Origin of the sequence: Hymenobacter aranciens (assembly GCF_030580865.1) — a bacterium.
GTDB lineage: Bacteria > Bacteroidota > Bacteroidia > Cytophagales > Hymenobacteraceae > Hymenobacter > Hymenobacter aranciens.
Genome location: NZ_JAUQSY010000010.1, coordinates 55885 through 112065, shown reverse-complemented (window position 1 = coordinate 112065; position 56181 = coordinate 55885). Strand labels below are relative to the sequence as shown.

Here is a 56181-nt window from a genome sequence, read left to right as displayed (position 1 = left end):
CTGACTGCGCTACTGTAGCTGCCAGACCGGCGCTGGTGCGGCTGGCCGGCCAACAGCTACTCGCCCCACGCAAAAAGGCCCCCAACCAGACTGGTTGGGGGCCTTTTTCAGAAGCCTGGTTGCAGGTCAGACTAGTTTTTGGCGACGCGGCGCACGGCCGTTACGCCGTTCTGACGCACTTCCAGCAGGTAGGTACCGGTAGCCAGCGAGGCCGGCAGGGTCACCACGCCGTTGGCGGCCAGCGGGGCCTCGGCCAGCACTACGCGGCCGGTGAGGTCGCGCAGGGCTACCGTAGCTGCACCCGCCGTGGGCAGGCTCACCGTCAGGCGGTCCTGGGCCGGGTTGGGGTACAGCGCCAGGCCGGGCAGAGCGCTGCCCGGGTTGGTAGCCAGGAAGTTCGGGATGTTGATGTCATCAATGTTGATGCGTGCAGTGTTGCCAGTCGGGGCGGCCGTGCTGATACGCAGACGCACATTACCCGTTACGTTAGCAACGAAGCTATACGTCGTGAGTGTTGTGGTGAGCACCGTCGGGGCACCCGGCAGCACGGTGTAGGTGGTGCCGCCGTTGGTCGAAATTTCTACCGTGAAGGTTGTCGGCGTATCGGTACCATACATGGCGGCCTGCACCGTGATAACGCCGGCACCGTCCGGCTTGTCGAAGTTCATGGCAATCGACCCGCCGCCGCGGATGCGGGCAGCCCGCACCTGGTTTACCCGGTCGTTAAACAGGTCGCCCAGCAGGGCTTCGGTGAAGTTCCATTCGCCGCTGCGCAGCGTAACCGGGCCAGCGCTGTAGCCGCTAGCGGCTTTGGTACCCGCCTCAAAATCTTCGTAAGCCAGGCTGGTAGCAGCTGGCACCACAAAGAAGTCGCGTACTGCCGAGGCCGCGCCACCGTTGTTTGCCGTGATGGGGAACTGCCCAATCGTAGCAATCTGGCTGGCGGGCACGTTGATGGTGATGCTGGTAGCGCCCGCATTCACGGTAGCGGCAGTGTAGGTGTTCGTGCCGATGGTTACCTGCGTAGTAGCCGTAAAGCCGGTGCCGGTCAGCGTCATTACGAAGCCAGGGCCGCCCACCACAGCGCGCACCGGGCTGATGGTGCTCAGAACAGGCACCGTAGCCGTGGGCGTCACGGTGAAGGTACTGGTGCTGGTAGCGGTGCCGCCGGGCGTGGTTACGGCGATGGTGCCGGTAGCCGCGCTGGCGGGCACCACGAAGGTGATAGTGTTGCCGTCCACTACCGTGAAGCCGGTGATGGCCACGCCGTTCAGGGTTACGGCCGTGGCGCCGGTCAGGTTAGTGCCGGTGATGGTCACGGTGGCGCCAGCGGCGCCGGTGGTGGGCGTGAAGCTGGTGATGGTGGGCGCCACCGGAGCGGTAGCCGTCACGGTGCCCGTCACGGCCACGTTCTGGGTGGTAGCGCCGGTGCTGGCTACGGTCACGTTGCCGGCCGGGGTGCCGATGGCCGCACCGGTCAGGCGCACGTAGATGGTGGTGCTGGCAATGGAGCCGCTGGTTGGCGACACCGTTACCGAAGCCGTGTAGGGGCCGGCGGCGCTCAGCGATACTTCGTAGCCGGCGGGGGCGGTGATGGTGGCATCAGCCGTCAGCACCACGCCGGTAATGGCGAAGCTCTGGCTGGTCGAGGGCGTACCTACTACCGTGCTGAAGGCCGGCAGCGTGGCTGGAGCAGCCGTCAGGGTAGCCGTGGTGGGCGCGCTGGCATCGGTGATGCTCACGTCGTCAATGTTGATGCGGGGGTTGGCAGCAGCAGCAGTGTTGGTAGTGCCGATGCGCAGACGGATGTTACCAGTCTGGTTTACCGTGAAGGTGTAGGGCGTCAGCGTAGCATTCAGCGTAGCAGGTGTGCCGGCAATAGGTGTGAAGGTGCTGCCACCGTCGGTCGAGATGCTCAGCGTGAACGAAGCGCCGGTGTCATTACCAAAAGTAGCCGCCTGCAGGCTAATCACGCCAGCCCCATTGGGCTTGTCAAATTCCATCGTGATGGTGCCACCACCACGAATGCGGGCGGCTTTCGCACCATTCTTTTTGTCATTGGCCAAGTCCCCAATCAGGGCCTCTACGAACGTCCAGTTGCCCGTAGTCAGGGCCAGGGGCGTAGTGCCGTTGTAATTCGTGGTGCGGGTGCCCAGTTCGAAGTCTTCGATGAAGTTGCCCGTGCTGGGCGTCGTCACGGTGAAGCTGGTGCTGCTGGTGGCGGTGCCGCCGGGCGTGGTCACGGCGATGGGGCCGCTGGCCGCGCCGGTGGGCAGCACGAAGGTGATGGTGGTAGCGTTAACCACGGTGTAGCCGGTGATGGCCACGCCGTTCAGCGTCACGGCCGTGGCGCCGGTCAGGTTGGTGCCGGTGAGGGTTACCGTCGCGCCCACGGCTGCCGTAGCGGGCGAGAAGCTGGCGATGGTGGGCGCCGCCGTGGGCGTCGTCACGGTGAAGGTGCCGGTGCTGGTGGCGGTGCCGCCGGCCGTGGTCACGGCGATAGTGCCGCTGGTAGCGCCAGCGGGCACGGTGAACATTACTTCCGTAGCGCTCATCACCATGAAGCTGGTGCCGGCCGTGCCGTTGATGGTAGCGCCAGTAGCGCCGGTGAAGTTGGTACCGGTTACCGTCACCACGGTGCCTGCCGGGCCGGTGGCCGGGGTGAAGCTCGTGATGGTGGGCGCGGGCGTGGCCACCGTTACGGTGAATGAGCCGGTGCTGGTGGCGGTGCCGCCGGGCGTGGTCACGGCAATGGTGCCGCTGGTAGCGCCGGTGGGCAGCACGAAGGTGATGGTGGTAGCGTTAACCACGGTGTAGCCGGTGATGGCCACGCCGTTCAGCGTCACGGCCGTGGCGCCGGTCAGGTTGGTGCCGGTGAGGGTCACGGTAGCGCCGGCCGCGCCCGTGGTGGGCGTGAAGCTGGCGATGGTGGGCGCCGTGGTGGTAGCAGCTTCAGGGGCAAAGGCAACGCCGCGGAACACGGCGCCATTGCCACCGGCGGTGGCGATGGGCGCGGGCAGGGTCGTGATGGCCGGGGCCACGTTGTAGCCGGTGGCGTCGCTGAAGAAATACAGCCCGCCATTGCCGGAAACGCCCAGCGACACCGTGGTGCCGGTGGTCTGGCCCGTGATGCCGCGCACGGCCAAGGGAGACGTGGCCGCGCTCAGGATGCTGCCGTTCAGCGTCCAGGTGCCGCCTACCAGGCTCCACTTCTGCACGCCGCCGGGGGTGGCGGTGCGGTCATCGGCCACATATACTACGTCGACGCCCGGCACGGTAGCGCTCAGGTCGGCGAAGTAGAAGGCGTAGGGCTGCGGGCCCGAAGCTGTGGGGAAGCCCGGCAGCAGCGTTACCGTCTGGCCAGTGGTGGTGGGCAGGCCCGTGCCAACCTGGCTGATGCCCTGGAAGGCCCCCGTGGCGGCCGACACGTACAGGTTGCCGCCGTAGATGCTGAGCACGCGCAGGTTGGTAGGCGTGGTATTGATGGCCGTGGTGGGGCCGGTGTTGCCCAGGGGCAGGTAGCGCACGCCGCTGTTCGAGCCGCTGGCGTAGAAGTTAGCGCCATCGGCCGAAGCCACCGAGCGGATGTTGCCGGCGCTAAAGGCATCGTCGATGCGGGTGCTGGTGTCGATGCTGCCATCGGCAGCCACCCGGCCGATGACGCGGTTGGTGGCCGTGGAGGCGGTGGCGACCAGAGCTGCGGTGCCGGGAACGGCATCGTAGCCGGGCACCAGCAGGTAGCGGCCATCGGCCGAGCGGCTGAGGTAGCCTTCGGAGCTCGACGACGTGGTGTTGGTCAGGCTGCGGTTGGTGCCGCTCGTGGCCGTGGGCAGGGCAATGGTTTGTACCAGGGTGCCGGTGGGGGTGTATTCCAGCAGGAACGTAGCCGCCGCAACCCCGCTAGCGGGGGCCGTCACGGCGTCGCCAACCCGCACAACCACCAGGTTGCCCGGCGTGAAAGGAGCCGCCGAAGCCAGCCCCGACCACAATAGCAGCATACTCAGGCAAGCCAGCAGCCGCGTTGTAAAAAATCGCGTCATACGAAAATGAAAAGGGTGAAAATGAAAAAGAATGAATTACTAAAGTCCGGTTTCGGGCATTCTGAATAGTGGAGCAGCGGGCCCTAACGGCCCTCGCTTCGGCCATTCAAAGATACGTCGCCCGCTTTACGTCAACTGTTATCCCTCTGTTATTCCCGTCTCTGACAATGGGCGACCGGGGCTTACTCCCACAGCGGATAGTGCTCCAGCTGCACTTCCTGGCGAAAGAAAATGCGGGTGCTTTCCTCGAACGAGCGGGTAAAATCAGAAACGTAGAAGTGGTGCGCCGGGGGCACCGGGCCGGCCTCGGCCAGCATGCCGCGCTCGGCCAGATAAGCCTGGGTGTGGGCGGCCACGGCGTCGGAGGCGTCGAGCACGGCTACCCGCCCGGCGTAGAAACGCTCAATCTGCTCCTTGATGAGCGGGTAGTGCGTGCAGGCCAGCACCAGAGCCTGGATGTCGGCCAGGGCCGGGTGGCCGAGGTAAGTGGCGATGATGTCGTCGGAGACGGAGTTCTCAAAAAAGCCCTCCTCAATCATGGGCGCCAGCAGCGGCGTGGCCAGCGAGTGCAGGTCGATGCCGGCGTCGAGGGCGTCCATCTTCTTTTTATAGACGTTGGAATTGACCGTCTGCTTGGTGCCGATGAGGCCCACGCGCTGCCCGGCGTAGTGCTGGCCCACGTGCGCCACAATGGGGTCAATCACGTTCAGCACCCGCGCCTTCGAACCCACGTACTCACGCACCAGCTCGTAGGCGGCGGCCGAGGCCGAATTGCAGGCTATGAGAATGAGCTTGCACTGCTGGCGCAGCAGTAAATCACAGATTTTAACGGCGTAAGCCTGGATGGCGGCCGTGCTTTTGTCGCCGTACGGCAGGTGGGCCGTGTCGCCGAAGTAGATGAGCCGCTCGTGCGGCAGGCGCTGGGCCACCGCCCGCGCCACCGTGAGCCCGCCAATGCCGGAGTCGAACAAACCAATGGGGCGAGCGGCGAGGGCAGTAGCGGGTAAAGGGCTGGACATGGCGCAAAGATACTGGCCGGGGCTACGGCGCCGGCCGCCCGGGGCCGGGCCCGCCGTGGGCCCTCACGCATTATTTCTGATTCTTCGCCTATATTTCAGCCCTTTTTACCCCACCTTTGCACGTTATGAGCAGCATTTTGGCCGAAATCGACCAGGCGCTGGCCAGCCACGACCCCAGCCTGGGCCGGCCCGTGGCTATTTATTTAGGTGAGCGCAAGTTTACCCAGCTCACGCTCGATGCCGCCCGCGCCGAGCTGCCCGAGCTTAGTACCGACCACGGCCGGCCGCTGGCCTACCGCAATCTGGAGCTGCTGCGGGATGAGGTGGCGCTGGATGGGGTGCGGATTATTTAGGTGTTAGGTGTTAGGTGTTAGGTGTTAGGTGTTAGGTGTTAGGTGAAATACGAAACCCCAATACCCGGAACCCAACACCAAACACCTTTTTAAGCCTTCTTCAGCAGCGGCAACAACACTCCCCACACCGTTTTGGCAATAATGCGGTCGCCCTTGGCCGTGGGGTGAATGCCATCTTTCTGATTCAGTTCAACGTGGCCGGCCACGCCTTCGAGCAGGAAGGGAATAAGCACAGCATTGTTTTTCTGCGCCAGCTCGGGGTAGATGCTCTGAAAGTCCTTCGCGTAGGCCTTGCCGAGGTTGGGCGGCATCTGCATGCCCGCCAGGATGATTTGGGCCTGCGGGCTTTTCTTTTTGACGGTGTCGATGATGGCCTGCAGGTTGCGGCGGGTATCGGCCAGGGGCAGGCCGCGCAGGCCGTCGTTGGCACCCAGCTCCAGGATGAAGAACTCGACGGGCTGGCGCAGTACCCAGCCGATGCGGCTGCGGCCACCGGCGGTGGTTTCGCCGCTCAGGCCGGCGTTGATGACGGTGTAGCCCAGCCGGGCCGAGTCGATTTTCTGGCCGATGAGGGCCGGGAAGGCTTCTTCGGGGTCGAGGCCCATGCCGGCGGTGAGGCTGTTGCCGAAGAAGAGAATGCGGCGGGTGTTGGCGGGCGGCACGGGAGCCACGGCGGGCTGGTCGGCGGTAGTAGCGGGCTGGTCGGAGTTGCAGCCGGTGAGGGCGAGAGCGGCGAGCAGCGCCAGGGCAGGAAGCGGAAATTTCATTCGCAGACGGTTTTTAAGCAGTACGTAGCCACTGGGGCAAAAGTATTCGTAAGGTTTATTCGTTATGATGTTATCAGAACTGTCATCCTTCGTTGCGCTCAGGATGACAGCTGATTTTACACCAACCTACCAGCTTTCGTGATTCTTCAAGTCGATAACCTCACCAAAACCTACGCCAGCGGCGGGCGCGAGCTCACGGTGCTACACGCCGTCAGCTTCGGGCTGCAGGCCGGCGACACGTTTGCCATCGTCGGGCCCTCGGGCAGCGGCAAAACTACGCTGCTCGGCCTCTGTGCCGGCCTCGACCGCGCCAGCGCCGGCAGCGTGCACCTCAACGGCATCCAGCTCGATAACCTCAACGAAGACCAGCGCGCCGCCGTGCGCAATCAGCACGTCGGCTTCATTTTTCAGAATTTCCAGCTGCTGCCTACTCTCACGGCCCTCGAAAACGTGCAGGTGCCCCTGGAGCTGCGCGGTGAAAAGGGCGCCGCCAAAACCGCCCAGGCGCTGCTGGAGCGCGTGGGCCTGGGCCAGCGCGGCCACCACTACCCGGCCCAGCTCTCGGGCGGCGAGCAGCAGCGCGTGAGCCTGGCCCGAGCCTTTGCCAACCGCCCCGCCATCCTTTTTGCCGACGAGCCCACCGGCAACCTCGACCCCGACACCAGCGCCACCGTGGTGAGCCTGCTATTCGAGCTCAACCGCGAGGCCGGCACCACCCTGGTGCTGGTGACGCACGACCTGGAGCTGGCCGCCAAAACCCAGCGCGTGCTGAAGCTGCGCGGGGGTAAGGTGGTGGAAGACTACCGGTCGGCCGTCGTGGAAAAGTACTAAGCCGGTTTTTTAGCCCTTTTTCCGGAAAAGGCCATTTCCAGCGTCTGGGAAGCCTTTTCAAAATCATCAGTATGTTTTGCCCAAAACATACCGTCGAGTTGGGTAAAACATACTGATGACTTGGGTAACTCGATAGGTCGAGTTGGCCGAAAGATGGGCGGCTTTGGCCGCCTTCGATTTATTCAATTTCCCATTTCTCCTCTTGCAGCCTTCCTCCTCCCCTTCTGCTTCCTTCGGCTGGCTCCTGAAAATGGCCTGGCGCGACAGCCGCCGCAGCCGCTCGCGTTTGCTGCTATTCATGTCGAGCATCGTGCTGGGCATTGCGGCGCTGGTGGGCATCAATTCCTTCGGGCACAACCTGGCGCGGAGCATCAGCGAGCAGTCGCGCGAGCTGCTGGGAGCCGATTTGGTGCTGCACTCCACCCAGCCCTTCGACTCCACCATCGCGCCGGATATCGCCCGGTTAGGCCAGCGCCGCACTACCGACGTGGCCTTTGCCTCGCTGGTGCTGTTTCCGCGCACGCAGGGCGTGCGGCTGGCCCAGGTGCGCAATCTTAGCGGCGACTTTCCTTACTACGGCGCCTGGGAAATCGCGCCGGCCTCGGCGCGGGCGGCTTTCCGGGCCGGGCGCGGGGCGCTGGTCGATGACGTGCTGCTGGCCCAGTTCAAGGTGAAAGTCGGCGACTCGGTGAAGGTGGGCGAGGTGACGCTGCCCGTGCTGGGCCGGGTGCTGAAAACGCCGGGGCAGTCGGGCATGGGCAGCGCGGTGGCGCCCACGGTGTTTTTGCCCGGCCAGTACCTGGCCCGCACCGGGCTGGTGCAGCGCGGCAGCCGCATCAGCTACCGCACCTACGTGCAGTTTGCCGAGGGCACCGACGTGGCCGCCGTGGTCAAAGGCCTGCAAAAGCGCCTCGACAAAGCCAGCATCGAATCCGACACCGTGGCCAGCCGCCAGCAGCGCACCGGCCGCGCTTTCTCCGACCTGACCGAGTTTCTGAGCCTCGTGGCTTTCGTGGCACTGCTGCTGGGCTGCGTGGGCGTGGCCAGCGCCGTGAATTTGTACGTGCGCGAGAAGCTGGCCGCCGTGGCCGTGCTGCGCTGCCTGGGGGCCAGCGGGCGGCAGGCGGTGCTGATTTATTTGCTGCAAACCTCTGGGCTGGGGTTATTGGGCGCTATCATCGGGGCGGCGCTGGGGGCAGGCGTGCAGTTCCTGCTGCCGCAGGTGCTGGGCAGCTTCCTGCCGGTCGAAATCAGCGTGGGCTTGGCCTGGCCGGCCATCGGGCTGGGGCTGGTGGTGGGGCTGCTGATGGCCGTGCTGTTTGCGCTGCTGCCGCTGCTGAGCATCCGGCGCGTATCGCCGCTGCGGGTGCTACGGGCGGCCTACGACGAGGACACCGCCGGGGCCGACCCCATCCGCTGGGCGGTGTACGCGGCCATTGGCCTGTTCATCGTCGGCTTCACCTGGTTTCAAACGCACAAGTGGCTGGTGGTAGGCGTCTTTTCGGGCTCGCTGCTGGTATCGTTCGGCCTGCTCACCGGCCTGGGCTTGCTGCTGATGAAGCTGCTGCGCCGCTACTTCCCCGTCAGCTGGAGCTACGTGTGGCGACAGGGTTTGGCGAACTTGTTTCGGCCCAACAATCAGACGCTGACCCTCATCACATCCGTGGGCCTGGGCACCTTCCTGCTGGCCACGCTCTACCTCGTGCAGGCCTTATTATTAGGGAGAATGGAGCTAAAAACCGGCGACCAGCAGCCTAACTTAGTGCTTTTCGACATTCAGCGCGAGCAGCTGGCCGGCGTCGAAAACGTGCTGAAACAGCGCCAGCTCCCCATCATCCAGCGCCTGCCGGTGGTGACGATGCGCCTGCTGGCCATCAACCAGCGCACCGTGGCCGCCATCAAGCGCGACACCACTGACGACATCCCGCCCTGGGCCCTCACCAGCGAGTACCGCGTCACGTACCGCGACTCGCTCAGCACCTCCGAAACCCTGCTCAGCGGTCGCCCGCCCTACCTCGGCAAAGACGGCCTGCCGCATATCTCCGTGGATGCTGGCTACGCCAAGAACGTCCACCTGAAGCTCGGCGACACGCTCACCTTCAACGTGCAGGGCTCGCCCATGCAGGCCGTCATCGGCGGCACCCGCGAGGTCGATTGGACCAAGATGCAAAGCAACTTTCTGGTCGTCTTCCCCAAAGGCGTGCTGGAGCAGGCCCCACAGTTCGAGGTCGTCATCACCCGCGTGCCCAGCACCGCCCAGCTGGCCGAGGTGCAGCGCACCCTGGTCGCGCAGTTCCCCAACGTCTCGGCCATCGACATCGGGCTGATTTTAAACACCCTGAACGACATCATCACCAAAGTGTCGTTCGTCATCCGCTTCATGGCGGCTTTCAGCATCATCACTGGCCTGCTGGTGCTGGCCAGTTCGGTCATCATCAGCCGCTACCAGCGCATCCAGGAGAGTGTGCTGTTGCGCACCCTGGGGGCCAGCCGCCGCCAGATTCTGCTCATTACGCTGGTCGAGTATGCCTTGCTGGGGGCGCTGGCGGCCGGGGCGGGCATCGGGCTGGCGGCGGGCGCGGGCTGGGCCCTGGCCGCGTTCGTGTTCGAGGTGAGCTTTGCGGTGGCGCTGCCGTCGCTGCTGGGGCTGGCGGCGGTGGTCACGGCCATCACGGCGCTGCTGGGCCTGCTCAATAGCCGCGAGGTGCTGCGGCGGCCGCCGCTGGAGGTGCTGCGGGGTGAGGGGTAAGTTGCCAACAGCGGTTTCACTTTCATCATTCACGTGCCCAGCATCACCCTGTACAATCACAATTTCGGCCTGAAAGCTTACGTCGAAGCCCTGACCCGACTCCTATAAGGGCTGCGTCATCCCCACTGGCCCCCGCTACTGCCACGACGGGAGTGTCAACTGCCGCAGGAGGGGCTACAACACAATCACTTGGATTCGCTGGCAGTTTCAGAAAGGGCACATTAAGCCCCCGGTAGACATTTAGTTAATAGCCGGTTACTCTCTTTACTCCACCATCAAACGTAGTGCCTGCCCACCGCTGTGCACCAGATACACACCGGCTGAAAAATCTGCGGGCAGCGCTATCTGAGCCTTACCTTCGGCGTCGGCCTTGGCTGTACAAAGAACACGGCCTAAGGCATCACGCACTTCAACGGAGGCTCCGGCACCAACCTGGGCCACCTGCACGAGGGCACCTGCTACGGCCGGGTTTGGGAAAAGCGTACGTGATTCCCTTATTTGACTAGCTTGGGTAGCAAGGCCCAGGGAGTTGAGGCAAACGCTAACAGTGGTGCCAACCCCGAAGCCAGTGTTATCTAAATTGCCCAATGCTACATCCAGGTCGCCATCGCCGTCCACATCGCCCAGGGCCAAGGTGCCGGGGTAGCCTCCTATCGCTACGCTTTGGCTGCCGCTAAACGAGCCGGTGCCATCATTAAAGCGCACACTCACGGAGCCAGGAGCACTGTTAAAGCTGAAGTGGGTGGTGAGTAGGTCTAAGTCGCCGTCGCCATCCATATCACCTAACGCCACATTGGAAGGGTAGTCGTCGACGATTACGTCTTGGCTGCCGCTAAACGTGCCACTGCCGTTGTTGAAACGCACACTCACCGTGCCAGGATTACTGCCTCTATTGGGTGTGAGTAAGTCTAGGTCGCCGTCGCCGTCTACATCGCCTACCGCTAAATCGGAAGGCTCATTCCCTACGGACACATCCTGGTTGCCGCTGAACGTGCCACTACCGTCGTTGAGGCGCACACTCACCGTGCTGCGGGAGGCCGGGAAAAGAGAGTTGCCTCTATTGCTAGCAAGCAAATCGAGGTCGCCGTCGTTGTCAACGTCACGCAAGGCCACGTTGGAAGGGAAGTACCCCACAGGTATAACCTGCGTGCCGCTAAAGATGCCGTTGCCGTCATTAAAACGCACGCTTACCACGCCCACGCCAATAATAACGTTGCCTTCAGTCGCTACAAAGTCCAGGTCGCCGTCGCCGTCCACGTCGCCCAGCGCTACGTTAGTTGTGTTGAAGCCTCCTCCCGCTACATCTTGGTTGCCGCTGAACGCGCCGCTGCCATTGTTGAAGCGCACACTCACTGAACTACTATTGTAGTTGGGCACCACAAAGTCCAGGTCGCCATCACCGTCTAGGTCACCAACTGCAACCGCGTGATGACTCGCATTAACAGCCGCACTTTGGCTGCCACTGAAAACGCCGCTGCCGTTATTGAAGCGGACGTTTACGGCGGCGCCGTTAATTTCGGCAGCTAACAAGTCCAGGTCACCGTCGCCATCTAAGTCGCCTAATGCGGTGGCATTGGTGTCGCTGCCAGCGGCTACTACGGAGCCAGGCTGCAACCGGCCTGTACCCGCGCCACTTACCGACGTGGTGAACTGGCCTACCTGCGGCTGGGCGAGAGCACCTCCGCTACTGGCAGCAGCGCGGGTAACGGTATAGCTTACCGTTTCGCCTGGCATGAACGGCGATGCGCCCGGCCCGAAGCTGAGCGTGTTGCCGCTAACCGTTGCGGGCGTAGTAGCCTGGGTGCGTAGCCCGCCGCTCTGCTGGCTAAATACTTTGAGGGCCACTGCCGAAGTAGCTGTCAGCGGCTGGCTGAAAGTAACAGTCAGGGGACCGGTACGAACAGCGGAGCGGGCGTTAGCCAAAGGCGTTACCGCATTAATAACAGGAGCTTGGGCTACCGCCAGTGCGGGCAGTACTGCCGATGAAAAGGTAGCTAAGGCCTTGTGAGCAGACAAGTAGAAGTTAGCTAAGGAGGGAGCGAGTTAGAAAATATTAAATTAAGAATTGGGCTTCTTCCCAAAAGTACTCAGAACAACAGGGGGAAAATGCTGCGAACCCCAAGGTTAAGAGAGGGCCCAGCGAACGACAGGCACCGGCTAAGTGACTTGAGTATGTGATATCGCCCTTGCCAGCGCACTCTTTGTGACAAACCCCGCCTGCCATCCTCGTACCTTTGCGGTCTATGAATTTGTTATCCGCCGAGAACATCGGAAAAAACTACGCCGACCGCTGGCTATTTAAAGACCTGAATTTCGGCCTGCAACAGGGCCAGCGCGTGGCCTTCGTGGGCATCAACGGCACGGGCAAAACCACCCTCATGAAAGTGCTGGCCGGCATCGAGCCGCCCGACACCGGCGAGGTGGGCGTGCGCAAAGGCATCCGCGTCACTTACTTGGGCCAGAATCCGGAATTTGACGAGAGCCTGACGGTGGAGGAAACCATCTTCGCCAGCCAGAACGAAGCGCTGTTCGCCATCAAGGACTACGAGCACGTCGTGAACGACCCCGACCACAAGCCCGACGACCTGCAGCGCGTGATGGAGCGCATGGACGCCCTCAACGCCTGGGACTACGAGGCGCAGGTGCAGCAGATTCTGGGCCGCCTCGGCATCCTCGGCGAGCTGCTCACGCGCAAGGTGAGCATGCTCTCGGGCGGGCAGCGCAAGCGCGTGGCCCTGGCCCGCGTGCTCATCGAAGAACCTGACGTGCTGCTGCTTGATGAGCCCACCAACCACCTCGACCTGGCCACCATCGAGTGGCTCGAAAACCGCCTTTCCTCCCCCACCCTCACCCTGCTGATGGTGACCCACGACCGCTATTTCCTGGACAAGGTGTCCAATGAAATTGTGGAGCTCGACAAAGGCGAGATGTACCGCTACCAGGGCAATTACGCCTACTTCGTGGAGAAAAAGGCCGACCGCGAGATGCGCCAGGCCACCGAGGTAGAGAAGGCCCGCCAGCTCTTCAAAAAGGAGCTCGACTGGATGCGCCGCATGCCCCAGGCCCGCGGCACCAAGCAAAAGGCCCGCATCGACGCCTTCTACATCACCAAGGAAAAAGCCAGCACCAACCTCAACAAGCAGCAGGTGGAGCTGAGCGTGAAAACCACCCGCCAGGGCGGTAAAATTATCGAAGCCAGCCACCTGAATAAAGCCTTCGGCGACAACGTGGTGCTCGACGATTTCAGCTACGTGTTCAAGAAAAAGGACCGCATCGGCCTCGTGGGCCCCAACGGCGCGGGCAAATCGACGCTGCTCAACATCCTCACCGGCAAGCTCCAGCCCGATTCCGGCACCGTCGACGTAGGCCAGACCACCGTCTTCGGCTACTACACTCAGACGGAGCTGGAATTCGACCCTACCCAGCGCGTCATCGACATCGTGAAGGAAGTGGCCGAAGTAGTGGAACTCGCCAACGGCGACGTGCTCACCGCCAGCCAGTTTCTGAATCTATTCCTCTTCCCACCGGCCCAGCAGTACACGCTGGTGAGCAAGCTCTCGGGTGGCGAGAAGCGGCGCCTGCAGTTGCTGCGCGTGCTCATCAAAAACCCTAACTTCCTCATTCTTGACGAGCCCACCAACGACCTCGACCTGGGCACGCTCAACATCCTGGAAGATTTCCTATTGAATTTCAGCGGCTGCCTGCTCATCGTGAGCCACGACCGCTACTTCCTCGACAACCTGGCCGAGCACCTCTTCGTGCTGGAGCCCGGCGGGGCCGTCCTCAACTTCCCCGGCAACTACACCGACTACCGCGACTACCTCGAAGAGCGCGAAGCCGAAGCCGCCCTCGAAGCCGAAGAAAAAGCCGCCAAGGCCGCCCGCGCCGCCGCCAAAGCCGCCATCACCCCGGCGGCCGTGAGCACCGCCGTATCCCCCACGCCCGCCAAGCGCCGCGCCACCTTCGCCGAGAAAAAGGAGTACGAGCAGCTCGAAGCCGCCATCGCCAAGCTGGAAGCTGAGAAAGACAAAATCACCGCCGACCTGGCCAGCGGCAGCGGCAGCCCGCAGGATTTTGCCGCCTGGGGTGCGCGCCTACAAGCCGTGGAACAAGAGCTGGCTACGAAAGAGGAACGCTGGCTGGAGCTGGCGGATTACATGTAATCCGGCGACTTTTAGCCCAAAGAAAGCGGCCGGCCCTGAATAGGAGCTGGCCGCTTTCTTTGTTATGCTTCCTGCAGTTCCGGCGGCAATTGCAGCTCGCCCGCCGCATCGGTAGCGACGCGCCACTCGCGGCGCACGGCCGCCAGCGGCACCGGCGCAAAAATGTGCGCGAAGAACTCGCCGCGCTTGGCCGCCCATTCGCGCTCGACGCGCACGCCTGCCGACTGCAGCGTGGCTTCGTCGATTTCCAGCAGCTGCAAATCAGGTTGGTTAGCGTAGTAGCGCCGGGCCGTTTCGAGCAGTTGGTGCCGCTCGGAGGTGTGAATGAAGCCTTCGGCGGCGAGGTCGGCGCTGGCGAAGTGGCCGGTTTGCTGGGCGTGCTGCCAGTCGGCAACGGTGGCGAGGCGGTAGAGCATCTGCGATTGAGGGTAAAAAGGAACGTGTCATGCTGAACGCAGTGAAGCATGACACGTTCTGGAAGATGCCTACGCTTTCCACACGTCCTGCTGCACGGCTTTGCCTACCGTCAGCACGAGGCGTACGGGGTTGGGTACCAGCGTGAGGCGGGCTTCCTTGCCGGGGTATTTCTCCGAGTCAATCCAGACGCCTTCCTTGGGGCCGGGGGCAGCGCCGGCGCTGGCGGGCAGGTAGGCCGTGGGCAGCAACACGTCGGTATCGGATTTCAGCTCGCCGTGGACTTTGTCGAGCGCTTCTTCGAGGTAGTCGCCGTACTCGTCGTTGAAGTCGTCTTCGAGGTCGTGCAGGGCTTCTTCTACGTCGTCGTAGCGGGCGTCGTCGTAGGTAAGCTTATGTAGTTCAGCTTTCTTTTCAATCAGGGCCACAAGGGCTTTGTTCAGTTCCTGGGTGTTCATAGAGGGCACGAGCCATTGGGTGATGGAGTACAAATGTGGCAATGAAACGGCAAATGTGCCGCGCCCCGGGCTTCGGCCCGCCGCAAAACGGGCAATTTGCCCGCGAACTTGTAATTTTACCCAACTAAGCGTTTTGGTTGCTTGTTTCTGGTTTCTAGTTGCTTGTTTCTGGTTTATGCCTGAATGCTATAACTAGAAACAAACAACTAGAAACCAGAAACAAGCAACCAGAAACCAGAAACCACTTATCCCCTTCCCACCCCATGGATACCCTCACCGCCACCGACGTGCAAACCACCCAGGCCGTCGATTTCCTCCCCCTCAAAGGCACCGACTACGTGGAGTTCTACGTCGGCAACGCCAAGCAGTCGGCCTACTACTACCAGGCGGCCTTCGGCTTCGAGCTGGTGGCCTACGCCGGCCCCGAAACCGGCCTGCGCGACCGCGCCAGCTACGTGCTGCAGCAGGGCAAAATTCGCTTCGTGCTCACCACCTCGCTGCTGCCCGAGTCCGACATTACCAAGCACGTGGCCCTGCACGGCGACGGCGTGAAAGTGATGGCCCTGTGGGTAGACGACGCCCGCTCGGCCTGGGAAGAAACCACCAAGCGCGGTGCCAAGTCGGCCTTCGAGCCCTACACCCTGGAGGACGAGCACGGCTCGGTAACGCTCTCGGGCATTTACACTTATGGCGAAACCATCCACACCTTCGTGGAGCGCACCAACTACAGTGGGCCATTCATGCCGGGCTTCGTGGCCAAGAGCAGCGCCGTGCCGCAGCCTACGTCGGTGGGCCTGCTGCACGTGGACCACTGCGTGGGCAACGTGGGCTGGGGCGAGATGAACCAGTGGGTGAAGTTTTACGAGGACGTAATGGGCTTCAAGCTGCTGCTGACCTTTGACGACGAGGACATTTCGACCGAATACTCAGCCTTGATGTCCAAGGTAATGAGCAACGGTAACGGCTACGTAAAATTCCCCATCAACGAGCCCGCCGAGGGCAAGAAAAAGTCGCAGATTGAGGAATACCTCGACTACTACCACACGCCCGGCGTGCAGCACGTGGCCATCGCCACCAAGGACATCCGCACGACCGTGACCGAGCTGCGCCGCCGCGGGGTGGAGTTTCTGAGCGTGCCTGCCTCCTACTACGAAGACCTGGCCGAGCGCGTGGGCGCCATCGACGAGGATATCGAGTCGCTGAAAGCGCTGAACCTGCTCGTGGACCGCGACGACGAAGGCTACCTGCTGCAAATCTTCACCAAGCCGGTGGAAGACCGTCCGACGGTATTCTACGAAATCATTCAGCGCAAGGGCGCTAAGAGCTTCGGCAAAGGCAATTTCAAGGCCTTGTTCGAAAGCATCGAGCGCGAGCAGGCGCTGCGCGGCAACCTGTAAGGCTATTGCTCTACTGCTGAAAAGGCCTCGCTGCTTCGGCAGCGGGGCCTTTTGCATGATAGCCGTGCCGTCGGGAATTGCGTAAGCGCCGCCATGCCGGGGCCAGATTGCTACGGTTGGCCGTTTTAATCAGCCCAGTCATGTCTTCCAAACAGTCGAGCATTCGCGCCCTGGCCCTGCTCAATCTTTTTCTGGCCGACGTGCGCGACGGCGTGGGGCCCTACCTAGCCATTTACCTGCTCACGGTACGGCACTGGACGGCGAGCAGCATCGGGGTAGCTATGGCACTGCCGGGGCTGGTGGCCGTGCTGCTGCAAACGCCGGCCGGCAGCCTCGTCGATACCTCGCGGCACAAGCGGACGCTGCTGGTGCTGGCCTCGGCCGTAGTGGGGCTGTGCTGCGTGGCGGCGGTTATGTTTCGGGCACCGGCGGTTATCTACCTCACGCAGGGGCTGATTGGGGCCGCCACTACGCTCTATGCTCCGGTGGTGGCGGCCATCACGCTGGGGCTGGTGGGGCATCGGCTGTTTGCCGGGCAGGCCGCTCGCAACGAAGGCTGGAACCACGGCGGCAACGTGCTGGCCGCCGTGCTGGCGGGCCTCATCGGCTACTACTGGCGCTACGAGGGCATTTTCTACCTCGTGGCCCTGATGTGCGTGCTGGGCAGCCTCGCCGCCCTGCGCATTCGCCCGGCCGACATCGACGACGACCTTGCCCGGGGGCTGACGCCCGCTGCCAGCGCCGAAGCTGATGCTTCTCCGGCCGCCGCGCCGGCCAGCAGCTGGGCCGTGCTGCGCGAGCCGCGGCTGTTGCGCTTTGCAGTGGCCGTGGTGCTCTTTCACTTTGCCAACGCGGCCATGCTGCCGTTGGTGGGGCAAAAGCTGGCGCTGGGTAATCAGCAGGCGGCAGCGCTATTTATGTCGGCCTGCATTGTGGCGGCGCAGCTGGTGATGATTCCGGTGGCGGCCTGGGTAGGGCGGCGCGTGCCCACGGCGCCCCGCAAGCCGGTATTTCTGCTGGCCTTCGCGGTGCTGCCGGTGCGCGGCATACTTTACACCCTCAGCGCCAATGCGTACTATCTAGTGGGCGTGCAGTTGCTCGATGGTATCGGCGCGGGCATCTTTGGAGTTATCAGCGTGATTATGATTGCCGACCTTACCCGGGGCACCGGCCGCTTCAACTTCGTGCAGGGCGCCATCACCACGGCGCTGGGCATCGGGGCGGGGCTGAGCATGGTGCTGTCGGGCTTTTTGGTCGGGCATTTCGGCTACCGGGTGGGCTTTCTGACGCTGGCGGCCGTGGCGCTGGTGGCGTTGGTATTTTTCTGGCGCTGCGTGGCCGAAACCAGCCCGGTCGCCGACGATGCCGCTGGCGCGTCCGTAGCCGACGATAAGCAACCCGTGGGCGTTTAGCCCGTCGCTCCTGCCTACATTTGCCCGATTAATCAACCGCAATCCACGCTTTCAATGGCTCTGACTCCCGAAATTCAAAACGCCGTTAACTCCTGGCTGACTCCTGATTACGACGCCGAAACCCAGGCCGCTATCCGCGCGCTGCAAGCCGCCGGGCAGGAAGATGAGCTGAACGACTCTTTCTACCGCAGCCTCGAATTTGGTACCGGCGGCCTGCGCGGCATCATGGGCCCGGGCTCGAACCGCATGAACCGCTACACGCTGGGCATGGCCACGCAAGGCTTGAGCAACTATCTGTTGCAGAGCTTCCCGGGCGAGCAAATTAAGGTGGCCATCGCGCACGATTCGCGGAATAACAGCGCCGAGTTTGCGCGAATCGTAGCGGGTATTTTTTCGGCCAATGGCATCACGGCCTACCTGTTTGAGAGCCTGCGGCCCACGCCGGAGCTGTCGTTTGCCATCCGGCGGCTGGGCTGCCAGAGCGGCTGCGTGATTACGGCCTCGCACAACCCCAAGGAATACAACGGCTACAAGGTGTACTGGAACGACGGCTCGCAGGTGGTGGCTCCGCACGACGTTAACATCATTGGCGAGGTTAACAAAATCACCAGCGTAAGCGAAGTGAAGTTCGCGGCCGACGAGGCGCGCATCATTCGCATCGGCAGAGACCTTGACGAGCAGTATTATCACGAAGCTCAAAAGCTGAGCATCGACCCGGCGGCCATTCAGCGCCAGCACGATTTGAAAATCGTGTACACGCCCATCCACGGCTCGGGTATCACGCTGGTGCCGGGGCTGTTGCAGGCCTTCGGCTTCACCAATGTGAGTATTGTGCAGGCCCAGGCTACGCCGGACGGGAATTTCCCCACCGTACAGTCGCCCAACCCGGAGGAAAAAAGCGCCATGCAACTGGCACTGGACCAGGCCAAAGCTGAAGATGCCGACATCGTGCTGGCCACCGACCCCGATGCCGACCGCGTGGGCGTGGGCGTGAAAAACGATAAGGGCGAATGGGTGCTGCTGAACGGTAACCAGACCGCCGCGCTGCTTACTAACTACCTCCTCTCGGCCCGCCACAAGGCCGGCAAGCTGACGGACAAGGACTTCATCGTCTACACCATCGTGACGAGCGAAATCCTGGGCGACATTGCCCACCGCCACAACGTGAAGAGCTACCAGACGCTCACCGGCTTTAAGTACATCGCCGGCCTCATCCGCGAGCTCGAAGGCCAGGAAACTTACCTCGGCGGCGGCGAGGAAAGCTACGGCTTCCTGCTCGGCGATTTCGTGCGCGACAAGGATGCCGTGTCGGCCTGCGCCATGGTGGCCGAAATGGCCGCCGTCGCCAAAGACCAGGGCCGCACCCTCTACCAGGAAATGACCGAGATGTACGCCAACTACGGCCTCTACCTTGAAGACCTCATCTCCCTGACCAAGAAAGGCATGCGCGGCGCCCAGGAAATTCAGGAAATGATGGCCGAGCTGCGCGCCAACCCGCCCGCCACCATCGCCGGCCTGAAAGTGGTGGAAATCCGCGACTACAAAACCGGCCGCATCCACGACCTGCGCACCGGCCTCGCCACCGACACCGGTCTCGAAAGCTCCAACGTGCTGCAATTCCTGACCGAAGACGGCAGCAAAATCTCGGCCCGCCCCAGCGGCACCGAGCCCAAAATCAAGTTCTATTTCAGCGTGAAACAGCCGCTGAAATCGGCCGTGGATTTTGATTTGGCCACGCGTAAGGCGAAGGAGAAGATTGAAGCTATTATTGCGGATATGCAGTTGAAATAAGCGGCTTGCATAGCCGCTTATTTCATTGGCAATAAAAAAGCCTCCGCAGGTCGGAGGCTTTTTTATTGCATCTCTTTTTTATTGCATCTCTATAGCCGCACCCCAATTCCCGGCCCCAGCAGGTAAAACCACTTGCCCGCCGACAGCAGATACCCCCCGCCCAGGTAGAGCGGAAATGTGAGCCGCGCCTCGCGCCGTGTGGGATACACCGAGCCGAGAATGACAATGCCCAGGTCGCGGCTGGTGTTGTTGCTCTGGCTGAGGTTGAAGGCGTTGAGCGCCACGAAGCCGGCGCCGATTTTGTAGGGACGCAGGCGGTTGATTTTCTCGGGGCTGTAGAAGCTGAGCTGGGCCAGCGTGGCCAGCGAGATACCGCCGAAGTCGCCGTAGCCGGTGTCGCCCTGCTTGCGGGTGAGCAGACCCGCCGGGAAGCTCACGTCGATGTCGAACTTGATGTGGCGACGCAGCACCAGCTCCACGGTCTGGCTGTAGCCGGGCTCGCCGCCGTACTGGCTGGAGTTGTGGCGCACCGTCACCACGATGCGGCTCCAGTCGTCGAGGTCGTAGGTTTTGCGGCCCAGCAGGCTATTGAGGCTCAAGGGGTCGGTGCGGCACTGTTTGTCCTGGTAGAAGGCGGCGCGGGGCGAGTTGAAGCCGGGGCAGATGAGCACGTTTTCCACGTTGCGCATCTCAATCAATTCGCCCTTGGGGTTGAGCAGCTTGATTTCAAAGTTTAGGTACTGCTTGCCAAACAGAAAGTTATCGACGTCAATAGCTTCGGGCTTGAACTGAAATACCACGTCGCGGATGGTATGGTCGTACAGCACCGGGCCGCCGAGCTTGGTGATGGGCCGGGCCTGCTCGCCGTAGCTCACGGCCACAAAATCAAGCGGGTGTGGCCGCTGAAACTCGCGGATGCTCAGGGCGTAGCTGGTGGGCTGCGCACCGTTGTAGATGGTGCTCTTGCGCTTGTCGTAAGTAATGGGCACCTGCAAGCGGTAAACCAGCCGGTTATCCGTCCGAATGGACGAGTCAGAAGGCACTATCGTCAGGTCCTCGAAGTAGATGCGGGCTTTTTGCAGGCCCTCCCCTTCCAGGCGCACATCCACGGTTTCGCCGGGGCTGATGCCCAGGTTGCCAGTCCACTCGCCGCCGCGGTGCAGCACCTGCACGTTGCTGATGGTGGTTTTGGGCGTGATGTCGAGGTTGGTGATGTAGAGCGGCTGGTCGTTGAGCTTGAGGTAGAGGTAGCCTTCGGCCTGGCGGTGCGTGTTGTAGGGCCGCAAGTAGCACAGCACCCGGTCGTTGCTCAGGTATTGGCGCGTGAATAGCTCGGCGATGAGCGTGCCGCCGGCTTCCTCCTGGTCTTCCAGCCGGTAGGTGCGGCGCAGCTCGAACGAGCGGCCGTTGTCGAGAATCAACTCCACCCCGCGCCGCCGGCTTAGCTCGTCCATCGTCACACTGCGCTTGTCGGGCGAGAGGAAGCGCAGGCGACTGGCTTTCACGTTGAACTCCTGTTTCAAGGGCGGCAGCTGGAAGCTGAGGCGGCCGCCCGCCAGCATAGTCGGCCGTTCGGCCTGCAGGCGCACGGTCAGGGTTTTGCGGCCGGTCTGGTTGGGCACCACGCTCAACTTCAAAGCGCCATTGGGGCCGGCGGTGAGGCGGTAGTCGAAGTCTTCGCCGCGCACCCACTCGCCGGCGGCTTTCACGTTGCGCGCGTTGGTACTGGTCAGCTCAAACACCTTTTCCTCGCCCACAAACAGCTCGTCATCAGAGCGTCGCAAAGCTACCGTGGTGCGCGTGAGCGGCAGCAGCGGCACCATTTCGCGCCGGGGTGGGCGGCCCGCCGAGTCGCTGGCCTGCTCCACCGTGAGGCGCAGGAAGCGGCTGCTGGTGAGGTCCACGAACTTGAGGCGGGTGCGGTAGCTGCCGTCGGGCTCGCGGCTCAGGGAATCCAGAATCTGGTAATCGGGCGAGCGGCGCAGGCGCAGCGGGCGCTTGTCGTCGGGGCGCTCGGGTTCCAGGCGTAATTCCACGGTCTGGTCGTCCTGCCGGTACCAGAAGTAGAGGGCGGTTTCGCCCTGCAGGGCCACCGCGTCGCGGCTCAATTGGTAAGTGGCGGTGTCGGTGCGCAAGGTCACCTCGCGCAGCAATGCCGGGCCGTCCTGCGCATTTCCCGAATGAATAAACAGCCCCCAACTCAACCCCACTATCGCCAGCAGCGAACGAACAACCACGAAATACCGCACGAGCAAAGCAAATACACCAGCCGGGGCCCAGGTGCCCCGGTGCAAAGGTCGGGCCTGGGTCAGCTTATGTCAAAGGAATATTCAGAAAGAATAGGACTCGGCTGGGTGTGGTAGTACGAATTCCGCGTAGCGGCTCGTACTACCACTTGGTCGTTTGGTGCGGCTATATCAACGTCAGAGTGGTAGTACGAACCGCTACGCGGAATTCGTACTACCACACCGTTCCTACTTCCCCTTCTCCTTCCGCCTCGTCACCCCCAATAAAAACAAAACCAGCAACAAAAACCCCGTCGCCCCCAAACTCCACCACGTAATCTCCGGCACGCCGCGCCGGTAGGGCATATCCGGCGAGTAGCGCCCCAGCAGCGTGAGGCCCGAAAACAGCAGCCCGCCCACGCACAGCAGTGCCAGAATCGTGCGGCTCACCAGCTCGTCGGCCTTGCGCAGCAGGGTCTGGTAGCCGCTCAGCTCCACCTTCACCCGCAGCTCGCCCTTGCTGATTTTGCGCATTATCTGGCGCACGTCGGCGGGCAGGGTTTGCAGCAAAGCCAGCAGCTGCGCGCCCGTGTACTGCGCCTCGCTCAGGATGTTATCGGGCGAATACTGCTCCTTAATGATGCGCGCGCCGTAGGGCCGCACGAACTCAAAAGTGTTGAAATTGGGGTGTAGCACCTTGCCGATGCCCTCCAGAATCACCAGCGCCCGCAGGATGAGGAACACCGCGCCCGGCACCTGCAATTTGTAGTTGTAGATGATGGTTTGCAGCGAATCGGCGAGGTCGCTCATGCTCATTTCCTGCACGTCGAGCATGGCGAAGTCTTCGATGAGTTGACTGAGGTCGGCCTCGAAGGCGCGCATGTCGGGGATTTCGGCCGTAATGGCTAAGCGGCGGAAATTCAAGGCCATGCTGCGGGCATCCTGCCGGGCCATGCCAATGAAGACGCCCGCGAAGGCATATTTCTGCTGCTTGGTGAGGCGGCCCACCATTCCGAAATCGATGAGCACCAGCGTGCCGTCGGGACGCACCAGCACGTTACCGGGGTGCGGGTCGGCGTGGAAAAATCCGAACTCGAAAATCTGAGTCAGGTAGATGTCCATGCCAGTTTCGGCTACTTTTTCGGGGCGCAAACCCCAGGCCAGCAGCTGCTCTTTGTCGGTGATTTTGCAGCCTTGCACAAACTCAATCACCAGGATGCGGCTGGTGCTGAAGTCGCGGTAGGGCTTAGGAATGGAGAAGGTTTTGTAATCGGCATAGAGCGTGCGCATCTGCTCCATCGAGCGCGCTTCGGCGGTGTAGTCCAGCTCCTTGCTCATGCTGCGCTCGAAGGCGTCCACCACGTCCTGCGGGTTGGCCAGGCCGTGGTTGCTGAGGAAATTGGCCGTGAGGCGCACCAGCTCGTGCAGCAGGGCGAGGTCGCCGCGCACCTTTTCCTGCACGCCGGGGCGCTGCACTTTCACCACCACTTCCTCGCCCGTGCGCAGCCGCGCCCGGTGCACCTGCCCGATACTGGCCGAGCCGATGGGCACGTCGTCAAACTCGCTGAAAACGTTCGTAATGGGCTGCTTCAGCTCTTCCTCGATAATCTGCCGGGCCACCGTCACGTCGAAGGGCGGCACGTTGCTCTGCAGCTTCTCAAACTCGTCAATCAGCTCCTGGGGCAGCAGGTCGGCGCGGTTGCTCATGGCCTGCGCCAGCTTGATAAACGTGGGCCCCAACTCTTCGATTATCAGACGCACCCGCTCCCAGCGCGTGGTTTCGAACACCGAGCGCTCATCGTGCAGCCAGCTCAGGCGACGCCGCTGCGGCACCAGCCGCCGTAGCGGCGTCATCGTAACAATATCCTCGAAGCCGTAGCGCAGCAGCACTTCGGCCACCTGGCGCAGGCGGTGGAGGTTGGAAATCGTGTTTTTGAACATGAACTGCCGATTTACGCAGATTTTTTCGGATTCTCCCGCTTAAGCCAAGTGCCGGGCGCAGTTTAGCGCGCAGCTCGCCAGACTGCGCCCGGCCCCACAAGCGCCCGCAATGCTGCTGAAACCACAAAAACCCCGTCCACTCCACGCAGACGGGGTTTTTAGGTTAGCTCAAGCCCAGCTTAACCGTTATCTTCAGCCTTGGTCGCAGCCGGCGCGGCGGCTTTCTTGGCGGCCGGCTTAGCGGCAGACTTCGTGGCGGCGCCAGCTTTGGCAACGGCCGATTTCTGGGCCGAACCAGCGGCGGCGCTCACTTTGTCGGCGGCTTTTTTCACGGTACCGGCAGCTTTGGCGGTGGCGCTGCTGGCGGCTTTGGCAGCGGGCTTAGCAGCCGGTTTGCTGGAAGCTTTGGCCGGGGCTTTCTTTTTGTCGCCCAGGCCCACGGTGCTTTTCACGCGCTCGGTGAGGCCCTGGAATTGCTTTTCGAGTTCGGCGCGCTTGGTTTCGCCGCTTTTCAGCAGCTCGTCCACGATTTTCTTGCCTTCCTGCTCGGTGATTTTGCTGTCTTTCACCAGGGCATCAATCGTGCTCTGGATTTTTTTGTTGCCCTGGGCGATGTAGCCCACGCCGGCATTTACGAACTTCTTAAACAGGTCTTCCATGGTGCGGAAATGTTTTGGAGGTGGGATGAAGGAGTTGAAGTCAAACGGCTTCGCCTGCAAAAGTAGTATGCAAGCCGAGCATTTTTCACAACCCGCCTACGCCGGGAAGCCGATATAGTTGAGTGAGCTGCCCTTTTTACGCTAAAAAGCTGCTGCTATGGCTGAAAATGGTGAAATATTTTTTTCTGGCGTGGGCGGCTACGCAGGCAAAAAGCGCTACGCCGCCCGGCGCGGCGGGGCCGCCCGCACTTTCGGCCGGCGCACGGGCGGCGCTGCCGGCCGCGCCACCGGCGCATCCCAGGCGTGGCGGATAAACTCGGCGGCCTGGTCGAGGGCCTGCCGGGCCTCGGGCACGAGGCGCCAGAACAGGTGCCACCAATGCACCAGCCCCACGAAGGGCTGCAGCGTGACGCTGACGCCCGCCGCCCGCGCTTTCTCAGTGAAGCGCACGACGTCGTCGTAGAGCACTTCGGCGTCGGAAATCTGGATAAGGAGCGGGGGCAGGCCGTGCAGCTCGGCCTGAGCGGGCGAGATGAGCGGGTGCGTGAGCGGCGTGCGGCGGGCGTAGTGCGGGCCCCAGGTGCGGATTTGCAGGGCTTCGAGTAACAGGGTTTCTTCGTGGGCCACGCGGCGCAGCACGCTGGTGGGCAGCTGCAAATCGGTCCAGGGCGAGAGGCCGAGGGCGGCGGCGGGCATGGGCTCACCGGCATCGCGCAGGGCCAGCAGTAGCGCGAGGGCGAGGCCCCCGCCGGCCGAGTCGCCAGCCAGCACGATGTCTTCGGGGCGGTGGCCCTGGCGGAGCAGCCAGCGGTAGGCCCGGCGGGCGTCGTCGAGGGCGGCGGGGAAGGGATGGTCGGGGGCCTTGCGGTAGTTGATGGTGAGGGCGTTCAAGCCGCTGCGCTCGGCCAGGCTGCCTACTAGGCTGCGGTGGGTGTTGAGCGAGCCCAGTACGTAGCCGCCGCCGTGGAAGTACAGCAGCACCCGCGTGGGATGGGCATCGCGGGGGCGTAGCCACTCGGCTTCCAGCTTGTTATCAATTTTCAGGGTTTCCAGGTGCACGCGCCAGGGCACGAACTGGAACAGCGCGCCCGCCTCCATCACCAGCCGGATGGCGCCGATGCTGGGCTTGCGGCGCGTGAGCGGGCCGGCGGCAGCCGTCAGGAACTGCTTGAGGAGCAGATGTTGGAAGGAGGGCATGGCGGGTGGGATTTGGGAAAAGGGCAGGTAAGAGCAAACAGAACGTCATCCTGAGCGTAGCGAAAGGACCTCGACCACGCCGCGTGCAGCAATGTTGCCTGTTGGCAAAATGCTTGAAATTACTCCCACAGAGAAGCGGGCGAGGTCCTTTTGCTGCGCTCAGGATGACGTTCTATTGTAAACGACCAGTTACAGCTTATGATTCTTATAGCCTTTCATGGCCAGCGGAATCCAGCCCAATACGGGAATGAAGTACGCGAGGACAATCGGATTGCGCCACAGGAATTTCCAGAACGTGCCGGGCTTATCCAGCTCCATATCGAACTGTCGCTCGCCCTGCTCCACATAGCGGCGCTCGAACTCGGTGAACATGGCGGGCCAGGCGAAGGGCAGGAAAAACGGGAAGTAGCGCCAGTTCTGCTTCATGCGCTGCCAGAGCTCGCCCCAGCGGTAGGGCTTCTGGCCGTGGGCGGCCACGGCGGCATCGAGCTCGGTTTGCATGCGCTGGCGCACCTGCTCGCTCAGGGCTAGGTACTCCTCGCGGCTGAGTTCGTCGTGTTTCTTATCGGTGAGGTCGGGCGGGTGAATGCGGGTGCCCATCACGAAGATGAGCTTGCCGGGCAACGCCAGGTAGAAGGCCCAGGGCTGCAGGATGACCAGCAGCAGCAGCGGCGTGATGGGCAGGAAGGGGATGCCGATTTTCTTCGTCAGCCGGTTTATCCACTCGAAGCTGTAGGCGAAGGGATTGAGGTACTCGGCGTTGATGGTGTAGAAGGGCACGATGTCGGTGCCGTGCTGCAGGCTGAGGCGGAGCATGCTGGTGGCCAGGCGCTGCAGCTCGTACTTGTGGTTGAAGCCCTTGCCGATGCCGGGTACGCCTTCGGGGTACAGCATCAGGTTGTGGTCCTGGTAGTACATCATGGTTTCGAAGTTGAGCGTGGTGGCATCCACGCAGCCGCACTTCTTCCAGAAATCCTGGACCAGGTAGGGGTTCATGAGGGCCGTTTTCGACAGCAGCGGGGCCGAGAGCGGGCGGGGTAAGTCGCGCATCTGCTCGTATTTGGGCAGGTAGCGGAAGAGATGGGCCAGGGCCACAATGGCATCCCAGGGGAAGGCCATGCCCGAGTGGTTGGAGGCAAAAATCAGCGGCCGGTCGGGGTTGTTGCGCTGGGGAAAATCCTCAAACCCGACCAGCTCGGAGCGAAACCAGACGCGGTCGAGCAGCTGGAGCACGTTGTCATCCACGGTGCGCGTGAAGTGCTCCTCGAAGTAGTCGTCGTAGATGTGCTGGTTGGCCGCGATGGCCGGTGGCGGGGTGGGATTCACGGGCAAGCTGGGCAGGACGGAAGGGGAAGGTAGGAGTTTTTGGCGGTTTTAGGGAGAGTGGAATGGAAAAAGAACGTCATCCTGAGCCGACCGAAGGGAGGCGAAAGGACCTCGCCCGCGCCGCGGGCAGCAGTAATTAATTACCACCCCAACGAAGCGGGCGAGGTCCTTTCGCTCCTTCATCGCTCAGGATGACCTCCTGCTATCCCCTACTCCCGAAAATAGCACTGCCCACCCGCACCAGCGTACTCCCCTCCTGCACCGCCAGCCGATAATCGCCGCTCATGCCCATTGATATTTCCTTAAAACTCTCATCGCCGGCAAAATAGTGCGCTTTCAGCAGCTCGAAGTAGCCGCGCAGCTGCCGGAATTCAGTGCGCAGCAGGTTCTCGTCGTCGGAGAAGGTGGCCACGCCCATCACGCCGGTCAGGCGCACGTTGTTCACGGTTTTGAACTCGTTGGACTGCAGCAGTTCCTCCGCTTCGTGGTAGCTGAAGCCGGTTTTGGCTTCCTCTTCGGCGATGTGAAACTGGAGCAAGGCATTGATAATGCGGCCGTGGCGGGCAGCGTGCTGGTCGAGGGCCAGCAGCAGCCGGAGGCTGTCGAGGCTTTGCACGGTGTGCACGAAGGGCGCCACGAGCTTCACCTTGTTGGTTTGGAGGTGGCCGATGAGGTGCCACTCCACGTCGGGCGGCAGCTCGGGCTGCTTGGCAGCCATTTCCTGGGGCCGGTTTTCGCCGAAGCGGCGGGCCCCGGCGGCGTAGGCCTCGCGCAGGCGCTCGACGGGGTGGGTTTTGGTGACGACGACGAGGCGGGCACCGGAGCCGGCCAGCTCGGCTTCGAGGCGGGCGATGTTTTCAGCAACAGACATGCGGCAAACTTACGGCCCGGCACCCGATGACCTCGCCTGGGACTCAATTTGGACCCATCCGGCGCCAAATACTGACAGAATGACTTGCATCCGGGCCTATCGGGCACCCGATATTGACAGATTGACAAGAATTCAAGCCTATCGGGTGTCCGATAGGCTCGAATTGAGTTGCAGGCGGGCCCATCGGACGCCCGCGGCCTAATCCTCCAGCGGATTGCTCATAAACGTGCTCTTCAAGCCCAGCGACAGCAGCCACAGGGCGGCGGCCAGCCAGAGGTAGGGCCGGTAAAAATCCTTGGTGTTGCGAAAGCGCAGCTGCTTGATGTCGGATTTTTCGAGGCGGCTAATCTGGCCGAACACCTCGCGCAGGGCGGCGTTGTCGGAGGCCCGGAAAAACTGGCCGTCGGCCGCCCGGGCCAGCTCGCGCATGGTGGTTTCGTCGAGGCGGGTGTTGACGTAGCGGGGCTGGCCGTCGGGGCTTTGGCCGTAGGGCACCAGCCCATCCTGCCCCACCCCGATGGTGTAGAGCCGGATGCCAAAGGCGTGGGCCAGCTGCGCCGCCAGCAGCGGGTCGAGGCTGCCGGCGGTGTTCTCGCCGTCGGATAAGAGGATGCACACCCGCGAGCGGGCGTCGGACTCGCGCAGGCGGTTGATGGCCACGCCCAGCGCCGTGCCGATGGCCGTGCCGTCGTTCGGAATCAGGCCTACGCGCAGGCTGCTCAACTCGTCGCGCAGCAGCTCATAATCAGTAGTAAGCGGAGCCAGCGAGTAGGCCTCGCCAGCGAAGGCAACGAGGCCCAGCCGGTCGCCGCTGCGGCTGTCGAGGAAGGTAGCGGCCACGCGCTTGGCGGCCTCCAGGCGGTTAGGCTTGAGGTCTTCGATTTCCATGGAGCCCGACACGTCCACGGCCAGCACCAGGTCGATGCCGCGGCCGGTCTGCTCGATGCGCTCGTCGGTGCGCTGGGGCCGGGCCAGGGCCACCACGCCGAAGCCCAGGGCCAGGGCCAGCACCACGTCGGGCACGAAGCGCAGGGCGGCCAGCACGTCGCGCCGCGCCGCGCCCGGCCCGAAGGCCACCACCACCCGCCCTGGCCGCCGCCCCAGCGTGCGCCGCAGCACCAGCAGCAGCGGCACCAGCGCCAGCAACCCCAGCAGCCGGGGCTGCTGCCACTGGTAGCTGGCCAGCGTGGAATAACGGAGCAGGTCGAAGAAGTCGGTCACGCGGGGGCGAAATTAGGGCGAGTTGGGCGGTTGGGGATGGAAGAACGACAAACTCCCCTCCTTGGAAAGGAGGGGATGTTGCGCTGCAAGCGCAACGGGGGTGGTTCGCCCGGTCGCGCCGGCTGGGCTTTAGAAAATATTACTGCGACGTTCTGACGGCGCGGACGGTTCAACCACCCCCGTTCGCTGCTCAGCGCAGCTCACATCCCCTCCTCTTCTGAGGAGGGGAGCTTGTCGTTCTGCTCCTCCTCAATTATTCCTCTCTCCTACTCCCCTCCCTCCATCATCCGCTCATAGCGCCGCTCGGCAAAGTTGCGCAGCCGCTGAAAGGCCTTGTCCACCTCCGTTGCTTCTTCCGACAGCAGGTTGCCGTAAATCACCTTGTCGGTGGTACCCAGCGCGCGGCGCACATCGTTGTCGTTATCAAAATACGACACGATTTCGCGGGTGGTAAAGGAGTTGAGCGCGCTGTCCTCAATGCTGGCGAGGTAGTTTTTCCACAGCGCCACGGCCCGCTCCACGTTGGCCGTGGAGCGCGAGAGCTCAAACCGCTCGGCGTGGCGGGCAAACTGGGCCAGGAAGTAGCCGTGGTTTTTGCGCAGCCGGTAGGCCCGGTAGCGCCGCCGCAGCCGCTGATGAAACAGCGCCGCCCCCAGCCCCAGCAGCGCCGCCAGCAGCGCCGTGCCCGCCAGCCAGTAGGGGTAGTTGAACACCGGCTCCACCGTCCGCAGGGTCAGGTTCTGGCGCAGGGCGGGCAGCTCGCCGCCGCCGAAGGGGCGGGCCGGCGCCACCCGCCGCAGCCGCACCCGGGCCGGGGCCGTGGGCAGCAGCAGCGTATCGGCCCCGCGCAGCAGCAACACCGGCAGCGCCAGCGTCTGCACCGAATCGAGCTGGAAGGTGCGCAGGTGGTACACGGCCCGGTCGAGGCTGCGCCCGCGCCGGGTGCGGGTGGGGTAAAATGTCTTGCTTACGTACTCAAATGGCCCAAAAGCCGCCGTGGAGTCGGGAAAAATCACCTCCAGCTCGGGGGCGTGCTCGAAGCGCAGCTCGTAATCGAGCGGCTCGCCCACGCGGGTGCTGGGGCGCCGGAAGCGGCCCTGGGGCACATCCGGGGTCGTTTGGGCTAATAGTGGCAGCGCCAGAAATACCAAAAAGCACGTCACCCTCCTCATTTACTGCGTTGTTGTTTGCGGTGCCGAAACAGCCCTACCAGCTGCGGCACGAAGTCGCCCTCCGTGCTCAGGGCCAGAAAGCCCGTGCGGTAGCGCCGGCAGATGTTGGCAATCTGGGCCTCGTGCTGCTGGCCGATGGCCTCGTAGCGCGCCCGAAAGTTGGCCGATGAGGTGTTGACCCAGCGCGTAACGCCCGTCTCCGCATCGAGCAGCGGCACGATGCCCAGGCGCGGAAACTGCCGCTCGCGGGGCGCCTGCAATTGCACCACAATCAGGTCGTGGCGCTGGGCCAGCATGGTGAGCTCGCGCTCGTAGCTCACGTCGATGAAATCGGAAATCAGCACCACTAGGCTGCGGCGCTTGAGCAGCCCCAGCGCCTGCCGGATGCCCGCCCCCACCGCCGTGCGGCGCGACAGCGGCTGCAGCGCAAACAGCCGCTGGATGAGCGCGTACATCGGCCGCGGGCCCTTGGCCGGCGGCAGGTACAGCTCCTTCTGGTCGGAAAACGCCAGCAGCCCCAACGCCGAGCCCTGCCGGGCGGCCGACAGCGCCAGCAGGCCCGCAATGTCGCGGCCCACGTCGAGCTTGCGGCGGGCGGCGTCGCCCACCTCAAGCGAGGCGCTTACGTCGAGCAGCACCAGCACCTGCTGCTCCTTTTCCTCCTTGTAGGTTTTGACGAACGTGCCGTGGCCCTTGCTGCTCACGTTCCAGTCGATGGCGCGCACCTCGTCGCCGTACTGGTACAGGCGCACGTCGTCGAATTCCAGCCCAGTGCCTTTGAATACGGAGTGAAAATCACCCTGCAGCTGGGCCTCCACCGCCTTACGGATGCGGATTTCGAGGTGCCGCAGGCGGCGAACCAGGTCGGTGAGGGTGGGCGTCATTTTTGGTTGGCAAAGAGGTAGAGACGCAATAGTTGGAGTTTCGTCGTTGAACGATTAGTCCTGATGGCACGACCGACGAGTCGCAAAATAGTGCGTCTCTACGTCATCCGGCCATTTTATTGGAACAGCACCAAGCCAACGCTCCACGAAGCTACTAACTTTGCGGACGTGAAACCTGCGTTCTCCCACTTGGCCAGCCTCGGGCTGGCGGCGCTGCTGGCCCTGGGGGCCTGCCAGCGCCCCGAGCAAGCCCCCAAACCCGCCGACCTGCTTTCGCGCGAGCAGGTCATCCGCGTGCTCACCGATGTGCACGTGCTGGAAGCCCAGGTAGAGCAGAGCCGCCTGCCCACGGATTCGGCCCGCGCCCTCTTTCTGCAGCAGAAAAAACTGCTGATGAAGTGGTACAACGTGGACGACTCGGCCTTCCTGCACAGCTACCGCTACTACGGCAGCCACGGCAAAGACCTGGACGAAATCTACGGCGCCGTGAATGACACGCTGGAGCTGCGCGCCAAGAAGCTCGGCGCCAAATAAGCCCCCTATGTCACTTTCCTGGACTGAATTTGAGCGCGTCGACCTGCGCGTGGGCACCATCCTGGAAGCCCGGCCGCTGGCCGGCGCCCGCCGCCCGGCCTACCAGCTGCTCATCGATTTCGGCCCCGAAATCGGCCTGAAAAAATCGAGCGCCCAAATCACGCACCACTACACGCCCGCCACGCTGCTGGGCCGGCAGGTGCTGGCGGTGGTCAATTTCCCGCCCAAGCAAATCGGCAAATTCATGTCGGAAGTGCTCGTGACGGGCTTCGCCGATGCCGAGGGCCACATTGTGCTGGCCGCCGTGGCCGGCCCGGTGCCCAATGGCAGCCGGCTGGTGTGAGGAAGATATTGATAAACCAGAACGTCATCCTGAGCCGAGCGCAGCGAGGTGAAAGGACTTCGCCCGTGCCGCTTGCAGCAGTAAATAATTACTGCCACAGCGAAGCGGGCGAGGTCCTTTCGCTTCCCTTCGGTCAGCTCAGGATGACGCTCTGATTTGCTACAGCGCAAACTCCTTCAGCTGGTCCAGCTTCAGCTGCACCTGGTTTTCCCAGTAGGTTTGCTGGGCGGCATTGAGGCCGTGGTTGCTCTGCTGGTCGTAGCGGGCCTCTTCGCGGCCCCACTCGGCGTACACGGCTTTGGTGAGGTTGTTGAAGGCGGGTTGAAGCTTGCCGCAGTCGGCGGTTTGCCTGAAGGTCACCATTTTCTGGCGTAGCTTGCGGGCGTAGATTTCGGTGATGTCGAAGTGCAACTGCTCGTGGCGCAGGAGGGCTTCCGTGAGGTGCTTGGGGTCACGAATCCAGGAAGTATTGGGGTCGAAGGTAGCCTGGGCCGAACCGTTGAAGACGAAGTCGGTGCAGCCGATATTGGCTTTAATGTCCGACGACGTGGAGGCGGCCAGCGCCGAAGTGGGGCGGCCCAGGAAGTCGGCCACGGTGAGGCGGCGCGTGGCCGACCACGGAATGGGTGCGGCGGCAGCCGGCTTGGCGGGTTGGGAAGAGGCTGGCCCCTGCCCGGTGAGGGCGGCCAGCAGCAATGGCATCAGCAAGGAAAGCATAGTATAAAATTAAGCGCCCGCGTTGAGCATACTCAGCGCAAAGAAACGGCAACTGGTCCGACGGTTTTGGCCTGCAGTTACCAAGTTTCGCGCCAACAACGAATGGCGTTTTTCAATTCATTGCGGTAGGCTCGGGCGTGGGCAGTACGGCACCGGGGGCTGTTTCGCGGCGAAAGCGCACCAGCAGCACGCCCGCCACGATGGTCAAACCCAGCAGCAAGGCCGTCCACACGCCCACCGGCCCCAGCTTCAGCACGAAGCCCAGCACGTAGCCCAGCGGCAGCGCTACCGCCCAGTAGGCCAGCAAGGCCACCACCGAGGGCACCTTCACGTCTTCGAGCCCGCGCAGGGCGCCCAGCCCCACCACCTGCATGCCATCCGATATCTGAAACAGCGCCGCGATGAGCAGCAGCGTGGCCGCCTGCGCCACCACCGCCGGGTCGCTAATAAACAGTAGCGGAATCTGGTAGCGGCCCATGATGAGCAGCAGCGCCATCAGCCCCATAAACCCGAACGTAAGCCAATAGGCTGCAAAGCCGGCCTGCCGGGCCTCGCCCAGGCGGCCCGCGCCGCGCAGTTGCCCCACCCGCACCGTGGCCGCCGCCGAGATGCCGCTGGCCGCCATGTACGTCACACTGGCCACCGTGATGGCTACCTGGTGCGCCGCCTGGGCTGTCACGCCCAGCCAGCCCATCATCAGGTTGGAGAAGCTGAAAGCGCCGACCTCAAAGGCCATCTGTACGCCGATGGGCGCGCCCAAATCGAGCAGGCGGCGGCCGGTGGCGGCATCGGGCCACCAGCTTTGGATGGCGGCGCGGCTCTCGGCCAGGCGCGGGGCCAGCAGCACGTAGCCGGCCATCAGGACGGCCATGAGCACCCGAGCCAGCAGCGTGGCCCAGGCCGAGCCCACCATGCCCAGCGCCGGCGCACCCCACTTGCCGAAAATCAGCGCGTAGCACAAGGCTGCGTTCACTACGTTGGCCAATATCGACAGCCACATGGCCTGCCGTGTCAGCCCCAGGCCCTCAGCGTATTCGCGAAAGCCCTGAAACACCATCAGCGGAAACAGCGACCAGCTGATGACCCGCACCCAGGGCGCGGCCAGGGCCACCACTTCGGCCGGCTGCCCCAGCAAATCCAATAGAAAAGGCAGCAACTGCCCTAGTCCGGCCAGCACCAGCCCCGCCAGCGCACTCAGCCACACCGATGACACCAGCAGCCGACCCAGGGCCGGGAAATCGCGCCGCCCCTCGGCCGCTGCCACCAGTGGCACGCTCCCCATGCTCAGGCCCAGGCCCAGCACCAGCAGCACCGTAGAAGTGCTCACGCCCACCCCGATAGCCGCCAGCGCCGTCTTGCCCAGCCGCCCTACCAGCAGCGAATCACAGACGTTGACCAGGATATGCCCCAGCTGGGACAGCACGACGGGATACGCCAGCACCACGGTAGGGCGCAGGTGCGGGCGGATGGAAAAAGCAGGCAAGGACGAATGAAAAAGCGAGCCGCAAAGGTACGGCCGGCTTTGGGAGGGGTGAATTAGTTAAAAGTTGAGAGTTAAAAAAGCAGTCTTCTGCGGAAGTGGGGTTTTAACTTTTAACTCTCAACTTTTAACTTACATTTTCGCCAGCACCACATCCGCAAAATCCCCCGCCGTATCCTGAAAAACGGCCGCTACCCGCAAGCCTGCCTCCCGCGCCATTTCCTCAATCTGCGGGCGGGTGAATTTGTAGGAATTCTCGGTATGAATAACTTCCCAGGCGGCAAAATCGAAGCTGCGGCCGAGCTTATTTATCTGCACCTGCTGGGCCCGGGTGCTCACCAGAAAGGAGCGTACGGCGCCGGCCAACGGGTTGTAGTCGGTGTAGTGCTGCCAGTAGCGCAGGTCGAAATCGGCCTCCAGCTCACGGTTGATGCGCCGGAGCAGGTTGAGGTTGAAGGCAGCAGTGATGCCCTGCGCATCGTCGTAGGCGGCGCGGATGCGGCGCGGGTCTTTCTGCAAATCGAAGCCGATGAGCAGGCGGTCGGCCGGCGCTAGCGGGGCCGCCAGCTGCCGCAGAAATGCCAGCCGTTCGGCGGGGCCAAAATTACCAATATTGGAACCCAGAAACAGTACGGCTTTGCTGCCCGGGCGGGTGGGTAGCTGCTGGAGTGCGGTGGCGTAGTCTTCCACCACGGGGTCCAGCCGGAGCGTGGGCAGCTCCTGGCGCAGGGCGGCAGCCAGGCCAGACATCGCGCCGGCCGAAATATCCACCGGTGCATACGTAAAGTCAGCCTGCTGGCGCAGCAGCTCGCGCAGCAGCAGCTTGGTCTTCAAACCGTCGCCCGCGCCTAATTCCACCAATGAGAACGGGCCCGCTTCTGGCCGCAGCGCCGCTACAATAGCGGCACTCTGCTCCTGCAGAATAGCGTATTCGGTACGGGTAGGATAATATTCCGGCAGCCCCATTATTTGCTGAAACAATTGACTACCAACGTCATCGTAGAAATACATCGACGATAGTGTTTTGGGCAGCTGGCCCAGGCCTTGGGCAACGTGGGTAGCAAAATCTGAATGAGGCATTGTGGGTGGAAATAGAACGATAAGCTCCCCTCCTTGAAAAGGAGGGGATGTTTTTGCGTAGCAAAAACGGGGGTGGTTAAGCCGGGCGCGCCGGTAGAACGATGCTGCTAGAACAATCTGAAATAGAAAAAGGCTTGGCAATAATTGAGCGGCTTCGAAAGCTCAGTTGGCGCAGTCCCGCTCAACCACCCTCATTTTGCCACTATTTCGCAAATACTACCGGGCCAAGCGAATACCCGTAAACTGCCAGCGCTTATCGGCGTGAAAGAAATTGCGGTAGCTCACCCGGGCGTGACTTTCGGGGGTGGCGCAGGAGCCGCCACGCAGCACCAGTTGGTTGACCATAAACTTGCCATTGTACTCGCCCAGCGCCCCGGCGGCGCGCTCGTAGCCCGGATAGGCATGATAGGCCGAATACGTCCACTCCCAGCAGTCGCCGAGCAGCTGGTGGCAGCGGCCGGGGTCGGCAGCGGCGGGCAGCGGCTGGGGGTCAAGGCGGTGGCTTTCGAGCCAGGTTCCGTCTGAGGTTTCAGCCCCGAAATGACGGGCGGCCGCTTCCCACTCAAACTCAGTGGGCAGGCGGGCGCCCGCCCAATGCGCGTAAGCATCAGCCTCGTAGAAGCTGACGTGCGTGACGGGCGCGGCCATATTCACCAACTGCAGGCCGTGATGGGTGAAGCGGTACCAGCCGTCGTCGCGGCGCAGCCAGTAGAGCGGTGCTTCCCAGCCCTCGCGCTGGGCCAGGTCCCAGCCTTCCCCCATCCAGAAACGAAAATCGCGGTAGCCGCCCGCTTCGATAAATTGGATGAACTCGGCATTGGTCACCAGGCGGTTTTGCAGCTCAAACGGCGCCAACAGGACCTCGTGCGCTGCCAGCTCATTATCAAAGCAAAATCCTTCTTCCTGAAAGCCAATGCGGTAAATGCCACCGGGCACTGGCAGCCAGGTTGCGTCAAGTGTCGATTGCTCATTGCTCGTTGCAAATTGCTCATTGCTAATTGCATAAGCCGGCGCCAGCGGACTGGTGCTGAGGATATATTTGATGTCGGTCGCCAGCAGCTCTTGGTGCTGCTGCTCGTGCTGCAAGCCCAGCTCCAGCACCTCGCGGAAGCTGGCGGGCAGGTCGTCGGCCCGGGTTAGCAGCTCCTGCATGGCCGCATCGACGTGGGCGCGGTAGGCCAGCACATCGGCCAGCGGCGGGCGCGAAAGGGTGCCCCGGTCGGCCCGATTTACCCGCGAGCCCAGCGAGTTGTAGTAAGAGTTGAACAGGTAAGCATAGTCGGGGTGAAAAACCTGGTATCCGGGCTGATACTCCTTGAGCAGAAAGGTTTCCCAAAACCAGGTGGTGTGCGCCAGGTGCCATTTGGGCGGGCTCACATCGAGCATGGGCTGCACCACGGTATCTTCGGGCAGCAGGGGCTGACAGAGGTCGGTACTTTGCTGCCGCACGGCGCGGTAGCGGGCAGGCCAAGCCGGGTTGGTGACCGGCGCGGCAGTTGGGAAAACGGCAGATTGGTGCATAGAGGGGCAAGTTAGCGAGGCGGCGCAGGGCAGCCGGCGGGGTGAGTTGCGGGGGCGGTGCGCATACGTACGGTTCGGGCTAATGTTAAGCTGGATACCGCATGAGTGCTACCATGAAATACGGAGAAGCTCCTCGGTAGAAAATGGTATTTTTAACCACTATCTTTGTTGCCTGCAAAATATCGTCTAATAAATGCTTAACTAGGCGACGGTTTCCGAATTAACCCAAAATTTCTTACCTTTCCCACTCACTCTCTTTAACCACCTACTATGAAAACCCCTAAAGCCACCTCCGGTGATAAACCGGCCGCCAAACCTGCCAAAGTACCCATGCGTCCTGCCAACCGCGTAGGAGCTAAAAGCCGGCGCGGCTTTGCCGCCATGAGCGCTGAAACTCAGCGTCGTATCGCCAGCCAGGGCGGCAAGGCCTCGCACGCCAGCGGGCGCGGCCACCGCTTCTCGGCCGACGAGGCACGCGATGCCGGCCGCAAAGGCGGCCTCATCAGCCGCCGCGGCCCGGGTAAAGACGACGAATAAACTTTACTGGTCAGGCACTTCTTTGCGGGCAGGTTCTTGCGCAGGCAAGGGCCTGCCCTTTGGGGCTTGTAGCTGACGCATCTTTGCAGCATGCTTCAACTTTCGTTTTCGCAGCGCGTGCTACGCTTTAATTTTCCGGCCCGCACCTCGCGCGGGGCACTGGCCGAGCACGTAGCCTGGTACCTGCATCTCAGCCACACCAGCCAACCCGCGGTAATCGGCGTGGGCGAAGCGGCCCCGCTGGCAGGCCTCAGTCCCGATTTCGGCCCGGCTTTCGGTCCGGCTGTGCAGCAGTTATGCGCCCGGTTCAATGCCGCTCAATTCGAGCATTTCTCGGCGGCCGAAGCGTCGGCTTTTATTGGTGCGGAGTGGCCAGCGCTGGTTTTTGCGCTGGAAACGGCCGTGCTGGACCTTGCCAACGGCGGCCGCCGGCAGCTCTACCACAATGCGTTCAGCGAAGGCCAGGCGGCCCTGCCCATCAACGGCTTGGTGTGGATGGGCGACGCGGCCTTTATGCGCCAGCAGATTGAGCAGAAGCTGGGCGCCGGCTATTCCTGCCTGAAGCTCAAAATCGGCAGCCTCGACTTTGCCACCGAGCTGGCACTGCTGGCCGAAATCCGCGCCGTGGCCGGCCCCACCCAACTCATGCTGCGCGTCGATGCCAACGGTGCCTTCGCCCCCGCCGAAGCGCTGGGCAAGCTAGAGCAGCTGGCAGCCTTCGGCCTGCATTCCATCGAGCAGCCCATCCGGCCAGGCCAGGGCGCGGCACTGGCGGCACTGTGCCGACAGTCGCCGATACCAATTGCCCTTGATGAGGAACTGATTGGGGTGGCTGCCCAAAATCAACAAGCTGCTCTGCTGGATGAAATCCAGCCCGCCTACATCGTTTTGAAACCCACGCTACTGGGTGGCCATGCCGCTACCCGCCACTGGATTACATTGGCCGAAGCCCGGGGCATGGCCTGGTGGATGACTTCAGCCCTGGAATCGAACGTGGGCCTGAATGCCGTAGCGCAGCTCACCGGCGAGTATGCGGTGGGCGACTTTGCCCAAGGCCTGGGCACGGGCCAGCTTTATCATAACAATGTAGCTGCCCCGCTGCACATCGCCGCTGGCCACTTGCGCTATGAACCCACCGGCGCCTGGGAACAGCCTTAAAAAGGCAGGGACTTCAAAATACGTCGCTAAGCACTTATTTTGAGCTTTCCAAGCACTTCTCCGGCAACTATTAGTAGCCGGCAGCTACCTTGTATTGCCCTCTCTCGGTTCCCACCCACCCCATGCTTGCCCTGCGCCGTATTTGCGTGCTGCTTCTGTTGCTATGCGGCAGCGCGGCCGAGGTATGGGCGCAGCCGGCCACCGGGCCATTTCACCTCCTGCGCCCCACGAGAAAGCGGGTGCGACTGCCTTTCCAGCAGCAGCGCAACTTCATCATTGTGAGCGCCAAAATTAACGGCACCGGGCCGTATAATTTCCTGCTCGATACCGGGGCGGGCACGTCCATCATCACCAGCCCCCACCTAGCCGATTCGCTGGGCCTGCGGCGCGGCGAGAAATTTCGGGTGATAGGGGCCGGTGGCCAGACCACCAGCCTACTAGCTTATCAGCTTGATAACCTGCGCCTGACTATGCCAGGCATAGAGGCGCCAGCCATGAGTATGCTGGTACTGTCGGAAGATGTGCTCAACCTTTCGGGCTACGTGGGTATGCCCATCCACGGCATTCTGGGCCCCGAATTTTTCCACAGCTTCGTCGTCACGGTGCTACCGCAGCAAAGCATGCTGGTGCTGCAGCCATCCGCCGCTTTTCAGGCACCACGCAGCCCCCACTGGGCCAGCCTGCCGCTGCAAATTGAGCGCAGCAAGGCCTATGTAACGGTACCCGTACACCTGAGCGATTCATTACAAATACCTCTAAAACTGGTGATTGACACTGGCGCCGGCCATGCGCTGTCGCTCGAAACCGGCTCGCACCCGCAACTGCAACTGCCCCCCCAGCAGCTACCTGCCGAACTAGGCCGGGGCCTCACCGGCGTGGTGCGCGGGCAACTGGGACGGGTAGCCGAGCTGCGGCTCGGCCATTACCAGCTCCGCTCGGTACTGACTTCTTTTCCCGACGTGGCCGATGTACACGGCCGGGCCGATGTACATCGCAATGGCAACCTCGGCTTTGAATCCCTCAAACGCTTCGCCTTCACTATCGACTACTCCCGGCAGCGCCTCTGGCTACGGCCCAACCTGCACTTCAACGAACCCTTCGAGCACGACATGAGCGGCCTCGACCTGCTGGCCGTCGGCCCCAACCTGCACCGCTTCCTAGTGTTGCGCGTAGCTCCTGGCTCGCCAGCTGCCGAGGCTGGCATCCAGCCCGATGAAGAGCTGGTATCCGTCAATTTTATGGCGGCCAGCGCTTTTTCGCTTACACAAATCAGTCATCTGCTGCACTCCTCCCACGGCCGCTCCATCATTCTGGTATTGCGGCGCGCCGATGGCGAGCTGCACACTGCCATTGTACGGCTGAAGCGCCAGATATAAGCCTCTACCCTATTCGGGCCGTAACTTGCAGCCGCTAGCGAGCAGCGCACAATGCATTGCAGCGCTGATACTTTCAAACCAATTTACCTTCAATACTATGACTGCAAAAATCATCTTGCAGCTGGCGGGTGTGCTGGGCAGCCTGGGCGTGGCCATCGGGGCTTTCGGAGCCCACAAGCTCCACGACATGCTGGAGCGCGCCGGCCGCCTCGATACCTTCGAAACCGCCGTGCGCTACCAGTTCTACCACGTGCTGGCGTTGGCCGCCGTGGGCATTCTGTGGGCGGTGCGGCCCGAATTGCGCGGCCTGGGCACCACGGCTTGGCTGTGGCTGGGCGGCATCATTATTTTCAGCGGCTCGCTCTACGTGCTCTGTTTCACGGGCATCACCAAAATGGGCATGGTGGCACCGGTGGGGGGCCTGCTTCTATTAGCAGGCTGGCTAAGTCTGGCCTGGGCCGTCCGCGAACTGTAAGCAATCAAATTCTGATAAAACGCAAAAGGGCGGCCCAACTGGGCCGCCCTTTTCTTATTCAGCAAAAAGCGGAAGAGCTTATTTGGTCTTCACTTTGGCTTTACGGCCATCAACTTTCATTTTCTGCTTGTCGCCTTTCGCGTCAACTTTAACACCCGGAGCCGAGTCTACAGTCATTTGGGAAGGAGCGTTGGTAGCAGCGCTGGCGGCGGTAGCTTCTTTCACTTCGCCCACCAGAGCTACAGTTACGTTACCCCCCGTGGCGTTCGACTCGATGGTCAGCACTTTGTTCTGCATACCCATTTTGCCGGCGCTGTTGAAGTGCGCAGCGATGGTACCCGATTTGCCGGGAGCCACGGGCTCCTTGGTCCACTCCGGGGTGGTGCAGCCGCAGCTTACGCCGATGTTGGAGATGATGAGCGGCTGGGTGCCAGTGTTTTTAAATTTGAATACGTGGTCCACCACGCCACCTTGCACGACGGAGCCGAAGTCGTATTTCGACTCTTCGAAGGTGATAGCCGGGCCGGCTACTTTCTCGACGGCGTTGGCTGGCTTTGCGGCCTGAGCCTGAGCGGTGTAAGCAGCAGCAGTCAGGCTCAGCGCCAGGAACAGTACTTTTTTCATGGGATTAAAACGGTTGGTAAGAATGAAGTTTGACAAATTTAAGGGTTTCCGGCGAGCCTGCAAATCTGTTGCCAATTTGCGGGCACTGGCATGAAATTCCGGTGAATAGCTCTCTCGGACAACCATGCCGTTATTTCGTTTGCAAAGGCTTCCGGCAAGCAAAAAGTTTATTCCTCGGGCAGTTCGGCCAGTAATTTCTGTTGGAAATTAAGCAAAAACAATTTTTCCGAGGCCCGCGTGATGGCCGTGTACAACCAGCGGGCAAACTCGCCCGCCAGCGGCTCGTCGGGTTTCAGAAAGCCGTGGTCCACAAACACGGCTTGCCACTGCCCACCCTGCGCCTTGTGGCAAGTGAGGGCGTAAGCAAATTTCACCTGTAGGGCATTGAGGTACGGGTCCTGCTTCATCTGCTTGTAGCGTTCGGCCTTGGTTTTCAGGTCGGCATAATCTTCACTGACCGCCTGATACAGCGCATTATTCCGGTCCGAAGGCAGCGCTGGCGACTCGGTGTGAAGCGTGTCGAGCAGCAATTTCACTTCGATTTCGGGCTCGTCGGGATAATCGACCAGCCGCACTTGGGCCTGCGCAAAGTGGAAGCCATACATCTCCTCCCGCCGAATGATTTTGGTAATTTGCAGGAAGTCCCCGTTGGCCAGGAAGCCAATTTCTGAATCCTTGGGCAGCCAGAAATAATTGTTGCGCACCACCATCAGGTAGTCACCACCTTCAATCTCCTCCTCGGCATCGAACAACGCCCGCCGGATGAGCTGGTTATACTGGTTGGCGTTGCGATTGGAGCGGCAGATGATGGTGGTATTCTCGTGCCCGAAGTTGCGGTAAGCCCAGCGCAGGCCGTCTTCGAGCTTGTCGCCGCCCATCTTGAAAATGTCGTTGTAGCCCTTGGTATGCAGCTGAATTTCGGGCGTTTCCTGCCGCAGTTCCTCGCGCAGCTCCGTCGCATTCACCAGAATGCCTGACTGCTGGGCTTGCCGCATCACCTGGCGCAGCTCCACGCTATCGACGCGGGCGCGGTAACGATGGGCCAGCAGCTCGGGGTCGAGGGCCGGGCTCAGGAGCTGGCCCACCGGCGGCAGCTGCGCCGTGTCGCCGATGAGCAGAATGCGGTTAGTCGATTTCTCGAACACGTAGCCCATCAAATCGTCCAGCAAGCCACTCTCCCCGAACGACTTCTCATCCGAAATCATCGAGGCTTCGTCCACGATATAGAGCATGTGCTCCTGGCGGTTGGGCTGGCGCTGGAAATTGAGCCGCTCGGAGGGTGAGCCGCTGGTCTGGCGGTAGATTTTCTTGTGAATGGTGCTGGCGGCCACGCCCGCGTAGCCCGCCATCACCTTGGCGGCGCGGCCGGTGGGGGCCATCAGCGTGTATTTGCGCTGGCGCTCGTGCAGCCACTGCACCAGCGCGCTGATGACGGTGGTTTTACCGGTGCCGGCGTAGCCGCGTAGCACAAAGGCTTTGCGGCCCGGCAGCTCGTCGCGCAGAAACTCATCGAGCTGCGCAAAAAGCGTGGCCTGGTCGCCAGTAGGCTCGTAAGGAAAGTAGTCGCGGACGGAGGGAATGCGGCGGGTAAGCATCAGTCAGATTTAACTCGGTTCTACCACAGCCATCGTGGCCGAGGCCTTGGCAATGAGCAGCTCATCGCACCACACTTCAGCTTCGCAGAAGTGCAGGCGGCGCCCGGCCTTCAGCACCCAGCCGATGGCCCTGAGCTGCTGGCCCACGCCCGGATGCAGGTAACTGACTTTCAATTCGGCCGTCACCACGCCATAGTTATCCGGCACCAGGGTGACGGCCGCGAAGCCCGCCGCCAAATCGGCCAGCGTGGCCACCAGCCCGCCGTGGGCAAAGCCGCGCTGCTGCTGGTGCTGCTGGCCCAGCGGCAGCCCCACGGTGATGCGGCCGGGCGCAATACTCGTCAGGTCGGCCCCGATGAGGTGCATGAAGTGTTGGCGCTCCAGCTTGCGCCGGATGCGGATTTCGAGGTCGGTAGGAGTAGAATCGGACACGAATTGAATGCGCGGGTACAGAATGCCAAAGATACCCCACGCACTTCTGGCAATAAGCAGGAAGCGGTGGCCGTTGTCAGCAGAGCAGCGCCAGCATACTGTTATTTCCTCGCAAAAACCAATTCCTGCGCCCAGCGGCCCGCGTATAGCCCCACCAAACGCTTCAACTTACTATGACCGATTCCCCCGCCCCCGATTTCCTGCTCGCCGCCTACCACGACCGGGTGCGGGTGCGCGTCGGCGGCCTGCTACTCCGCGACGGGGCGCTGCTGCTGGCGGCTCACCGGGGTTTGCTGGCGGGTGGGGCGCCGTTCTGGTCGCCCCCAGGCGGCGGCTGGCAATTTGGCGAAACGCTGCGCGAGGCGCTGGTGCGCGAGTTTCGGGAAGAAACCGGCCTGACGGTGCGGGTGGGGCGTTTCCTGCATCTGCACGAGTTCAGCGCCAACCGGCTGCAGGCGCTGGAGCTGTTTTTTGAAGTGACGGCGGAGGATGAAACCGCGCAGCCCCGCCTCGGCCTCGACCCCGAGCACGCGGCCGACCAGCAGCTTATTACCGAGCTGGCCTGGCTGACGCCCCGGCAGCTGCTACACCTGCCCCCGCCGCAGGTGCACCCGGTACTGGGCCTCATTCTGAGCCCCGACGACGTTTTTGTGCCGCAGGTTCGATTGCGCTAATAAACGGGAGGTGCCGGGCGCATAAAATTCCGCGCCCGTATCTTTAAGCCCGGCCGCTGACCTGGCCTGAATTTCCGTGCCTGCTCCTGCCGCTGCTTCGTCCGTTTTGATTCCTGCTTCGCCCCTGCTGCGCATCCGCGATGATGCTTTCGACACCGGCAATCTGGACGCTTACAACCTGTACCTCACCACGGGAAGCAATCGGCTTCGCCTTGCCGTGGTCGACAGCGAGCGGCGTAAGTTTGTGGCACTGGAAGAATACGAGCTACCTACCGCCGCCCTGCCCGCGATGGCCGAGCAGCACGATTTTCTGGGCCGCCGCGGCTGGAACGAAGTGCGGCTGGCCGTCACCGGGCGGGCCTTCACGCTGCTGCCCGCGCCACTCTTTCGCCCTGGCGACGAAGAGGCCGCGCTACGCCTGCACCACGTGCTACCCGCCACCGAAACGGCCCGCCACTTCGTGCATCCCAACCTGGAGCTGGTCAATATCTACGCGGCCGACACCAGCCTCACTGATTGGCTAAGCGACACTTATGGCAACAGCGGCCGGGTACTGCACCATACCAGCGCCCTGCTGGCCGGCGTGGCGCACCAGCGCCCGGCGGGCTCGCCGCGCCGCCTCTACCTCAACCTGGGGCACGGTGAGCTGACGCTTATCGTGCTGGGCCAGTACCTGGAATACTGTAATGTCTTTGCTTTCACTACTGCCGAAGATGTACTGTACTACACTATTTTGGTAATGCAGGAGTTAGGCCTCAACCCCGACCAGGATGAGGTAGCGGTGTGGGGCGAGCTGCTGCACGACTCGGCTATTTTCTCGCTGCTCCGCACCTATCTGCGCCAGGTGCGCCTTGGTCCCCGCCCGCCCGCCGTGCAGTATAGCTACCGGCTCGATGATGTGTTTGAGCACCGTTATTTCGATTTGCTGAGCTTACACTTTGTTTGAGTTATGAGTTAAAATTCATGAGTTAAGAACTGTAAATCAAACATCTTGCTCATAACTCATAATTACTAACTCGCAACTCATAACTCAAAAACCATGTCCCGCATTGCCCTTTTTCCCGGCTCCTTCGACCCCTTCACCAACGGCCACCTTGATGTAGTGCGGCGCGGTACGACGCTGTTCGATAAGGTAATTGTGGCCATTGGCAACAACAGCAGCAAGCAGCGCTACCTGCCCGTGGAGCAGATGGTGGAGATGATAAGCGGCGTTTTCCACGACGAGCCCCGGGTGGAAATATGTTCATTCAAAGGCCTGACGGCCGAATACGCCCGCGAAGTCGGAGCTAATTACCTGCTGCGTGGCCTGCGCAATACCACTGATTTCGAATACGAAAACACAATTGCCCAAGCCAACCGGCATGTCAACCCGAACCTGGAAACCGTATTCCTGATTACCTCGCCCGTACTGGCAGCCATCAGCAGCACCATCATCCGCGAGATTCACCGTTTCGGCGGCGACGTGACGGATTTCGTGCCCTTCCCGCTGCCGGCGGCGGGCAGCTAGGGCTGCGGCAAATTGCGGGCCACCACGCGAAAGCCTAAGAACTTACCAACGGGCCGGGCTTTGAATACGGCCAGCAGCAGATAATCCCTGGCATTCAGGTCGAGGTTGGCCTGTTGCATCAGTCGTTCTTCGTCCGGACCCACTACCACCAAGTCGATAACCTGGTGGCTTTTTGCATCGAAGGTTGCCACAATGGGCAGCTTACCGGCTTGAAAAAGTGCCGTCGAATCATTCGGCGAGCCGCGCTGCTCGAGGGGCAGCGTCACGGGGTCGTGGTAGTCGGCCGGCGCGGGTACGGGCGGGCCGAGACGCACTATTAGCTCAGCCGCGTTCAGACCTAATAGACTGGGTACGTCATACTCCACGGGCACTGGCGCGGACTTCGCTGCCGTGGCTGGCACTGGCTTGTGCGGGTCGTGCACACCGGAGCAGGCCGCCAGCCCCAGGCCAGCGACCACGCTCAGCCCAAGCCAGCGGAGCATACGAAACTGCATTATTTCTCGGTGGGCGAAGCCTCCTTTTTGTTGCCTATTGTGCTGAGGTAATGGCGCATCACCAGGGCAATGGAAGCGTAAGAATCCTCCAGCTTGGCCAGGGCTTCCTTGGGGCTCATCCAGCGCACTTCTTCGATATACTCCTCGGCCTGGGGCTTCATCAGCGTGTCGTCGAGGCACTTCATGACGTACCAGCTGGTTTTTTTCAGCATTTTGTTGCCTTTGTAGGCGTAGCTGTGCCAGGTGCTGGGCAACTGCTCGCCCAGTTCCAGCTTGATGTTGGTTTCCTCCTCCACTTCGCGAATGGCGCCAGCCGCCGTGTCTTCGTCGCGGGTGAGCTTGCCTTTGGGTAAGTCCCACTTGCCCAAGCGGTAAATCATCAGCACCTGGTCGCCTTTCACTACCAGGCCGCCAGCGGCCTTGGCTATTTTGAACTGGTCCTTGAAGTGCAGGGTGATATATTTTTTCTTTTTCACCGTCATAGTCAGCGACTTCAGCTTTTTGAGCTTTTTCACTTCCATGAGGCGCAGCAGGCGGTCGATGAACTGCGTGGTGGCGTCGCGCACCAGCACGTCGCCAATCAGGTCTTTCGACGTGAACTCGTCTTCGGGATTGAGGACGAGGTCGAACTTATGCTTGTAAATTTTTTCGCTGGCCTTTTTGATAACCAGCGGAATGTCGTTGATGAAAATATTCATCGGAGAAATCGAAATGAAAGAATGATATTGGCCCGAACGCTGCTTACGAGGCCAGCATGGCACCCGCCGCCGGCTGGCACCAACAACGGCGTGCAAGATACGCGGCCGGGCCGGTTTAGGACGCCGGGGCTGCATCTTTGCAGCATGACGCGCATTGGCCTGCTTTCTGATACCCACGGCTACCTCGACGACCGCATTACGCACCACTTGCGCGACTGCGACGAAATATGGCACGCCGGCGATTTCGGCGATGCAGCAGTCGTCGAGGCCCTGGAAGACCTCGCCCCGCGTTTCCGGGGCGTGTACGGCAATATCGACGGCGCGGACGTCCGCCAGACCCAACCGCTGGTGCAGGACTTTGAAATTGAAGGCTTGCGGGTGCTTATGACGCACATCGGCGGCTACCCGGGGCACTACGCCCCGGCCGCCCGGCCGCTGCTGGCGGCGGCGCGGCCGGGGCTGTTCATTACGGGCCATTCGCACATCCTGCGCGTCATGCCCGACCCGAAACTAGGGCTGCTACACCTCAACCCCGGGGCAGCCGGGCAGCACGGGTTTCACCAGATGCGCACGCTGTTGCGCTTTGGCATCGAGCGCGGAAAGGTGGTGGATTTGCAGGCCGTGGAGTTGGGAAAGCGGGGGCGGTAGTCCTTATTGTTGTGTTAAATACGGAACTGTCATGCTGAACGCAGTGAAGCATCTTATCGCGCTGGAACGATTGAGTCAGTGTCTCGTTCAGCCGTGATAAGATGCTTCACTGCGTTTAGCATGACAGATAACGAAAAAAGCGCCCATCTTTCGACAGGCGCTTTCTTTGAGCTTATAGCTCAAAAAGCTTACAGCGCAATTTCGGGCTTGGGGTGCTCGCCTTCCTGACCGTCTTCGTTGACGGGCTTGGTTACGGCTTCGGCATCGTCGAAAGCTTTGGCGTTGGCGGCAGTTTTGTCGCCGGACACCACTTCTTTCACTTTATCAACGGCGTCGCTGATGGCGTGCGAAGCTTTCTCCACTACTTCGGAGTGCGACACGGCTTCTACGGCATCGCTCACAGCTTCTTTGGCTTTTTCAACCACGCTGGAATGCGAAACAGCGTCGGCGACGTCGGCGGCCACTTCTTTCACTTTATCGACGGCCGCGCTGGCGGCGTTCTTCACCGAGTTCAGGATGCTGGTTTCGTCTTTCTTAGCCGTAGCCGTGGTGCCGAAGCGCGACTTCAGCTCCTCGATATCCACGTTTTTGAGGACGGGCGTGCGAAGCAGGTTCTTGATGATGTTCTGCTTGTTATTGGCACGGGCAATGTTTTTGCGGTGCTTGCGCTTCAGGCGGGTAACGGACATGGCGAAAAGAGGTTAGGCGTTGGCGGCCGAGGTGGTGAAACGCGACTTCAGCTCTTCCAGGTCAACGTTTTTGAGGACAGGAGTACGGAGCAGGTTCTTGATGATATTCTGCTTGTTGTTGGCACGCGCGATGTTCTTGCGGTGCTTGCGCTTCAGGCGGGTAACGGACATGGCCGGTAAGTTTAAAAATCCAGAGTCTTACGAAAGGGAGGGCAAAAGTACGGCTTTTGGCCGGGAAGTGCAAGTCGATTAGGCATTTTGTTGCTTCTGAAGCGGCTGAACGCTGCCAACCGGTTCGGCAACGGCTACTTTTGTCCGACTTATGACGACCACCGCCGCTGCCAACCCGCCCATTATCGACCTGCGCTCTGATACCGTGACGCGCCCCACGCCGGCCATGCTGGCCGCCATGCAGGCCGCACCCGTCGGCGACGATGTGTACGAGGAAGACCCCACCATGCGGGCGTTGGAAGAAGCCGCCGCCGCCCGGTTCGGCCTGGCAGCCGGGCTGTTCTGCCCCTCCGGCACCATGACCAACCAGATTGCCATCAAGGCCCACACCGAGCCGCTGAGCGAAGTTATCTGCGAGCAAACGGCCCACGTCTACCTCTGGGAAGTGGGCGGTATTGCCTTTCATTCGGGAGCCAGCGTGGCGCTGCTGCCCGGCCAGCGCGGCCGCCTCACCGCCGCTCAAATCGAAGCCGCCATCCGGCCCGAAAACGTGCACTACCCCACCACGCGGCTGGTGTGCCTCGAAAATACCCACAACCGCGGCGGCGGCAGCTGCTACGCCTGGGACGACTTGCAACAGATTGCCACGCTGACCAAGCGCGAGGGACTGGCGCTGCACCTGGATGGGGCGCGCATTTTTAATGCGCTGGTGGTTACCGGGCAGCGCAGTGAAGACTACGGGCAGCTATTCGACTCTATTTCCGTTTGTTTTTCGAAAGGCCTGGGCGCGCCGGTGGGCTCGGTGTTGCTGGGCTCGGCGGCGTTTATTAGGAAATGCCGCCGGATTCGGAAGGTCATGGGCGGCGGGATGCGGCAGGCTGGATATCTGGCGGCGGCGGGAATTTATGCCTTGGAAAACAACATTGAGCGCCTGGCTGACGACCACCGTCGCGCCGCTCAGCTAGCTGATATGTTGCAGCAGCAAGCCTACGTGGCCGAAGTGCTGGCCCCGGAAACCAACCTCATCATGTTCCGCCTGCACGACTACGTGCCAGCCGCCGATTTCCTGGCGTATCTCGAACAGCAAGGTATTCGGGCCAGCAGCTTCGGCCCGCAGTGGATTCGCTTTGTGACGCACCTCGACGTGGACGACGCGGGCGTGGAGCGGGTACAGCAGGCGCTGGCGGCGGCGCCCTATTAGGCGGCGAACCTCAAGGGAGCTTTTGGGGTTGACACTTTCCCTTTACTCCTACGAATCCATGCTCACCACTCCCCTACCCGCCTTCACTTACGACGTCAAAACCGCCGCCGCGCACCTCTCGGCCGCCGACCCGCGCCTGGCGGCCATCATTGCCAATGGCCGCGAAATTCAGCCCCGGCCGCACGAGGATTTGTATCTGGCGCTACTGCGGGCCATTGTCAGCCAGCAGATTTCGACTAAGGCGGCCGCAGCCATCTGGAAAAGATTTCAGGCGCTGTTTCCGCCCGAGGGCTACCCCGAACCGCGCGAGGTGCTGGCGATGGACGAAGACACGCTACGTAGCGCCGGGCTGTCGCGCCAGAAAGCTGGTTATCTAAAAGCCATTGCCGAGTACAACGAGCGCGGCCTGCTCGACTACGAGCACCTCAGCCAGCTGGAAGAAGACACTTTCACCCAACACCTTACCCAGATAAAAGGCGTGGGCCGCTGGACGGCCCAGATGCTGCAGATGTTCGCCCTCGACCAGCCCGACGTGTTCTCCGAAGGCGACCTGGGCGTGCAGAACGCCATGCGCCGCCTCTACGGCCTGGAGGAAACCGGCCGGGCGCTGCAGAGGCGCATGCTGCAGATTGCGGAGGGCTGGCGGCCGTACCGGTCGCTGGCTTGCAAGTACTTGTGGCAGTCGCTGGACAATGGGACGCAGGTGCCGCCGACGGTGGAGTAAGGAGCGGCGAGGCAAAAAGAACGTCATCCTGAGCCGAAGGCGAAAGGACCTCGCCCGCGCCGGTTGGATTGGTAAATCTAATCGTTACAACGAAAAGAAATTACTACCCCACATGGCGCGGGCGAGGTCCTTTTGCCTTCGGCTCAGGATGACGTTCTGCTACTCCACCAGCTCCGACTCCAGCCAGCTGCCAAACGCGAATTCCTCCTGCCGCAGAAATAAATCCCCCTTCTGCTCCAGGATAGCGAGGTTATCGACCTGAAATTTCAGGTTGAACGTCTGTTCATTGAGGTAGCGGAGCACTTCGCCCAGCAGGTCAGGGGTGGTGTCGTGCAGGGCCAGCGAGATGTGCGGCAGCCAGCAGTCGGCGCCGCTGAATTTGTCGGTGCGCAGGCAGAGCGGGGCGGTAGCTTCGTGAATCCGGCGGTGCAGGGCATTGAGCGCCTCGGAGCGCAGCACCGGAATATAAATAACCGGATTCGGCCCCGGAAAAATGCCCAGGCCAGTGGTGTAGGCTGCGAACGGCTGGGTTTGACGGGCAACCTTGGCCAACACATCTATAAGTGCCGTGCGCTTGCCCACGCCGGCCAGCTGGTAGGTGATGTGGGGGTCGGGCGTGGCCTGCACGTCGTCGAGGCCAAACTCCGTTTCCAGGCTCTTGATGATGCGGTTGATGCGCGCGGCAGCGGGCGGGCTCAGGAGCGAAGTAATGGCAAGCATGGTGCTACTTACTGGCTGCGGCTTGCATTTGTTGATTAAACTGGTCGCTATGGCCGCGTGGGATGCTAAGGCTGACGAACTCATTTCCCCGAATTAGTTTGGCCAGCTGCACCAGCTGGCCTGCGTGATTAGAATAGTGCGCCACCTGGCGCTGCAGTGCCTGCAGCACCGTGTGCGGCTCGTGCCGGATGGTGACGGTACGCAGCAAATCGGCCGGCTCGAGGCCAGCCAGGGTATCAAATAAGATAATCCAGGCGGCGTCCCACTCGGTCTGCAGTGCCGGAATAGCGGCGGCCGACGCGGGCGCGTCAAACTCGCGCTCGCGCTGGCGGGTGGGCTTTTCGCCGTCGGTGCTCAGAAAATCGGTGAAGCGCGAGCGTAGGTTGCCGGCCACGTGCTGCACGATGACGGCGGCGCTGTTGCTGCCGGGCGCGGGCTCGTGCAGCCATTCGGCGGGCGCGAGCTGGGCCAGGGCGCGGTCGGCGAGGCTTTTGGCGGCTTCGAAGCTGTGCTGTAGATTTTGAAGCACAGCTAGTCCCAGGGCCTCGGCAGATGAAGATTCGACGCTCATGGCCGCAAGTTAGCACAACCCCGGGCATACCCTTTGCCGTTAGCGGGGCAGCCTTGTTGTGTTGTTGTGTCCGATTCTGCTCCTTCCGTTCCTGCTTCGCCGCCCACTCGTCGCTACCGCTGGGCTTGGTGGCTGCTGGGCATTCTGGCCACGGTAGCGCTGCTAATTGGGCTGGCGCTGTACTTCCTGGACCCCTGGCTGAAGCAAAAGCTGGAGAAGCAGGTGGCCGAACAAACCCACGGCCAGTACCAGTTGAAAATCGGCGACCTGCGCACGCATCTGTTCAGTGGCAGCATTGAGCTGCGCTACCTGCGCCTGCGCCCCGCCGCCCAGGTAGCCGACACGCTGCCGCGCCTGCGCGCCGCCGCCGCCCGGCTCACGGTATCGGGCGTGGGCCTGTGGGAAGTGTGGCGCAAGGAGGTAGTGCCCGTCGATAGCCTCGCCCTCGACTCGCTGCGCTTTGCCCTGGAATGCTTCCCCAAAAAGCCCACCTGCCCCGACCCGCGCCCGCTGCACCAGCGCCTGCCGCTGGGCCTCCCGGGCCTGCGCCTGGGCTTGCTGCGCCTGCACGATGCCCAGTTGGTAGCCCAAAACGAAGCCAAGCCCCTTGCCCGCCTGCGCCGCGCCAACCTCACTGCCCGCGACCTGCTGCTCACCGCCGCCGGCGCCGCCGACACCCAGCGCCTGGCCTACGCCGCCGCCTGGCAGGTAGCCCTGCGCGGCACCCGCTTCGACGGCGGCCTGCACCAGATTCGCGTGGGCCGGGCCTACTTTTCCACCGACAGCCAGAGCCTGACTTTGCGCCGCGTGCAGCTCTGGCCCGCCCGGCCCGACGAGCCCCGCCACGGCGCCGCCCGCTTCCGGCTCAACCTGCCCGAGCTGCGCGCCAAAGGCTTAAAAGCCGCCCGCTGGCAGCATCTGCGCCATTTTCAGGCCGATTCGCTGGTACTGGAATCGCCCTCGCTCAGCTTCTGGCCGCCCGACCAGCCGCCGCCCCCGGTGTGGAAAATGCTGGCCCCGCTGCTGGGCCGGGCCGACCTGAAGGCCGGACAGGTGCGCCACGGCTGGCTGGCCTTTGCCGAGCTCAGCCACCAACCCGTAGCACGCGGAATCAACTTATTAGGCTTGGGTATTCGGGTCGATTCGGTGGCCGGGCGCAACGGCTCGGGGCGGGTGCTGTATGCCCGGCGCTGGGTGGGCTCGTCGGGACGCATCACGGGCACCTTTAGCGCGCCCACGTACCCGGCCAGCATCGCGCAGCTGAATTTCGACACCCAAAAGGGCTGGGTGCGCCTGCGCCGGCTGGCCCTCACGCCCCGGTTTCGGCCCGCCGAGCTCAACCGCCGGGTGGGCTACCAGAAATCGACCATTGCCCTGCGCATTGCCGAATTAAACTTCCAGGGCGTTGATTTCCCCCGGCTGGCCGACGACAAAGACGTATTCGTCAGCCGCCTCACCGCCGAGCGGCCCCGCCTCTACATTGCCAGCGACGGCCGCGGCCCCCTCACCCCCTACCCCTCCGACATCACCCCTGAGGCCGTGCGCCGCCTCAAGTTCAAGCTCGACGTGCGCCGCTTCGACGTGCGCAACGGCCGCCTGCTGAGCGTCTACCGCAGCCCCGCCACTCCTATTGCCGGCACGTTGCGCTTCACCCGCTTCGGCGGCTCCATCTTCAATTTCAGCAACACCCACCACCAGACGCCCGCCACGCCCCTCACCGGCTACGCCGTGGGCTACCTCGAAAACCAGTGCCGCATGGAAGTGCACCTGCGCGCCTACCTGCTCGACCCGCTGGGCCGGCACACCGGCTGGGGCAATTTCGGCCCCGCCCAGCTCACCATCCTCAACCCCATGCTGCTGCCCACCCGCGAAATGCGCTTCGAAAGCGGCCAGGTGCAGCGCATCGACTTCACCATGCGCGGCGACCAGAAACAGGTGACCGGCACCATGCGGGCCCGCTACTCGGACGTAAAATTTCAGCAGCTGCGTTATAAAAAGAAGGACGACAAAATCGACAAAACTCTCTGGACCCGCCTCAAAACCGGCGCCATCAACGCCGTCATCCGCGACCAGAACCCGCGCCCCGGCGGCCGCTTCGTAACCGGCGAGATGACCTCGCGCCGCGAGCCCCGCTTCTCGGTGTTTTCGCTCTGGCGGCAGGGCATCGTGAGCGGCGGCCTGCACAGCGTGGGCGTGCCCCAGAAAATGGCCCAAAAGCTCAGCCAGTCCCAGGATACCGCCCCGCTGCCGCCGGCCGGCGCGCGGTAAAAGGCCCCGGTCGGCACCCATAAAGAAGCCCCGCAACCAGTGGTTGCAGGGCTTCTTTGATAATGTTGGTGAAGGCGTTCTAAAGTTTGCCAGCCAAACCCCTACCCCCGCTGCTGACACGCCAGCAGCCACTGCTGGGCCTCTTCGGTAGTGCTGAACACCTCGGCATGAAAAGCCGTGAGCTGCGCGTAGAAGTTAGCCGCCGACCCGTCGGCCAGCGTTTCGGGCGTCGAAACCAGAGCAAAATACTGCAGCCCCGCCTTCGCTGCATTCGGTGCCCACTCGTTAATCACCCAGTCCATGGTATGGTCCCAGGGTCCGCGCACCGAGCGCGTGTCGTTCAGCACGCAGGCAAAGCCCGAGGCGGCCAGGGCCGCCGTGTAGGCTTTAGCCCCCTCCTTGATGCTCTCGGCCGTGAGGTAGCCCTGCCAGTCCACGGCAATCCAGCGGTTGGTTTCATCGGTATCTACGGTCAGATAAGTACGCCCCAGTGATGTTTTTAATTCTTGCATGCCCAAAAGGTACGTCTTTTCTAAGCAGCCGGGCCCGGCCGACCTGCCGCTGGCCCTTTCCGCACGCATTGGGTTGAATTGTGGTATCTTCCAGCAGCACTAGCTGAACCGAAGCGACAGAGCCACCAGACAATTGGGCCGCGGGTTTCTTTTCTCCGACCTGTGATGTCCCTCACTCTCTGGCCCTGCCCATGATTATTCTGGCGTTTTTCCTCGCCCACTGGTACCTGTCGCTCTTCACCCAGACCTTCTTCCACCACCGCTACGCCGCCCACCGCATGTTCTCGATGAGCTACGGCTGGGAGCGGGTGTTCTTTATTTTTTCCTTCCTGATGCAGGGCTCCAGCTTTATGTCGCCCCGCGCCTACGCGCTGCTGCACCGCATGCACCACGCCTACTCCGACACGCCCCTCGACCCCCACTCCCCGCATAACTCTTCCAACGCCTTCACCATGATGTGGAAGACCCGCACCGCCTACCAGGAGTGCGTCTTCGGCACTTCCGTGGCGGCCGAGCGCTTCGCCGGCGAATACCCCGAGTGGCCCGCCCTCGAAGCCTTCGCCAACCAGTGGTACGGCCGCCTCGGCTGGGGCCTGCTCTATATTATGTTCTATGTCACCTTCGCCAACGCCTGGTGGCAATATCTGCTGCTGCCCATCCACTTCACCATGGGTGCCTTCCACGGCGCCATCGTCAACTGGGCCGGCCACAAATACGGCTACCAGAACTTCGACAACCGCGACCAAAGCCGCAACTCTCTCTTCTTCGACTTCCTCACCGGCGGCGAATTGTTCCAGAACAACCACCACAAGCTCCCCAACCGTCCCAACTTCGGCGTCAAAAAATGGGAGCTCGACCCCACCTACCCCGTCATCTGGACCTTCAATAAACTGGGCATCATCAAGCTCAAGGCCCCCAAGCCAGTGGCCTACCCGCTCGTCCCGGCTTAACCGAAAGGCTGCTTCCCCCGAAGCAGCCTTTTTTGTGTCTGATGCTTCCTACCACCAGCCGGACCTCTCCTACCACCAGCCGGACCTCTCCTACCACCTGCCAGAGCCCTCCTACCACCGGCCGGAACCTTCCTACCACCGTCCAGACCTCTCCCACCGCCTGCAAGTACCTTCCCACCGCCTGCAAGTAGGCTCCCACCGCCTGCAAGTACCTTCCCACCGCCTGCAAGTAGTCTCCCACCACCTGCGAGAGGCCTCCCACCGCCTGCAAGTAGGCTCCCACCACTCACCCCCAAACTTTTTTTCCTGCCCCAACCAACCTTTGCCCCCGCCCGCGGCATTCCAGGGCAAAGCATCCCGCGTGGCCCCTCCTCTACCCCTTTCCTTTACTTCTGATGAGCAGCTGCTGGCCGCCTGCCTGCGCCACGACCGGCAGGCCCAGCACCAGCTCTACCAGCGCCACAAGGCTGCCCTTTTCTCCTGCGCCCTGCGCATCCTCGGCGACCGTGAGCTGGCCCAGGATGCCCTGCAGGAAGCCTTCGTCGCCGCCTTCCAGCGCCTCGCCCAGTTCCGCCAGGAGGCCCCGCTAGCCGCCTGGCTCAAAGGCATCGTGGTGCGCTGCGCCCTGCGCGTGCTGCGCCAGGAGCAGCGCATGGAAGTCTACCGCCCCCAGCACCACCCCGAGCCCCTCGTGCCCTGGCACGACGCCCTCACCGGCGAAGCCCTCGAGCGCGCCATCGCCGAGCTGCCCGCCGGCTACCGCGCCGTCTTCTGCCTCGTCGAAGTCGAAGGCTACCTCCACCGTGAAGTCGCCGAGCTGCTCAGCATCAGCGAGGGCACCAGCAAATCGCAGCTCCACCACGCCAAGCGCCTGCTCCAGGTCAAACTCCACCACCTCCAGCCATGAGCCAGCCCCCCGACCTTCCCGAAGCCGGCCGCCCCCACCTCCAGCGCGCCCTCGCCCAGCTCCCCCTCCACGAGCCCGACGCCACCCTCTGGCCCCGCATCACCCGGCAGCTCGACGCCGAAGCCGCCCCCGCCCAAGCCCTCCCCCCGCTCCCCCTCCACGAGCCCGACGACGACCTCTGGCTCCGCATCGCCGCCCAACTCGACGCCGAAACCGCCCTGCCCACCCCCGCGCCAGCGCCCATCACCCGCCGCCTCTGGCCCGCCTACCGCGTAGCCGCTGGCCTCGCCGCCGCCGTGCTGCTCGTCTTCGCTATCTGGCAAGTAAAGCCCGCCCCCACCACCTTGCGCGACACCATTAGCTACCACCAAGAGGTAGTACCCGCCCCCGCCGAAGCCTTCCCCGCCCCGCCCGCCCCCGCCGCCGACCCCCTCGCCCAGCAAAGCCGCCGCTTCATCGACGCCCAGTGCAGCGCCCTGCCCGCCGTCTGCCAGTCGGCCGATTTCCAGCACCTGCGCGCCCAGCTCACCGAGCTCGACGCCGAAGAGCAGCGCCTCCAGCAAGCCATCCACCGCCTCGGCCCCAGCCCCGACATGCTCCGCCACCAGGTCCAGGTCGCCACCCTCAAAGCCACCCTCACCCGCGACCTCATTCAGCTCCTCATCTCATGATGTTTCTTTTACGA

At 62.4% G+C, this 56181-nt stretch carries 53 protein-coding genes and 2 pseudogenes (1 of these 55 only partly in view); 26 read left to right on the top strand and 29 right to left on the bottom strand.

The features are described from left to right. Positions 1-131 precede the first annotated feature (131 nt). Together Q5H93_RS15910 and murI are read right to left on the bottom strand one after the other, a co-directional pair. Positions 132-4040 carry a beta strand repeat-containing protein gene (locus Q5H93_RS15910; RefSeq protein WP_305007589.1) on the bottom strand — a complete coding sequence of 1303 codons (3909 nt, stop codon included), beginning with the start codon at positions 4038-4040 and terminating at the stop codon, positions 132-134. Between the two features lie 182 nt (positions 4041-4222). Continuing rightward, positions 4223-5059: a glutamate racemase gene (murI, locus tag Q5H93_RS15905; protein WP_305007588.1), complete on the bottom strand. Its 837-nt coding sequence runs from the start codon at positions 5057-5059 to the stop codon at positions 4223-4225. A 125-nt stretch (positions 5060-5184) separates the two neighbouring features. On the opposite strand from murI, the gene Q5H93_RS15900 reads away from it, so the two are divergent. Beyond that, on the top strand, positions 5185-5412 hold the full coding sequence (locus Q5H93_RS15900) for a hypothetical protein (RefSeq protein ID WP_305007587.1): 228 nt from the start codon (positions 5185-5187) through the stop codon (positions 5410-5412). 89 nt (positions 5413-5501) lie between these two features. Here the strand turns inward: Q5H93_RS15900 and Q5H93_RS15895 are convergent, their stop codons facing one another. Then, positions 5502-6179: an arylesterase gene (locus tag Q5H93_RS15895; protein ID WP_305007586.1), complete on the bottom strand. Its 678-nt coding sequence runs from the start codon at positions 6177-6179 to the stop codon at positions 5502-5504. A 138-nt stretch (positions 6180-6317) separates the two neighbouring features. Between Q5H93_RS15895 and Q5H93_RS15890 the strand changes: the two genes are divergently transcribed. Both Q5H93_RS15890 and Q5H93_RS15885 read left to right on the top strand, forming a co-directional pair. Continuing rightward, complete coding sequence (locus Q5H93_RS15890; RefSeq protein ID WP_305007585.1) at positions 6318-7010, top strand: ABC transporter ATP-binding protein; 693 nt, start codon at positions 6318-6320, stop codon at positions 7008-7010. Between the two features lie 202 nt (positions 7011-7212). Then, positions 7213-9759: an ABC transporter permease gene (locus Q5H93_RS15885; RefSeq protein WP_369811049.1), complete on the top strand. Its 2547-nt coding sequence runs from the start codon at positions 7213-7215 to the stop codon at positions 9757-9759. A 264-nt stretch (positions 9760-10023) separates the two neighbouring features. Here Q5H93_RS15885 and Q5H93_RS15880 read toward each other — a convergent pair whose 3' ends face one another. Continuing rightward, a complete protein-coding gene (locus tag Q5H93_RS15880; RefSeq protein WP_305007584.1) occupies positions 10024-11775 on the bottom strand; it encodes an FG-GAP-like repeat-containing protein in 1752 nt (583 codons plus the stop codon). Between the two features lie 227 nt (positions 11776-12002). Between Q5H93_RS15880 and Q5H93_RS24235 the strand changes: the two are divergent. The 3 genes and pseudogenes from Q5H93_RS24235 to Q5H93_RS24225 form a co-directional block, all read left to right on the top strand. Continuing rightward, a pseudogene (locus tag Q5H93_RS24235) lies at positions 12003-12848 on the top strand (ABC-F family ATP-binding cassette domain-containing protein); the annotation flags it as partial. Between the two features lie 174 nt (positions 12849-13022). Then, a pseudogene (locus tag Q5H93_RS24230) lies at positions 13023-13340 on the top strand (ATP-binding cassette domain-containing protein); the annotation flags it as partial. 12 nt (positions 13341-13352) lie between these two features. Beyond that, positions 13353-13922: an ATP-binding cassette domain-containing protein gene (locus tag Q5H93_RS24225; RefSeq protein WP_369811050.1), complete on the top strand. Its 570-nt coding sequence runs from the start codon at positions 13353-13355 to the stop codon at positions 13920-13922. A gap of 62 nt (positions 13923-13984) precedes the next feature. Here Q5H93_RS24225 and Q5H93_RS15870 read toward each other — a convergent pair whose 3' ends face one another. Together Q5H93_RS15870 and Q5H93_RS15865 are read right to left on the bottom strand one after the other, a co-directional pair. Next, positions 13985-14338 (bottom strand): DUF952 domain-containing protein, encoded by a 354-nt coding sequence (locus Q5H93_RS15870; RefSeq protein WP_305007581.1) that lies wholly within the window; start codon positions 14336-14338, stop codon positions 13985-13987. Between the two features lie 69 nt (positions 14339-14407). Then, a complete protein-coding gene (locus Q5H93_RS15865; RefSeq protein ID WP_305007580.1) occupies positions 14408-14794 on the bottom strand; it encodes a hypothetical protein in 387 nt (128 codons plus the stop codon). A gap of 263 nt (positions 14795-15057) precedes the next feature. Between Q5H93_RS15865 and hppD the strand changes: the two genes are divergently transcribed. The 3 genes from hppD (at position 15058) to Q5H93_RS15850 (ending at position 19394) form a co-directional block, all read left to right on the top strand. After that, positions 15058-16191, top strand: coding sequence for a 4-hydroxyphenylpyruvate dioxygenase (gene hppD, locus Q5H93_RS15860; protein WP_305007579.1), 1134 nt, complete (start codon positions 15058-15060; stop codon positions 16189-16191). Between the two features lie 140 nt (positions 16192-16331). Beyond that, entirely contained in the window at positions 16332-17603 is a 1272-nt protein-coding gene (locus tag Q5H93_RS15855) for an MFS transporter (protein ID WP_305007577.1), read from the top strand. Between the two features lie 54 nt (positions 17604-17657). Then, complete coding sequence (locus Q5H93_RS15850) at positions 17658-19394, top strand: phospho-sugar mutase (RefSeq protein ID WP_305007576.1); 1737 nt, start codon at positions 17658-17660, stop codon at positions 19392-19394. Positions 19395-19483: 89 nt separating this feature from the next. Here the strand turns inward: Q5H93_RS15850 and Q5H93_RS15845 are convergent, their stop codons facing one another. From Q5H93_RS15845 to Q5H93_RS15805, 9 genes are all read right to left on the bottom strand, one after another. Continuing rightward, positions 19484-21631: a hypothetical protein gene (locus tag Q5H93_RS15845; RefSeq protein WP_305007575.1), complete on the bottom strand. Its 2148-nt coding sequence runs from the start codon at positions 21629-21631 to the stop codon at positions 19484-19486. Between the two features lie 237 nt (positions 21632-21868). Further along, positions 21869-23560 carry an ABC1 kinase family protein gene (locus tag Q5H93_RS15840; protein ID WP_305007574.1) on the bottom strand — a complete coding sequence of 564 codons (1692 nt, stop codon included), beginning with the start codon at positions 23558-23560 and terminating at the stop codon, positions 21869-21871. Positions 23561-23739: 179 nt separating this feature from the next. Then, positions 23740-24219, bottom strand: a complete 480-nt coding sequence (locus tag Q5H93_RS15835; protein WP_305007573.1) for a phasin family protein — start codon at positions 24217-24219, stop codon at positions 23740-23742. A 216-nt stretch (positions 24220-24435) separates the two neighbouring features. After that, positions 24436-25416 (bottom strand): alpha/beta hydrolase, encoded by a 981-nt coding sequence (locus tag Q5H93_RS15830; RefSeq protein WP_305007572.1) that lies wholly within the window; start codon positions 25414-25416, stop codon positions 24436-24438. A 189-nt stretch (positions 25417-25605) separates the two neighbouring features. Next, positions 25606-26742, bottom strand: coding sequence for a lysophospholipid acyltransferase family protein (locus Q5H93_RS15825; RefSeq protein WP_305007571.1), 1137 nt, complete (start codon positions 26740-26742; stop codon positions 25606-25608). A gap of 202 nt (positions 26743-26944) precedes the next feature. Next, positions 26945-27613 carry a YggS family pyridoxal phosphate-dependent enzyme gene (locus Q5H93_RS15820; protein WP_305007570.1) on the bottom strand — a complete coding sequence of 223 codons (669 nt, stop codon included), beginning with the start codon at positions 27611-27613 and terminating at the stop codon, positions 26945-26947. A gap of 198 nt (positions 27614-27811) precedes the next feature. Beyond that, entirely contained in the window at positions 27812-28834 is a 1023-nt protein-coding gene (locus Q5H93_RS15815) for a vWA domain-containing protein (protein ID WP_305007569.1), read from the bottom strand. A gap of 266 nt (positions 28835-29100) precedes the next feature. After that, a complete protein-coding gene (locus Q5H93_RS15810; protein ID WP_305007568.1) occupies positions 29101-29997 on the bottom strand; it encodes a hypothetical protein in 897 nt (298 codons plus the stop codon). A 5-nt stretch (positions 29998-30002) separates the two neighbouring features. Then, positions 30003-30890 (bottom strand): DUF58 domain-containing protein, encoded by an 888-nt coding sequence (locus Q5H93_RS15805; protein WP_305007567.1) that lies wholly within the window; start codon positions 30888-30890, stop codon positions 30003-30005. A 63-nt stretch (positions 30891-30953) separates the two neighbouring features. On the opposite strand from Q5H93_RS15805, the gene Q5H93_RS15800 reads away from it, so the two are divergent. Together Q5H93_RS15800 and Q5H93_RS15795 are read left to right on the top strand one after the other, a co-directional pair. Further along, on the top strand, positions 30954-31424 hold the full coding sequence (locus Q5H93_RS15800) for a DUF4296 domain-containing protein (RefSeq protein ID WP_305007566.1): 471 nt from the start codon (positions 30954-30956) through the stop codon (positions 31422-31424). A 7-nt stretch (positions 31425-31431) separates the two neighbouring features. Next, positions 31432-31767, top strand: coding sequence for a tRNA-binding protein (locus Q5H93_RS15795; RefSeq protein WP_305007565.1), 336 nt, complete (start codon positions 31432-31434; stop codon positions 31765-31767). A 159-nt stretch (positions 31768-31926) separates the two neighbouring features. Here Q5H93_RS15795 and Q5H93_RS15790 read toward each other — a convergent pair whose 3' ends face one another. From Q5H93_RS15790 to egtB, 4 genes are all read right to left on the bottom strand, one after another. Continuing rightward, entirely contained in the window at positions 31927-32484 is a 558-nt protein-coding gene (locus Q5H93_RS15790; RefSeq protein ID WP_305007564.1) for a DUF922 domain-containing protein, read from the bottom strand. A gap of 112 nt (positions 32485-32596) precedes the next feature. After that, the gene (locus tag Q5H93_RS15785) at positions 32597-33967 is read right to left on the bottom strand and encodes an MATE family efflux transporter (protein ID WP_305007563.1); all 1371 of its coding nucleotides are present in this window, start codon (positions 33965-33967) and stop codon (positions 32597-32599) included. A gap of 129 nt (positions 33968-34096) precedes the next feature. Continuing rightward, positions 34097-35044, bottom strand: coding sequence for an L-histidine N(alpha)-methyltransferase (gene egtD, locus Q5H93_RS15780; RefSeq protein ID WP_305007562.1), 948 nt, complete (start codon positions 35042-35044; stop codon positions 34097-34099). Between the two features lie 216 nt (positions 35045-35260). After that, positions 35261-36565 (bottom strand): ergothioneine biosynthesis protein EgtB, encoded by a 1305-nt coding sequence (gene egtB, locus Q5H93_RS15775; protein WP_305007561.1) that lies wholly within the window; start codon positions 36563-36565, stop codon positions 35261-35263. 270 nt (positions 36566-36835) lie between these two features. Here egtB and Q5H93_RS15770 point away from each other — a divergent pair, with 270 nt between their 5' ends. The 4 genes from Q5H93_RS15770 to Q5H93_RS15755 all read left to right on the top strand — a co-directional run bounded on the left by Q5H93_RS15770 (position 36836) and on the right by Q5H93_RS15755 (position 40111). Continuing rightward, on the top strand, positions 36836-37102 hold the full coding sequence (locus tag Q5H93_RS15770; RefSeq protein ID WP_305007560.1) for a KGG domain-containing protein: 267 nt from the start codon (positions 36836-36838) through the stop codon (positions 37100-37102). Positions 37103-37192: 90 nt separating this feature from the next. Beyond that, on the top strand, positions 37193-38260 hold the full coding sequence (locus tag Q5H93_RS15765) for an o-succinylbenzoate synthase (RefSeq protein ID WP_305007559.1): 1068 nt from the start codon (positions 37193-37195) through the stop codon (positions 38258-38260). Positions 38261-38382: 122 nt separating this feature from the next. Next, the gene (locus tag Q5H93_RS15760) at positions 38383-39636 is read left to right on the top strand and encodes an aspartyl protease family protein (protein ID WP_305007558.1); all 1254 of its coding nucleotides are present in this window, start codon (positions 38383-38385) and stop codon (positions 39634-39636) included. 97 nt (positions 39637-39733) lie between these two features. Next, positions 39734-40111 carry a DUF423 domain-containing protein gene (locus Q5H93_RS15755; protein ID WP_305007557.1) on the top strand — a complete coding sequence of 126 codons (378 nt, stop codon included), beginning with the start codon at positions 39734-39736 and terminating at the stop codon, positions 40109-40111. Between the two features lie 78 nt (positions 40112-40189). On the opposite strand, the gene Q5H93_RS15750 is transcribed toward Q5H93_RS15755, so the two are convergent. The 3 genes from Q5H93_RS15750 to Q5H93_RS15740 all read right to left on the bottom strand — a co-directional run bounded on the left by Q5H93_RS15750 (position 40190) and on the right by Q5H93_RS15740 (position 42762). Beyond that, the gene (locus Q5H93_RS15750; RefSeq protein WP_369811048.1) at positions 40190-40735 is read right to left on the bottom strand and encodes a DUF1573 domain-containing protein; all 546 of its coding nucleotides are present in this window, start codon (positions 40733-40735) and stop codon (positions 40190-40192) included. Positions 40736-40902: 167 nt separating this feature from the next. Beyond that, positions 40903-42330 (bottom strand): ATP-dependent DNA helicase, encoded by a 1428-nt coding sequence (locus Q5H93_RS15745; protein WP_305007556.1) that lies wholly within the window; start codon positions 42328-42330, stop codon positions 40903-40905. A gap of 9 nt (positions 42331-42339) precedes the next feature. Further along, complete coding sequence (locus tag Q5H93_RS15740) at positions 42340-42762, bottom strand: PaaI family thioesterase (RefSeq protein WP_305007555.1); 423 nt, start codon at positions 42760-42762, stop codon at positions 42340-42342. Positions 42763-42935: 173 nt separating this feature from the next. Between Q5H93_RS15740 and Q5H93_RS15735 the strand changes: the two genes are divergently transcribed. From Q5H93_RS15735 to coaD, 3 genes are all read left to right on the top strand, one after another. Then, positions 42936-43436, top strand: coding sequence for an NUDIX domain-containing protein (locus Q5H93_RS15735; RefSeq protein WP_305007554.1), 501 nt, complete (start codon positions 42936-42938; stop codon positions 43434-43436). A 76-nt stretch (positions 43437-43512) separates the two neighbouring features. Further along, a complete protein-coding gene (locus Q5H93_RS15730; protein ID WP_305007553.1) occupies positions 43513-44382 on the top strand; it encodes a DUF3822 family protein in 870 nt (289 codons plus the stop codon). Positions 44383-44475: 93 nt separating this feature from the next. After that, positions 44476-44943 carry a pantetheine-phosphate adenylyltransferase gene (gene coaD / locus Q5H93_RS15725; RefSeq protein WP_305007552.1) on the top strand — a complete coding sequence of 156 codons (468 nt, stop codon included), beginning with the start codon at positions 44476-44478 and terminating at the stop codon, positions 44941-44943. Here coaD and Q5H93_RS15720 read toward each other — a convergent pair. Both Q5H93_RS15720 and Q5H93_RS15715 read right to left on the bottom strand, forming a co-directional pair. Further along, positions 44940-45425, bottom strand: coding sequence for a hypothetical protein (locus Q5H93_RS15720; protein ID WP_305007551.1), 486 nt, complete (start codon positions 45423-45425; stop codon positions 44940-44942). The two genes, coaD and Q5H93_RS15720, sit on opposite strands and share 4 nt — an antisense overlap. 11 nt (positions 45426-45436) lie before the next feature. Then, positions 45437-46135 (bottom strand): NUDIX hydrolase, encoded by a 699-nt coding sequence (locus Q5H93_RS15715; RefSeq protein ID WP_305007550.1) that lies wholly within the window; start codon positions 46133-46135, stop codon positions 45437-45439. A gap of 144 nt (positions 46136-46279) precedes the next feature. Here Q5H93_RS15715 and Q5H93_RS15710 point away from each other — a divergent pair, with 144 nt between their 5' ends. Then, on the top strand, positions 46280-46783 hold the full coding sequence (locus Q5H93_RS15710; RefSeq protein WP_305007549.1) for a metallophosphoesterase family protein: 504 nt from the start codon (positions 46280-46282) through the stop codon (positions 46781-46783). A gap of 188 nt (positions 46784-46971) precedes the next feature. On the opposite strand, the gene Q5H93_RS15705 is transcribed toward Q5H93_RS15710, so the two are convergent. Together Q5H93_RS15705 and Q5H93_RS15700 are read right to left on the bottom strand one after the other, a co-directional pair. Next, complete coding sequence (locus Q5H93_RS15705) at positions 46972-47472, bottom strand: hypothetical protein (RefSeq protein WP_305007690.1); 501 nt, start codon at positions 47470-47472, stop codon at positions 46972-46974. A 12-nt stretch (positions 47473-47484) separates the two neighbouring features. Then, positions 47485-47643, bottom strand: a complete 159-nt coding sequence (locus Q5H93_RS15700; protein ID WP_305007548.1) for a hypothetical protein — start codon at positions 47641-47643, stop codon at positions 47485-47487. A gap of 151 nt (positions 47644-47794) precedes the next feature. Here Q5H93_RS15700 and Q5H93_RS15695 point away from each other — a divergent pair, with 151 nt between their 5' ends. Together Q5H93_RS15695 and Q5H93_RS15690 are read left to right on the top strand one after the other, a co-directional pair. Further along, positions 47795-48844: a threonine aldolase family protein gene (locus tag Q5H93_RS15695; protein WP_305007547.1), complete on the top strand. Its 1050-nt coding sequence runs from the start codon at positions 47795-47797 to the stop codon at positions 48842-48844. A gap of 58 nt (positions 48845-48902) precedes the next feature. After that, the gene (locus Q5H93_RS15690) at positions 48903-49568 is read left to right on the top strand and encodes a DNA-3-methyladenine glycosylase family protein (RefSeq protein ID WP_305007546.1); all 666 of its coding nucleotides are present in this window, start codon (positions 48903-48905) and stop codon (positions 49566-49568) included. 159 nt (positions 49569-49727) lie between these two features. Here Q5H93_RS15690 and Q5H93_RS15685 read toward each other — a convergent pair whose 3' ends face one another. After that, the gene (locus Q5H93_RS15685) at positions 49728-50288 is read right to left on the bottom strand and encodes a 2'-5' RNA ligase family protein (protein ID WP_305007545.1); all 561 of its coding nucleotides are present in this window, start codon (positions 50286-50288) and stop codon (positions 49728-49730) included. Positions 50289-50292: 4 nt separating this feature from the next. Continuing rightward, entirely contained in the window at positions 50293-50859 is a 567-nt protein-coding gene (locus Q5H93_RS15680) for a DUF1572 family protein (protein ID WP_305007544.1), read from the bottom strand. 66 nt (positions 50860-50925) lie between these two features. On the opposite strand from Q5H93_RS15680, the gene Q5H93_RS15675 reads away from it, so the two are divergent. Then, positions 50926-53127 (top strand): AsmA family protein, encoded by a 2202-nt coding sequence (locus Q5H93_RS15675; RefSeq protein ID WP_305007543.1) that lies wholly within the window; start codon positions 50926-50928, stop codon positions 53125-53127. 101 nt (positions 53128-53228) lie between these two features. Here the strand turns inward: Q5H93_RS15675 and Q5H93_RS15670 are convergent, their stop codons facing one another. Then, positions 53229-53639, bottom strand: a complete 411-nt coding sequence (locus Q5H93_RS15670; protein WP_305007542.1) for an STAS/SEC14 domain-containing protein — start codon at positions 53637-53639, stop codon at positions 53229-53231. A 191-nt stretch (positions 53640-53830) separates the two neighbouring features. Here Q5H93_RS15670 and Q5H93_RS15665 point away from each other — a divergent pair, with 191 nt between their 5' ends. The 4 genes in view from Q5H93_RS15665 to Q5H93_RS15650 are tightly spaced (at most 34 nt apart) and all read left to right on the top strand, a layout consistent with a single transcriptional unit that may run on beyond the window. After that, a complete protein-coding gene (locus Q5H93_RS15665) occupies positions 53831-54589 on the top strand; it encodes an acyl-CoA desaturase (RefSeq protein ID WP_305007541.1) in 759 nt (252 codons plus the stop codon). A 34-nt stretch (positions 54590-54623) separates the two neighbouring features. After that, positions 54624-55496 carry an RNA polymerase sigma factor gene (locus Q5H93_RS15660; RefSeq protein ID WP_305007540.1) on the top strand — a complete coding sequence of 291 codons (873 nt, stop codon included), beginning with the start codon at positions 54624-54626 and terminating at the stop codon, positions 55494-55496. After that, positions 55493-56167: a hypothetical protein gene (locus Q5H93_RS15655; protein WP_305007539.1), complete on the top strand. Its 675-nt coding sequence runs from the start codon at positions 55493-55495 to the stop codon at positions 56165-56167. Before Q5H93_RS15660 ends, Q5H93_RS15655 begins: the two co-directional genes overlap by 4 nt. Then, positions 56164-56181, top strand: the start of a protein-coding gene (locus Q5H93_RS15650; protein WP_305007538.1) for a hypothetical protein. 912 nt of this gene lie beyond the right edge of the window; the window shows 18 of its 930 coding nt (coding positions 1-18); the start codon lies at positions 56164-56166; its stop codon lies beyond the right edge, outside the window. Before Q5H93_RS15655 ends, Q5H93_RS15650 begins: the two co-directional genes overlap by 4 nt.

What these genes read in the sequence shown, in the direction of transcription:
- Q5H93_RS15910 (WP_305007589.1), bottom strand. Translation starts at nt 4,040, where the DNA reads ATGACGCGATTTTTTACAACGCGGCTGCTGGCTTGCCTGAGTATGCTG.
- murI (WP_305007588.1), bottom strand. Translation starts at nt 5,059, where the DNA reads ATGTCCAGCCCTTTACCCGCTACTGCCCTCGCCGCTCGCCCCATTGGT.
- Q5H93_RS15900 (WP_305007587.1), top strand. Translation starts at nt 5,185, where the DNA reads ATGAGCAGCATTTTGGCCGAAATCGACCAGGCGCTGGCCAGCCACGAC.
- Q5H93_RS15895 (WP_305007586.1), bottom strand. Translation starts at nt 6,179, where the DNA reads ATGAAATTTCCGCTTCCTGCCCTGGCGCTGCTCGCCGCTCTCGCCCTC.
- Q5H93_RS15870 (WP_305007581.1), bottom strand. Translation starts at nt 14,338, where the DNA reads ATGCTCTACCGCCTCGCCACCGTTGCCGACTGGCAGCACGCCCAGCAA.
- Q5H93_RS15865 (WP_305007580.1), bottom strand. Translation starts at nt 14,794, where the DNA reads ATGAACACCCAGGAACTGAACAAAGCCCTTGTGGCCCTGATTGAAAAG.
- hppD (WP_305007579.1), top strand. Translation starts at nt 15,058, where the DNA reads ATGGATACCCTCACCGCCACCGACGTGCAAACCACCCAGGCCGTCGAT.
- Q5H93_RS15855 (WP_305007577.1), top strand. Translation starts at nt 16,332, where the DNA reads ATGTCTTCCAAACAGTCGAGCATTCGCGCCCTGGCCCTGCTCAATCTT.
- Q5H93_RS15850 (WP_305007576.1), top strand. Translation starts at nt 17,658, where the DNA reads ATGGCTCTGACTCCCGAAATTCAAAACGCCGTTAACTCCTGGCTGACT.
- Q5H93_RS15840 (WP_305007574.1), bottom strand. Translation starts at nt 23,560, where the DNA reads ATGTTCAAAAACACGATTTCCAACCTCCACCGCCTGCGCCAGGTGGCC.
- Q5H93_RS15835 (WP_305007573.1), bottom strand. Translation starts at nt 24,219, where the DNA reads ATGGAAGACCTGTTTAAGAAGTTCGTAAATGCCGGCGTGGGCTACATC.
- Q5H93_RS15830 (WP_305007572.1), bottom strand. Translation starts at nt 25,416, where the DNA reads ATGCCCTCCTTCCAACATCTGCTCCTCAAGCAGTTCCTGACGGCTGCC.
- Q5H93_RS15820 (WP_305007570.1), bottom strand. Translation starts at nt 27,613, where the DNA reads ATGTCTGTTGCTGAAAACATCGCCCGCCTCGAAGCCGAGCTGGCCGGC.
- Q5H93_RS15805 (WP_305007567.1), bottom strand. Translation starts at nt 30,890, where the DNA reads ATGACGCCCACCCTCACCGACCTGGTTCGCCGCCTGCGGCACCTCGAA.
- Q5H93_RS15800 (WP_305007566.1), top strand. Translation starts at nt 30,954, where the DNA reads ATGGCACGACCGACGAGTCGCAAAATAGTGCGTCTCTACGTCATCCGG.
- Q5H93_RS15795 (WP_305007565.1), top strand. Translation starts at nt 31,432, where the DNA reads ATGTCACTTTCCTGGACTGAATTTGAGCGCGTCGACCTGCGCGTGGGC.
- Q5H93_RS15790 (WP_305007564.1), bottom strand. Translation starts at nt 32,484, where the DNA reads ATGCTTTCCTTGCTGATGCCATTGCTGCTGGCCGCCCTCACCGGGCAG.
- egtD (WP_305007562.1), bottom strand. Translation starts at nt 35,044, where the DNA reads ATGCCTCATTCAGATTTTGCTACCCACGTTGCCCAAGGCCTGGGCCAG.
- egtB (WP_305007561.1), bottom strand. Translation starts at nt 36,565, where the DNA reads ATGCACCAATCTGCCGTTTTCCCAACTGCCGCGCCGGTCACCAACCCG.
- Q5H93_RS15770 (WP_305007560.1), top strand. Translation starts at nt 36,836, where the DNA reads ATGAAAACCCCTAAAGCCACCTCCGGTGATAAACCGGCCGCCAAACCT.
- Q5H93_RS15765 (WP_305007559.1), top strand. Translation starts at nt 37,193, where the DNA reads ATGCTTCAACTTTCGTTTTCGCAGCGCGTGCTACGCTTTAATTTTCCG.
- Q5H93_RS15760 (WP_305007558.1), top strand. Translation starts at nt 38,383, where the DNA reads ATGCTTGCCCTGCGCCGTATTTGCGTGCTGCTTCTGTTGCTATGCGGC.
- Q5H93_RS15755 (WP_305007557.1), top strand. Translation starts at nt 39,734, where the DNA reads ATGACTGCAAAAATCATCTTGCAGCTGGCGGGTGTGCTGGGCAGCCTG.
- Q5H93_RS15750 (WP_369811048.1), bottom strand. Translation starts at nt 40,735, where the DNA reads ATGAAAAAAGTACTGTTCCTGGCGCTGAGCCTGACTGCTGCTGCTTAC.
- Q5H93_RS15745 (WP_305007556.1), bottom strand. Translation starts at nt 42,330, where the DNA reads ATGCTTACCCGCCGCATTCCCTCCGTCCGCGACTACTTTCCTTACGAG.
- Q5H93_RS15735 (WP_305007554.1), top strand. Translation starts at nt 42,936, where the DNA reads ATGACCGATTCCCCCGCCCCCGATTTCCTGCTCGCCGCCTACCACGAC.
- coaD (WP_305007552.1), top strand. Translation starts at nt 44,476, where the DNA reads ATGTCCCGCATTGCCCTTTTTCCCGGCTCCTTCGACCCCTTCACCAAC.
- Q5H93_RS15720 (WP_305007551.1), bottom strand. Translation starts at nt 45,425, where the DNA reads ATGCTCCGCTGGCTTGGGCTGAGCGTGGTCGCTGGCCTGGGGCTGGCG.
- Q5H93_RS15715 (WP_305007550.1), bottom strand. Translation starts at nt 46,135, where the DNA reads ATGAATATTTTCATCAACGACATTCCGCTGGTTATCAAAAAGGCCAGC.
- Q5H93_RS15710 (WP_305007549.1), top strand. Translation starts at nt 46,280, where the DNA reads ATGACGCGCATTGGCCTGCTTTCTGATACCCACGGCTACCTCGACGAC.
- Q5H93_RS15705 (WP_305007690.1), bottom strand. Translation starts at nt 47,472, where the DNA reads ATGTCCGTTACCCGCCTGAAGCGCAAGCACCGCAAAAACATTGCCCGT.
- Q5H93_RS15700 (WP_305007548.1), bottom strand. Translation starts at nt 47,643, where the DNA reads ATGTCCGTTACCCGCCTGAAGCGCAAGCACCGCAAGAACATCGCGCGT.
- Q5H93_RS15695 (WP_305007547.1), top strand. Translation starts at nt 47,795, where the DNA reads ATGACGACCACCGCCGCTGCCAACCCGCCCATTATCGACCTGCGCTCT.
- Q5H93_RS15690 (WP_305007546.1), top strand. Translation starts at nt 48,903, where the DNA reads ATGCTCACCACTCCCCTACCCGCCTTCACTTACGACGTCAAAACCGCC.
- Q5H93_RS15685 (WP_305007545.1), bottom strand. Translation starts at nt 50,288, where the DNA reads ATGCTTGCCATTACTTCGCTCCTGAGCCCGCCCGCTGCCGCGCGCATC.
- Q5H93_RS15680 (WP_305007544.1), bottom strand. Translation starts at nt 50,859, where the DNA reads ATGAGCGTCGAATCTTCATCTGCCGAGGCCCTGGGACTAGCTGTGCTT.
- Q5H93_RS15670 (WP_305007542.1), bottom strand. Translation starts at nt 53,639, where the DNA reads ATGCAAGAATTAAAAACATCACTGGGGCGTACTTATCTGACCGTAGAT.
- Q5H93_RS15665 (WP_305007541.1), top strand. Translation starts at nt 53,831, where the DNA reads ATGATTATTCTGGCGTTTTTCCTCGCCCACTGGTACCTGTCGCTCTTC.
- Q5H93_RS15655 (WP_305007539.1), top strand. Translation starts at nt 55,493, where the DNA reads ATGAGCCAGCCCCCCGACCTTCCCGAAGCCGGCCGCCCCCACCTCCAG.